The organism is Actinocorallia populi, from assembly GCF_002995495.1.
Taxonomy (GTDB): domain Bacteria; phylum Actinomycetota; class Actinomycetes; order Streptosporangiales; family Streptosporangiaceae; genus Actinocorallia; species Actinocorallia populi.
Genome location: NZ_PVZV01000004.1, coordinates 53,354 through 108,694, shown reverse-complemented (window position 1 = coordinate 108,694; position 55,341 = coordinate 53,354). Strand labels below are relative to the sequence as shown.

Sequence of the window (55,341 nt, the reverse complement as noted above, 5' to 3'; positions counted from 1 at the left end):
CGACGACGGAGGGCGGGCGGCGAAAGTGAGGAAGCGGACGTCCGGACGGTCCGGATCGCCGGAGAGCAGGACGGTGTCGGGACTCAGGCCGGGGTGGGCCAGGCCGTCGGCGTGGCCGCGTTCCAGCGCCCGCAGCACGAGGTCGGCGAGCCGCACGGCCTCCTGGGCGGGCAGGGGGCCGTCCGCCAGGCGGCTGCGCAGCGGTACCGCCCGGTCCAGGTCGAGGACGGCGAAGGGGAGCGTGACCGCGACGGGGCTCTCGCCGGTCTCCGTGACGGCCGCGACCGAGCCGGGGAGCTCGCGGGCCAGCTCGTGGAGGAACTCCTCACGGGACGACGGGTCGCCCAGGAGGTCCGAGCGCAGGAGCCTGAGCGCGACGTCGCGGTGGGCTCGGACGTCCCTGGCCAGGTAGGTGTCGGTCAGCCCGCTGGACGCGAGGCGGCGGACGAGTTCGTAGCGGCCCTGGAGGAGGCGGGGAAGGGAGCGCTCGATCTCTCTGATGCGGCGCAGGACCGTCTCCGCGTCCGGAGGGCGGGCCGCGGGGTCCTTCTCCAGCAGCTGCAGGACCAGCTCTTCGAGATCCTCGGGAAGGTCGGGCGGGCCTCCGGTCCCCCGGAGGCTCGGCGGGCGCTCCTCCATGTGGGCGTGCAGGACGGCCCCCGGCTCGCCCTCGAACGGCGGCCTGCCCCGCAGCAGCTCGTACATCACGATGCCGAACGAGTAGAGGTCCACCCGCGCGTCGGTCTTCTCGAGCCTGATGCGCTCGGGGGCGATGTAGGCGTAGGTGCCGAGCATCCCGTCGGCGGTCAGGCCCTTGGTGGAGTCGCGGGCCTTGGCGATGCCGAAGTCGCAGATCTTCACCTGCCCGTCGGGCAGCACCATGAGGTTGCTCGGCTTGACGTCGCGGTGGATGACCCCGGCGGCGTGCGCGGCCCGCAGCGCCTCGATGGTCTTCGCGCCCAGCTCCAGGGTCTCCCGCACCGAGAACGTGCGCTCCTCCAGCAGCCGGCCCAGGTCCTCGCCCTCGAGGAACTCCATGACCAGGGCCAGGCCCTTCTCACGGGCGGTGCCGCCGCCGGGCTCGTCGAGCCGGTACTCCAGGAGGTCGTGGATGACGGTGAGGCCGGGGTGCCGCAGCTTGGCGCCGATCCTGGCCTCCTGCTGGAAGAGCGCGACGACCGTGTCCGAGGCGGCCCGGTCGAGCCGGATGCCCTTGATCGCCACCGGCCGGTCCAGCCGCCGGTCGAAGCCGCGCCACACCTCTCCCATGCCGCCGCTCGACACCAGGTCGAGCAGTTCGTACCGGTCCTCCAGGACCATGTGGCGGCGCAAGGCGGCCCCCTTTCCGTCCGGTCAGGAACCGGGCACCACGTAGGGGGTGAGCCCCTCGGGGAGCTCGGGGACCTGGGAGTTCGACCCGACCTGCCGCAGCGGGATGGAGCGTCCGGCGGCCCTGCCGCCCTCCGGCTCGAAGCTCAGCTCGCCCGAGGCGGCGTGCACCACGTTGGCGAGGTTCAGCCTGCCGAACTGCGCCTTGACGTCCTGGGGGGCGGGGAGCCGCGCCGCGGTGTCCTGCTTGCGGGGGACCGCCGCGAGCCCGATCGCCGTCGCCGCCGCGGCCAGGGCGTCGTGGTGGGCGATCGCGTACCCGTCGCGCAGGTCGGCCGCGTCGAAGCCGTGCGACAGGAACGCCTCCTGGAAGCCGGTGTAGGAGCGGGGGGTGCCCTTCTCCTTCGCGCCCCAGGCCTGCGAGTCGGAGGAGGTGGCGTAGACGACGGTGATGTTGGCCTCCCGGAGGAGGTCGCCGTACCTCTCGGCGCCGGCGAAGCCCGTCGCACCGACCATGACCGTCATCGGGTCGTCCCGGCAGATGCGTTCGTCCAGGTACTGGGCGAAGACCTCGAAGTCGGCGAGGCGGCCGGCGAAGAACACCATGTCCAGCGGGTCCTTCTGCCGCCCCGCCGCCTCGCAGAGGTTGTTGATCACTGGCCTGAACGCGTTGGGCGCCAGGGGCTGCTCGGCGGTGCCGCCCGCGTAGCTCTGGTCGGGGTAGCGCACGTACGGGTCGAGGACGGTCCGGTAGGCGGCGCGCAGGGTGGTGGTGTAGGGGTCCTCGTTGAGGTCGTGGACGATGATGCCGGTCTTGAGCTCCCCCTGGTCGGGCCGCTCGAGGAACGCCTTGAGCGCCTGCGCGTACTGGCTGTTGCCCGGCGAGACGCTCCACAGCCCCTTGATGCCGGTGAGGGTGTCGGCGGAGGTGACGGCGCTGACCATCGGGACGCCGCGGCCCGCCAGGTCCCGGGCGATCTTCTCGGTGTTCGCCACGCTGGAGCCGAGCCCGACGACGGCCACGAGCGGGTGGCCCGGTTCGGAGACCGCCATCAGCTCGTCCACGAACTGCGCCCCGGCCTCCTGCCGGCTGCCCTGGTTGGCCAGCAGCAGCTGGATCTGCACGGTCGCCGGGTCGCTGAAGGCCGACGAACGGTTGGCGCGGACGAGCGCGGTGTAGGTGCCCTGCAGCGTGTCCCGGATCTGCTGGAGGGACATGGTCGACGGGATGCTCTTGGACACCGTCAGCGGCGAGAGCAGCACGACCTTGACGTGGTTCCCCGAACCGACGGCGCGCCGGTTCTCCTCGACGATTTTCTTCTGGATCCCGGCGATCTCGGCGGCGGCCGCGCGGTCGGCCCCGTCGAGGCCGCCGTCCACGGGGGTGAAGAGGTAGCTTCCGTCGGTGATCCCGATGCACTCACCGTGCCTGGCGCTGTTCAGCCGGATGCCCTCGGGCGCCCCCTCGCAGCCCTTTGCCTCGGACGGGTCGAGGAGGTACGCGACGGACAGGACGATGGCGAGGCTGAGGGCCACCGCCACGGCCACCGTCCAGATCAGGGCCTTGCCACCTTTGACCAATGCCAAGGACTTCTTCCTCTACATCGTCGACCGGCCAGCCGGATTGGCCGCAATTTAACACCTCCCCTACTTTGTTCTGAAGTCGTATTCCCCACGGTTCGGCGCGATTGTCACATCGTTATCCGCTGACCTGCGCTTTCACCCCAAGAGGAGACATGTCCCAACGAATCCTTCGCCTCGTTCTGCCCTGCGCCCTCGCCGCCTCCGTGCTGCCGGCCGTCGCCTCCCCCGCCGGGGCGGCCGCCGCCAGGCCCTGTGTCGTCGGAAAGTGGAAGCTCACGGGGTTCACCGCCAGGAATCTCGGCTACGTCGAGTACACCGCCGTCAGCAAAGGCATGAAGGGCGTCCGCCTCACCGTCGCGAAGTCCTCGCTCTCCTACGACTTCACCCGTTCGAAGAAGGCGGTCACCACCGGCACCGACAGCGGAAAACCCATCGACGAATGGACGAAGTACGACAGGAGGCTCAAGGTCGGCGCCACTTTCCGGGGCGGTGCGAAAGGCACCCTCGCCCTGAAGGCGAGGACCGCGTCCGGCGACGCCACCTTCACCCACAGCCAGGCGCCCTCGCGCCACCGCTCCCTGCCTGCGCGCATCCGCAAGAAGCAGTGGGACATGGTCGTCCTGAAGCGCGCCTCCTACACCTGCACCGCCGAAACCCTCACCTTCCGCACCAGCCAGAGCTGGTACCACGGCGAGCACCAGTTCCACGCCACCCTCCGGTACACCCGCCGCTGACCGTCCGCCGGGAGGGCCTCCCCCGCGCCGTGTCCGGCAGACCGCAGGACCGGAAGCGGGCTGATCGGGAGCGGGCGGTGCGGTTAGGGTGGCGGGCGTGATGAACGCTGCTGTCGCCGGTGAGTCGGCGGGAGGCCGGTACCGGCTGGTCGAGGCGATCGGGCAGGGCGCGGCGGGGCGGGTGTGGCGCGCCGTGGACGAGGTGCTGGAACGCGAGGTGGCGTTCAAGGAGTTCTTCGTCCGGCCGGGGATCTCCCCCGATCAGCAGGAACTGCTGGTCGGTCGGGTGATGCGGGAGGCGCGCGCGGCGGCCCGGCTCAACCACCCGGGGGTCGTCACCGTCCACGACGTCGTCCAGCACCACGGCATGCCTGCGCTGGTCATGGAGTTCGTCAGGGGAGGCTCCCTCGGCGCGCTGATCGAGCGGGAGGGGCGGCTGGCGCCCGAGCGGGTCGCGGCGATCGGGTGCGAGCTCCTGGACGCGATCGGGGCGGCGCACGCGGCCGGGATCGTGCACCGCGACCTGAAGCCCGGCAACATCATGATCGACGGCCGTCGTGTCGTCATCACCGACTTCGGCGTCGCCAGCCTCGCCGACGGCACCGCCCTCACCCGGGCGGGCACCGTCCTGGGCACCCCGCTCTACATGGCGCCCGAGCAGATCGAGGGGCTGCCGGTCACCGGCGCGGCCGACCTGTGGGCGGTCGGCGCGACGCTGTACGCGGCGGTGGAGGGTGAGACGCCGTTCAGCGCCCCGACGCTCGCGGCGCTCTTCAACGCGATCCTCAACCACCCGCCGCGGCCCGCCCGGCACGCGGGGGCGCTGGGAGTGCTGCTGAACGACCTGCTGCGCAAGGAGCCGGAGCTGCGGCCCTCCGCGGCGCGGACGGCCGCGGCCCTGCGGACGCTGCTCGGCCGCGGCTCACCACCACCCGCCGGGGACACGCCGCCGCTCGCCGGGGGCGCACCGCCGCCCCGCCGGGACGCGCCACCCTGCGGAAGTACGCCGCCGCCCCGCGGGGACGCGCCATCGCCCCGCGGGAGCACGCCGCCGCCTGGCGGCGGCGTGCCGCCGGTGCCCGAGCCGAGGCCCGTGCGGGACGCCGAGGACGGTGTCCTGCACGGGACCGTCAGGTCGTTCAAATCCGACAAGGGTTACGGCTTCATCACCCCGGACACCTCCTCCGAGGAGGTCTACGTCCACTACTCGCGGATCGACATGCCCGGCTTCAAGGAGCTCAGGAAGGGACAGCGCGTCTCCTTCCGGACCGTGGCGGGCAAGCGCGGCCCGGAGGCGCGCGACGTCCGTCCGCGCTGAGGGGCGTCAGCCGGAGTGCCGGTCGCCGCCGGGGTTCTCCAGCTTGAAGAAGTTGCTCTGGGAGCCGTCGGCCAGGTGCTCCTGGTAGAGGAAGTTGAGCTTGCGCGCCTCGAACGTCGCGAACCAGTCGTCCCAGGAGATGTGCTGGAGGTCCTCGCCCCTGCCTCCCGGGAAGTCGAGCAGCAGCCGCCCCGGCCGCCCGTCGTACTCGCTGCCCGGCACCGTCGCGGGCTCGGCGCCCCGTTCGTCCGCCCACTGGCGGATCACCTCGTGGCTGGTGGTGACGAGGCTGCGCCCCGGCCGTTCCTCGTGCTGCCCGGGGGAGGACACCTCCTGCTGGTACTTGTGCTCCCCGCGCACTTTGTGATGGCGGTCGGTCATGGCGGTCTCCCTTCCCCGCGGGCCCGCGCTCAGTCGAGCCCGAGCTCCTCCTTGAGCCGGTCGCGCTCGGTGGCCAGGACCTCGAGCTGGGCCGAGATCTCCTGGCGCTGGGCCAGCGCGGCGCCGGCGTCCCCGTAGTCCTGCGGGTCGTCCGTCCGGTCCGGGAACTCCCTGCGGAGCCCGGCGATGTCCTCCTCGATCTCCTGGAGTCGCGCCCTCTTGCCGTCGGTCTCCATCTTCTCCCCCGGGTCGGTGTCCGTCTGCTCCTCCCTTGCCCCCGGAAACCAGACCTAATCCGATGATCAACGTGTAGTGCGTCATACACACTTCTTGCGGGACATACCGCCATAAAACGGCAAAACTTTATTGTGCACTTTATTTCGGAGGTTTGACGAATTTCACTCCCACCACCGGCCGGATCGGCATTAACAAGGAGGGGTGAAACCGTCGTGAGGAGCTGTTCAGGAGGTCGTGCACCATGGCTCTTCCAGCACAACAGACCCGCCGGCTTTTCCCGATGTCGGAACTGCTGGACCTTCCCTTCGGCGACTGGCAGTCGCTCCTGTCACCGCTGGCGGAGCAGACCCAGGCGATCCGGGTCGAGGACTACGTCGACGACAGCACCTACGTGGTGCGCGCGGAGCTGCCCGGAATCGACCCCGACCGGGACGTCGAGATCACCGTCTCCGACGACGACGTGCTGCGCATCCACGCCGAACGCCGCCAGGAGCAGCGGGAGGGCAAGCGCTCCGAGTTCCGCTACGGGGCCTTCACCCGTTCCCTGGCGCTGCCGCACGGGGTCGAGGCCGAGGACGTCCAGGCCTCCTACGACCAGGGCGTGCTGACCGTCCGGATGCCGCTGCCGCAGGACAAGCCCGAGGCGCGGCGGATCACCGTGAAGAAGACGGCGGAGATGCCGTCAGGCGAGTCGAAGAAAGAGGGCGAGACCTCCCGGAAATGACCCGTCCCAGGGGCGTCGGCACCTTCCGGCGCCCCTTTTTCCTGTTCGTTCACGACCCAGGAGGAAATTCATGCCTTTCACCGGAGTCCAGCACCTCGACCACAGCATCGACACCACCAACCGCTGGTTGGACGACATCGCCCGGGAACTCGGCACCGAGGACCGCCGCGAGGCCTACCGCGCACTGCGCGGCTGGCTCCACACGCTCCGCGACCGGCTGACCGTCCAGACCGGCGCGCACTTCGCCGCCCAGCTCCCCGAGATCTTCCGCGGCGTCTACTACGACGGCTGGTCACCGGGCAACGTCCCCAAGAAGTACGGGCGCGACCAGTACCTCGAGGCCTTCTGCAACTCCTCGGCCATCCGCGGCGCGGCCGCCGTGCCCTCGCTGGCCGCCGTCACCCGCTGCATGCGCCGCCACCTCGGCCGCGGAGCGCTCGACCACGCCCTCGACCAGCTGCCCAAGGACGTCCGGAGCCTGCTGGAGGGCGAGGGCGACCTGTCCTCCGACACCGGCAACGAGGCCTGGTGACGGGCTCAGCCGGGACGCACGTCGAAACCGAACACCGTCGCGACCGTCGCCGCCTGGTAGGGGTCGATGACGGCGCGCTGGAACCGCGTGGCGTTCAGGTCGAACACCGCCAGGTCGCTGCCCCGCAGATCGCACCCGGTGAGGTCCGCGCTGTGCAGCCATGATCCGGACAGGTCGCAACCGCGCAGCTCCGCCGACTGCAGCCGGGCTCCGGTCAGGTCGGCCTCGCGCAGGCGGACCTCGGAGAACCGGCTTCCCCGCAGGTCCGCCCCCGGCAGGCCGACGAAGGACCAGTCTCCCCCGGAGACCTTCAGGGCGCCGTACGTGCAGCCGTCGAACATGCTCCCGGTGAGCTTGCACCGGGTGAACTCGGCGTCGAACATCGTGCACCGGATGAACGTGCAGGTCAGCTTCTCGGCCCTGAAGGGCCGAGCTCGCAGCTCTTCACCACACCTGGCGGGTGTGTTCAGGCCGCGTCGCCGGCAGCGTGACTCACTGCCCAGACCACTCCACCGCGCTGGGCGATGGTGCGGCCTGCGTTCACGTCGGCGTGCTCAGCGAAGCCACACGACGTGCAAAGAAAAGTGGACTGATCGGGCCGGTTGCCCCGGCTGATGTGGTGGCAGCGGCTGCATTCCTGCGAGGTGTGGCGGGGGTCGACGAACACCACCGGCACCCCCACCAGGGCCGCCTTGTAGGAGACGAACCCACCCAGTTGCGCGAACGACCAGGAATGCAACGTGACCCGCTGGGGCTTACGAAGCCGTACCCTGTCGCGGATACCGCCCAGGTCTTCCAGGGCGATACCGCGGCAGGTGCGTTGAGCCTCGGTCACGAGCCGCTTGGCGATGCGATGGTTGGTGTCGGCCGCGAAACGCGCCTCCCGGCCCGACAGTTTGCGCAGTAGTCGTTTGGCGGACTTGGTGCCCTTCTTCTGCAGTCTTTGGCGTAGCCGCCGGTAGCGGTGCCGGACCTGGTTGAGGTGCTTGCCCGCATACCGGTGGCCGTCGCTGGTGGTGGCGATGTTCACGATGCCCAGATCCACACCCAGGAAGCCGACCGGGTCACCCAGTTCGGGCTCGGGGACCTCGCAGGTCGCGTACAGGTACCAGTTACCGCCCCGGAATACCAGGTCGGACTCCCCGCGCCGATGCTCGGTGAGCATCTTCAACTGGGACAGCGAGCACTGGAACCCGATGCCCCGCACACGGCCGCAGACGGTCCAGATCGACACGGTACGGGCATCCATCTGCCAGGACAGGCACCGGTCGTCGAACGGCTGGGCGGCTTCCTTACGGAAGCGGATCGGTTTGGACTCTGCGGCCTTGCGCCGTTTGGAGCCTTCCCGCCCGTAGTTGCCGGCTTTCAGGTTCGCTTTCAAGGTGGCGTAGGCCCCGGCGGTCTTGCGGATCGCGTGCAGGGCGGGCTGGGCGGACAGGCCCATCGCCTTCACCTCTGCGTACACCAGCCGCTGGAGCGACTGCTTGCCCGTCACCCCGGTCTCGAACGCGCGGCGGGAGGCGTGGTTGGCGGCCCGGTTGCAGGTGTGCAGCGTCTCCCGCAGAGCCGCCCGAGCGGTCTCGTCCGGGAGTAGCTTCACCTGCACCACGAGCTTCACCCGCACAACGTAGCGTCTCCTTTACTGCACTGAGAGTGTTTCCTGTATCTCGGCATGGGCAAAGAGGGGTGAAGTGTGGTCTGTGACCTGCGTGTTCTGTTGCGTCCTCTTCTCCGGGCCCCGGGCGCGGGGCCCGGACCGGCTGTCCGTGGGGAGAGTGTTTCTGGTCGCCGTCGTTCTTCGGCTCTTCCTGCGGCGGCGCGCCACCGGCGATCGTCCAGGAGCGCATCGGACAGCAGAAACGCCCCGCCTGACCCGGCGCGCGGCGCCTGACCCCGCTCTGCGGGGAGCAGTTCCTCCCGGCCGTGAACGGCCTGGATTCCTTGCTGGATCTCGTTGAAACGCACGCCGCGGAACGTGCACTCCTCGAACGCCGAGCCGCGATTCACCGTCTCCGTCAGGTCGACGTCGACGAGCAGCACCCGGCGGAAGGTCTCCCTCCCCAGGTCACGGAACTCCCGTTCCCGGGATCTGATCGTCGTCTCCGTGCGGGATTGCGATCGGCCATCTCCCCACCCTAGGAGCCGCCTCTGACATTTCCTCAGGGGTGAGTCCGTGGCGGAGGGCGAAGACGACGGCGGCGGGCCGGTCCCGCAGGTCCAGCTTGGCGAAGACGCTGCCGATGTGGGTCTTGACGGTGCCCTCCGCGATGTGGAGGAGCACGGCGATCTCGGCGTTGATGGCCCCGGTGCCGACGAGCGCCAGCACCTCCCGTTCCCTGGCGGACAGGGCGGCCAGGGCGGGCGGCGCCGCGGGCCGGTGGTGGGCGCGGTAGGCGGCCAGGACCCGGGGGGTCACCGCCGGGTCCAGCCAGCCGCGCCCTCCGGCGACGGCGCGGACCGCCTGGACGATCTCCTCGCCCGGGGCGTCCTTGAGGACGAACCCGGCGGCGCCCGCGGTGAGGGCCGCGGCGACGACCTCGGAATCGTCGAACATGGTGAGGACCAGCACCAGAGGGGGATCGTCGCGCCGGTGCAGAAGGCGGGTGGCCTGGACACCGTCCACACGTTTCATGCGCACGTCCATGAGGACGGCGTCGGGGCGGTGGCGGGTCACCGCGGCCTCCACCTCGTCGCCGTCCGCGCATTCCCCGACGACCCGCAGGTCGGGCGCGGAGTCGAAGATGCGGAGCAGGCCCTCGCGGACGAGCTGCTGGTCGTCGACGAGCAGCAGGCGGATCACGGCCTGCCCCCGGTGACGGGCAGCGTGGCGTGGACCGTCCAGCCGTCGGGGCCGGGCCCGGCGTCCAGGGTGCCGCCCAGCGCGGCGGCGCGTTCGCGCATGCCGACCAGACCGAGGCCTCCGGGGTTCGCGCGTGCCGGACGCCCCCCGGAGTCGGCGACGGTGACCCGGACGACCCGTTCGCCGACGTCCACCGTGACGGCGGCGTCACCGCCGGGTGCGTGGCGGGCGGTGTTGGAGAGCGCCTCCTGCACGATCCGGTAGACCGCCAGCCCCACCGCGGGATCGAGACCCGCAGGCTCTCCCCGGACGGTCAGGGTGACGCCAGGACCGGTGGCACGCCAGCGGTCGACGAGTGACGGCAGATCTTCGACCGTCGGCGGTGCGGGTTCGACCGTCCCGTCCGGTGGCGCGGGGCCGCGTAGCAGTACGAGACCACGGTGCACGTCGCGTACGCTCTGCCTGCCGATGCGTTCGGCCTCCTCCAGCGCGGCCGTGACGGCATCGGAATCCCCCCGCTTGGCGGCCATCCGAGCAGCCGTGATGTTCAGCAACGCCGCTCCCAACCCGTGCCCGACCAGGTCGTGGACCTCCCGCGCGATCTTCCTCCGCTCCTCCGCGACGGCCTCGCGCTCCCGCCGCAGCCGCGCCTCGTACACCATCCCGTGGACCCGGAAAGCACCACCGAGCAACAGGAACCCCACTTCCCACAACGTCCAGGCGGGCCACAGAGGCAGTCCTCCGCCGAACAGATCCCAGGCAGGCGGCGCCGCCAACGTCACCGGAACGCACCACGCCAGGTCACGTATCCGCCCGAGCACCGCCAGATGAATCCACACCGGAGCGCTCGCCACTGCCAGCGCCCCGTCGGCGTAACTGCCTTCCGCGAAGGGAAAGGGCCGGAACCCGTCCGGCGCGCCGTCCGCGGCGGGGACCAGGAGGAGCAGTCCGAAGAGCGCGAGGGCCACGACCGGCACCAGCCGTTCCGGAGGCAGCCACGGGCTCCACGCCTGCCACAGCCACAACCCGACGAACGCCCCGACGAGAACGGTCCGCGCCATCGGACCAGGCGACAGCACGACCGCCAGAACCGCCCACGCGACACCCACCAAGGAGATGAAACGCACCAGAGACGGCAGCGCCGCACCACCCGCAAGTGCCGTTCCCGAACTTCGGCCGCGTCCCATGCCGGGATCCTAAGCGCGGCCATCGCATAGGGCATCGCCCCACGGGCAGAGCGCGAGTAAGACCAGAGGCACAGTGAGCGGCGACCGCGGGCCGATGCGACGGCGGAACGGCACGGACGACGCTGAAGAACATGGGACTCAGGGCGTGGAAACGAATGGCACGGATGTCGGTGCTCCCCTTGGGAGCCGCACAGCGGGCCCTCGTGGGTGGATCTCTGCGAGCGCTGGGCAGATTGACCGACGAATCTGCTCTGGAACTGCACGAACGGACGGCCGACCAGCTGTTCGAGGTACTCGGCAGTCTCAAGGGCGGGGTGATGAAGTTCGGTCAGGTGCTGTCGGTGTACGAGGCGGTCCTGCCGCCGGAGATCTCGGCCGTGTACCGGCAGAGGCTGGCGCGGCTGCAGGAGGCGGCGCGTCCCGAGGCCGAGGCCGTCGTGCACGGTGTCCTGGCCGAGGACCTCGGCGCGGACTGGCGGACGATGTTCGTCTCGTTCGACGACGAGCCGGTGGCCGCGGCCTCGCTGGCACAGGTGCATCGCGCGGTCTGGCGCGACGGCCGCGAGGTCGCGGTCAAGGTGCAGTACCCGGAAGCGCACGCGGATCTGCTCGGGGACAGGGACTCCCTCGTCATGGTGATGGGTTGGTTCACCAGGCTGGTCGCGCCCGCCTTGGACGGCCGGGCGATGGCCGAGGACCTCATGGACCGGCTCGCCGAGGAGCTCGACTACGCCCGGGAGGCCGAATCCCAGCGTGCCTTCCGCGCGGGTTTCGCCGGCTCGCCGGAGTTCCGGGTGCCCGACGTCGTGTGGCAGCAGGGCCGCGTCCTGGTGTCGGAGTGGGTGGGAGGCACCCCTCTGTCGGCGGTCATCGCCTCCGGTTCCCAGGAGGAGCGGGACCGGGCCGGGCTGCTGCTGACCCGCCTGATGTTCGACGCTCCCGTCCTGTGCGGCCGCCTGCATGGTGATCCCCACCCCGGCAACTTCCGGTTGTTCGACGACGGCTCTCTGGGTGTTCTGGACTTCGGCGCGGTGTACCGGCTGACGCCAGGGACCGAGAGCCCGCTCCACAAGTGGATGCGGATCCATCTGGCCGAGACGCCCGACGAGCTGCTCCGCACGCTGCGTGACGTCGGCTTCCTACGGCCGGGGGTCCGGGCCGACGCCGCGCGCCTGCAGGAGCTGTTCGCCCATTCGGGGCTGCCCGCGCACTCCGAGACGTTCGTCTTCACCCCGGACCACCTCCGCGAGACCGTGCGGCGTATGACCGCGTCCATGCCCGTCGCCCTGAGCCTGGCGTTCCCGCCGGACTTCGTCCACGCCCAGCGGTCTCTGGGCGTCGGGATCGGGGTCCTGTGCCAGCTGGAGGCGGAGGTCCCCTTCCAGGCCGAGGCGCTGCGCCGGCTCACCGGAGAGTGGGGACCTCCCCGCCCGCGGCCCAGGTGAGCTCGGCGCCGGGCACCGCCCAGCGTTCCGCGACCTCGGCCAGATCGGCGGCGTCCAGGGGGTCTCGTCCCAGGCCGATCGCGTAGCGAGTCCGGCCGCGGCCGGACTCGAACGGGCGCGGCCAGGCGTGGACGTCCCGCGCCCCGGACTCCTCCAGGAAGGCGAGCAGCGCCCGGAGGCGGCCCCGCGCCCGGCCCACCGCCTCATCCTGGACGGTCAGGACGGCCCATGCGGCGTGCCGGCGGTGCAGCGGAGGCGGGGCGAGCAGCTCGGGCCACGGGTCTCCGCCCGCCTCCAGGAGCTCCCAGGCGCGGAACAGTTCCCGTGCCAGCAGGTCGAGCATGTCGGGGCCGACCTGCTCAGTGCAGGAGCGCACGGGCTCGGTCGGCGTCAGTATCCGCAGCGGAGAGCCGTCCGGAGCCGCCGGGGCATCCGGACGTAGAGCGATCGGACGCCGCCAGTCCCAAGCCGCCCACGTGGCGAAGAAGTCCTCGGCCGAGCCTCCCTCCTGGACGGTCCGCGCCGCGAGCACCGCCCATGCCAACCCCGGCAGCCCTCCGAAGGGCGCCGAATCCAGGCCCCGGGCACGTGCCCATGCCTTGACGGCACGTGCCAGGGAGGCGAATTCCTCTTTCCGCTCGCCTACTGCGGCGAGTATCTCGTCCGCGTCGGTGATGGCGCTGAGGGCAATTTTCGCTGCTTCCCCGGAGCCTGCTTCGTCGTGGACGACGGCGATGTCCACCCCGAGCGCTGCGACGCGCAGTCTGATACCCGGAACTCTGGCTCCTTCGACGACCGTCACATGTGTTTCAGGGAAGGCGTTCTCCACTCGTTGCCGGAGATCGATGCCTTCCGGCAGGGACACGACGAGATCAAGATCCGAATCTTCCAGCTCACAGCCCATCCGGCGGGAGCCCGTCACTCTGAAATCGCCTTCCGGGACTGCTTTCCGCAACCGCCTCAGAACGTTCTCAGGCCGGTCGTCACGGCGTGGTCTCCCCGGTAGAGGGCTGCCTTTCGGGTCGAGCCAGCGCAGTTCCCCGCTGCCCAGGGCGAGGGCCGCGCGTGCCTGCATGGGCTCGTCTCCGCGTCGTGACAGCAGCAGGAGCTCTTCCACGCGGGCCTTCATCACCGGAAGCCTCACCTCGACAGGCTCGTCCAGAGGCACCTTCCCCAGCGTCAGATGCGGCGTGTAGCCCTCCGTCCGGGCCTTGCACTGCGGAAATCTGCTCTCCAGCGCACGCTGCATGTCCCGCCAGGGTCCCGCCCCCGCAGCCGCCGGATCGAGCCAGAGCGTCGCGTCCTGACGGTGCGTGAACGTCTGCACGCCTTCCAGCCGTGCGGTGAACGGCGGCACTTCGCCCGCGGCGTCACGCAACCCCGCTGCGGCGTCCTCGAACGAGGATTCCGGCACGAAACCGAAGAGAACGTTGACGTGCGGCGGCCATCTGTCCACCTGCGGGTCGCGTTCCCGCCGGATCGGCTGCACCGCCTCCCCGACCTCCTCGCCGGGCACCCACGCCACCGCCGTACGCGCCGTTGGACGCACCCCGACACCTGCGCTCCTGGCGTCCTCGGCGTACAGCTCCGCGAAGACCCCGTAGTGGTCGGAGATGTACAGCCCTTCCCCGTCCGGGACGTCCCCCAGCAGCTCCACCGCTCCGACATGCAGATCAGGACCCCGCAACAGCACCCTGTCGAGCCTCGCGGGAACCCCCGACAACGACGAAACGGCGGCGAGTGGATTGACCACCGGATCGAACGTCGGCGTCACGTCCCCTTCTCCGCGTGCCTCTACCCAGGCGTCACGCAGCCCCAGCACTTCCGTCGGCAGCGAGCTCCCGTCGTTGAAGTCCCCCATCAGCACGACGTCGCAGTCCAGCCCCGCCAGGATCTCCGCGAGCCTTCCGAGCTGCCCCCGACGCCGCGCCTCGCCCCGGTGGGAGTGGTCACTGCTCAGATGCGTCGTCGCGACCACGACCGGCCCGCCCACCGTCTCCACCGTCATCGCGGCGACGGCCTTGTACGGCCCCAGCGAATGCCGACCCACCTCCCGCACCGGCAACCGGCTGAGCAGCAACAACCCGCTGTCGGCCACATCCAACCGGGGTATGCCGGTGCTGAGCGTGTACCGCTCCCGCACCCACGGAGCCTGCAACAGCGAATCGAGGAGCGGCTTCTCCACCTCCTGGAGCGCGACGACATCCGCGTCGGCCTGCTCCAGCACATCCAGCAACCACGGCCTCCGCCGTGCCGTGAAGACCTTGTCGCTGTCGTACCGGTCCCAGAGCGTGTTCCACGTCAGCACCCGCAGCGGACCGCCGACGCTCTTCCGCCCGTCCTCCCGGGTCCGCCAACCACCGTCCTGCGCCCAGGAGAACACCCCACCGGTCTGGAAGAACCGCGCAGGCAGCAACCGAGGCATCCTGACGAGCCCGGCCTCGACCTCCCCGACGAGATCGATCCCCCGCTCCCGGTCCCACACCGGCACCCCGTCGGCCTCGATCCACACGATCCGGTGCCACGGAACGTCCCCGCCCGGCGTGAACCCCGCCATCGGCACCCGCTTGACGGGCCCCCCTCGGGTGGCCACCCCCAGCACGAACCGCGCGGGATCGAACCGCGGATCCCACTTGACCCGGTGGTAGATCTCCTCGCTCGTCCTCACCGCGCGGACTCTAAGCCGTCACCGGCCTCCACGGCCACCGATTAACCCCGAATGTGTCACCCGACCACTTCTCCTGAGCCCCGAGCCCACCCGTCCCCCTCCTTCTCCAGATAAGACGGAAGCGTCCCCGATCCAGCAAGGAGGGGAGAAGAAATGATCACCGTCATGGTCATCACCCTCATATCCCTGCTCTTCTTCGCGCTCTACCTCTGGCTCGTCCTCACCTTCGGCATCCGCACCCGCAAGACCACCTTCCACGACCCTTCCCGCTCCCCCGTCTCCCGCCGCCAGAAGCGCACCCTCTGGATCGTCGGCAAGAAGAACGACACCCACTCCGGACGATCCCCGGCACCACCGGCTCCGCGGCGTCCCGACCGGCCAGCCGACACTTCCGGCACTCCCGCCGCACAGGCCCCGAGCGCTCCTCCCCCTATGCCGCTTGACTTATTTCCCTGTGCACCCGGCACGCCCCGCCGTTTGCCATTGATCCGCCGAGGAATCACCTTCGCGAAACAACCGAAGGACCCGAGGCATCAATGATCACCATTCTGGCCGTCATCACGGCCACCTTTCTGCTGGGCCTCTATCTCGGCCATGTGGTCGGATTCGGCCTGCGCACCCGCCGAACCGTGATCCACTCCGACCCGGCGAAGCGCACCCCGCGCGAATTCCGCGACCGCAGATCGGTCCTCTGGGAACGACACGAACGCCCCGAGACCGCGATCGACCCCACCGGACCCGGCGGGGCCGAGTGAACCGCCCCCCGGTCAGCTCATTTTCGCCAGGAGCCCCCGGCATGCCTCCGCGCAGCGGCGGCAGACCTCGGCGCAGGCCCGGCAGTGCTCGTGGTGGCCGGCGTGCCGCTCGCACTCGGTCGCGCAGGCCGAGCATGCCTGCGCACAGGCCTGGAGCTGGGCGCGGGTGATGTTGGCGTCGTAGCCGGTGTGGCGCGACAGGACGCGGGCGGTGGTGTCGCAGATGTCGGCGCAGTCCAGGTCGGTGCGGATGCACTTGGCGAGGTCGGCGACGTCCTGCTCGCTGAGGCAGGCGTCGGCGCAGGCCGTGCACGCCTGCGAGCACTCCAGAAGGATCTCCACCGTGTCGGCGATCGCCTTCCGGTCCATGTTGATCGTGGCCGGGTAGGTCTCCAGCATCCTGGTGACGGACATGTGCTCTCCCCTTTCGCCGTGTTCGAACAGGTCTCTGGGGTCTCCGTCCCCACTGCGGCCCCACCCAACCGGACAAAACACACAAAAAGGGGATAACTAGCCAGAATTCAGCCACTCCGCGAGGACGGCCGCCTGGCTGTGCTCCACGTCGCGGGTGGCGGTCAGCAGCGTGACGCGCCGGCGGCCCGCGAGATCCCGCAGATGGTCGACGGCCTCGCGATGGCCCGCGTCGTGGAGCTCCTTCAGGTAGCGGCGACGGAACTCGGCGAACTTCTCCGGATCATGGCCGTACCAGCGCCGCAACTCGGTCGAGGGCGCGACGTCCTTCAGCCACTCGTCGAGGCGCGCCTTCTCCTTGCTCACGCCCCGCGGCCAGACCCTGTCGACGAGCACCCGCCTGCCGTCGCGGGCCGACGCCCCCTCCTGCACGCGGCGATAGGTGATCTGCCTGCCCATGGCACCTCCCGTCCACCCAGGGTATGCGCCGCCAAGCGGCCTCCCCGGCGGGAGAGCTCAGCACGTCACAGGAAGCGCACCCGCTCCGGCTCGTCCGAGCCCGGCTCCTGCACGTAGACCTTGCCGCCGTCCCGGATGACGCCGTCGAGGAACTCGTAGAGCTGCAGAGCCCGGTTGATCGTGTCGGTCTTGGTGTCCCCGCTCCGCTTGACGAGCTCGTCGAGCGCCAGCGTCGTCTTGGGCGTCAGGTTGACCGTGATCCGTTCCTTGATGGACGTCTCGGCCTTGGACATGCGGTCTCCTTCGCCCTGGCACTGGTTCATCTCTGCCCGTCAGCAAGCTGACCGCGGAGCATAGGCACGCTCAGTATGTCTTGTTGCCACATCCTGGACAAGCAAACCCCCGGCTTCCGCTCAGTTACTCATCTATAAGTGTCACAGAACATGCTTTTTATGCATACATCATATGCATGATGGATGCATCAAGCCCGCCTGTCGTTCGGTTCAAAGGCGGGACACGTCCGGGAAGGAATCCACGTCATGGGGGAACACAGAGCAGGCCGACAGGCCGGTCCCACCAGGTCCGGCGAGGGGCGGGCACGGCGGCGGACGCGGGTGCTGACCGCGGTCGCCCTCACCCACGGCGCCGCCTTCTTCGGAGGCGCCGTCGTGCGGGAGCCCTGGCCGGCGGTCCCGGTCCTGTGCCTGGTCCTGCTGTGGGGCACAGCCTGCCTCGGCCCCTTCGCCTGGCTCCAGTTCACCCTGGTCCGCAGAGGCGCCGAACTCGCCACGTCCACCGAGGAGATCCGCCAGCTGATGGACGTCATGATCCTGTCGTTCGTCAACGCCCTCGGCCACGCCGCCTTCCCGGGCGGCCGGCGCCGGGGAACGCGGCCGCACTTCACCGGCCAGCCCGCATCGATCCTGTTCCTGGACATCGTGGGCTTCGGCTCCCCGCGCCGCACCGACGCCGACCGGGCCGTGGTCCACGACGCCATGTACGAGAGCGCCCGCCGGGCCTGCGCCCGGGCCGGCATCTCCTGGTCGCACTGCCACCAGGAGGACAGGGGCGACGGCATCCTGCTGGTCCTGCCCCTGCACACCCCCACCGAGCGTGCGCTGAGCCCCTTCCTCCTGCCTCTGGCCGAGTTCCTGGACGAGCACAACCGGCAGGCGACGGAGGGCACGCGGATCCAGCTGCGGGTGGTCCTGCACGTGGGCCCGGTGCGATCCGCCTGGAACGCGGTGCGCGGCGAGGCGGTCATCCACGCCGCGCGGCTCCTGGACGCCGCGCCCGCCAAGAACGAGCAGCGCAGGGTCGGCGCCGACCTGACGTTCATCGCCTCCGTACTGGTCTACGAGACGATCATCAAGCACTCCCTGGACGGACTGGGGCCCGAGGCCTACCGGCCGATCGCCGCCCGCGTGAAGGAGTCAGAGCTGACCGGCTGGCTCTGCCTGCTCGGCACGCGCCGGCCCGCCCTCCTCCTGCACGTGGAGGATTCCGGCCAGCTCCTCACACGGGCGCACGTCCCTGATGGGCTTGCTGAGAAGCTGGCCTGAGGGCGTCTCGTCCTCGGTGACGCGAATACCGTGGATCTTGGAGAAGCCGAGGCCGATGTAGTACTCGTGGAGCCTGTCGTTGGTGCTCCAGGTGTCGATGCGCAGTTCTCTCGCCGACGGCCTCTCCAGCAGACCGCGCTGCGCGCCCCTGCCGATCAGGAACTCTCCGATCCGCATCCCCTTGTAGTGGCGGTCGACCACCAGCCGGTGCAGGTAGACCGCCGGAACCCGCAGCTCCCGCTCCGTCCACAGCCCGGGTGTGCCCGACACCTCGACGGTGACGCTCGCCACCAGGGTCCCGCCGTCCCGCAGCAGCCAGGTCCGCCCCCGCGCCACCCCGTCGCGGACCCTGGCGTTCCGGGCGGCCTCGTCGGGCCACGGCCGGTTCCACTGGTCGGTGCCGATCTTGTCGCGCAGCCAGCTTCCCGTCTCGTCGATGAGCCTGGTGATCTCTTCGACGTCATCGTCGGTCGCGAGACGGAGCACAAATGGTTCAGCCATTTTCCCAAAAAAAGCGATCGAGCCTCTTCTCGTCTTCGAGAAAGAGGACAACGGACAGGGTCAGCCTTCGGAACTCGCCTGACCAGGCTCGTCGATCACTCGCGGGGGGACTCTGCCGACGTTGTAATGGAGACGGTTACGGTCTGAGGGCCATATCGTAACAGTGAAACGGAAAGCATTGCCGTGCTGGTCGTAGGCGGTGCGGAAAGTTTCATAAACGGGAACCGAACCCGTCTCCGGAAGCCCGAAGAAGTCGGCCTCCGCCGGATTCGGCGGACGGACGTTGATCTCGTCGTGGTAGCCGGCCTGGGTGATCTTGAGGTCGGTCTCCCCCAGGTAGGCCACCACCCCCTGCGGGATGTCCTTGGCCTCCAGCAGTTTGACCGCCCCTTTGGTGACGAATTCGAGCGGGTAGTAGGAGGTCTGCAGCGACCAGGGCTTGTCCTCGATGGACCGTGTCTGGTGCCGCAGGACGACCTGGCTCTCCGGTGGCAGCCCGAGCCAATGAGCCACCTGCCCGGAGGCGAACTGCACCTCGACCCGGGGTTCGGTGTCGAAGGGGACGCGGCCCTGGACCGAGGCGTCCTTGCTGTAGTCCACGCCCTCGCCGCCGCCCGGAACGGTGATCTCGTTCTCCTCACCGGGGATCAGGCGGCGCGCCGACAACGTCACGTGGAACGGTTCCGGCCGGAAGAGCACGAAGGTGCCCTTGCCCGCCTCGGTCTCCACCACGCGCTGATCGGCCAGCCACCGGAGGGCGTCGCGGACCGTGTTGCGGGAGGCGTCGTAGTGGCCCTGGAGGTCCAGCTCCTTGGGCAGCTGGGCCCGCCCCGTCTTCACGTTGAACTCGCCGGCCTCGATGCGCCTGCGCAGGTCCTCCGCGACTTCGCGCCACTTGGCGTGCCTGGCCATCCATCCCCTCCTCCACTCGGAACCACTCAGCGCCGGCATGCCGGACCTCAGGCATCTCCCTACCTGGATACCCGAAGGAGAGGTCTGACATGCCTACCCAGGAAGGAGTTTGGCACAGACCACTTGTTGGTATAGGTGGGATGAGGCAAAATCAAGGACAGATTGACAGATCGATCCGGCCGGACCAGACCCAGGCCAGGACGGCCTGCCGCCGACGACCGCCGAACGAGGAGAAAGGCACGTGAGCAACAGGGAAGCGAGCCAGGAGGAGGTGGGCCACCTCGACCTCTCCGAGGAGGAGCCCACCCTCCGCGCCGAACTCAAGATCGACCGCCGATAGGCCCCGGCATCGGCTCGCTTCGCACCGGAGGGGACGAGAGCACCGAAAGGCCGGATGGAGGCGGGGCGGCCAAGGCACGCGGGAGCCGCGGCCCCTCCGCCGAAACGCGAGACCCCGACTTTGCGGGACGGGATCCCACCCGGCCTTTCGGCCCCCCCTCCCACATTCGCCAAATAACCCTCTTAAGAACAAAAACGAATCACAAAAAACACTTATTGGAGGATATAGACGGACAATCGGGACAGTTGTATCTTTCCTTCTAGGTCTGGCTTCTTATCCCGCAGAGAGGCGCCCGCATGACCGAGAAGATCCCGCACCCCCATCCCGATCCCGAGGTCGACGAGTCCCGGGGCTACATCACCGCAGTCGCCAGAGAGCTGTCCCTGCACGGCGTCGCCGTCGACCGGCTCTGGCTCGATCCCTGCCAGCCCGTCGACGCGACGATCGTCACCGGTGGCAGGGCGCTGGTCTGGAACGAGACCCACGGCTGGGCCGTGGGCGGCTTCGTCTCCGGCGAGCAGGGCGTACGCACCGTTCTGGCCGAAGCGCTCCTGCTGGGCGGGGGCGTCGTGCCGCCGCCGTCCGAGATCGCACGGCGGGCGGTGCTCGGACGCAGTGAGCCTCTCGTCGTTCGTGAGATCAGAGCCCGTGACGGGCTCAACGAGGTACTGCGAAGTTACTGATCCCGCCCGTTCGAACCGCCGGCCGCCCTGGAGGGGGTCGGCGGTCAGGTGTGTTCGGGGGTGGGGCGGGTGAGGTGGAGGTGGAGGGCTCGGGATTCGTGGCGGATGCGGAGGGTGAGGAGGGCGGTGTTGAGGAGGGTGAAGGTGAGGGCGGTGAGCCAGGCGGTGTGGATGAGGGGGAGGGCGAGGCCTTCCAGGGCCACGGCCAGGTAGTTGGGGTGGGGGAGCCAGGGGAGGCGGTAGGGGCCTCGGGTGACGCGGGGGAGGCCGGGGACGACGACGATGCGGGTGTTCCACTGGCGGCCGAGGGTGTGGATGCACCACCAGCGGAGGGCCTGGGCGGCCAGGACCAGGGCGAGCATGGGCCAGGCCAGGGCGGGGATGAAGGGGCGGTGCGCCAGGGGCGGCTCCAGGAGGCAGCCGGCGAGGAGTGCGGTGTGCAGGAGGGCGAACAGGGGGTAGTGGGCGCCGCCGGTGATGACGCCGCCCCGGGCCAGGCTCCAGCGGGTGTTGGCGCGGGCCACGGCCAGTTCGACCAGGCGTTCGGCCGCGATGAGGAGCACCAGGGCGGTGTACCAGGGGGACACGGCGGTCACCAGCGCAGGAGGACGAGTTCGGCGCAGAAGCCGGGGCCCAGGGCCAGGAGGAGGCCGAAGGCGCCGGGTTCGGGGCGCCGGGCGAGGGTGTCGCGCAGGACGTGCAGGACGGACGCGGACGACAGGTTGCCGTTGGCGGCCAGGGAGCGCCAGGTGACGTCGAGGGCGTCGGACGGGAGGTCGAGGGTCTCGGTGATGGCCTCGAGGACCTTGGGGCCGCCGGGGTGGCAGACCCAGCCGGTGATGTCCTTGGCGGTCAGGCCGTGTTCGGACAGGAAGCCGTCCACGTCGCGGGCGAGGTGGGTGCGGACGAGGTCGGGGATGCCGGGGTCCAGCATCACCTGGAAGCCCTTCTCCGAGACCCGCCAGCCCATCACGTGCTGGGTGCCGGGGTAGAAGCGGCTCCTGGTCGCGACCACGGCGGGGCCGCCGGAGGCGCGGCCCGCGCCGCGCACCACGGCCGCGGCCGCGCCGTCGCCGAACAAAGCGCTGCCCACGAAGTTGGCGATGGACAGGTCGTCGCGCTGCAGCGTCAGGGAGCACAGCTCGACCGACAGCAGCAGCGCCGTGTGCTCCGGCCAGCCGCGCAGGTAGTCGTGGACGCGGGCGAGCCCGGCGGCCCCGGCGGCGCAGCCGAGCCCGAACAGCGGCAGGCGTTTGACGTCGTGGCGCAGCCCGAGCCGTTCGACGAGCCGGGCGTCCAGGGAGGGCGCGGCCACCCCGGTCGTGGACGTCAGCAGGACCAGGTCGACGTCGGCGGGCGCGGTCCCCGCCGCCGCCAGCGCGGCGCCCGCCGCCTCGGCGCCCAGTTCCAGGGCCTCGGTGACATAGGCGTCGTTCGCCTCTCGAAATCCTGAAATTTCAATATAACGAGGAACGGGCAACGCGAGGTGCCGGAAGTCCACCCCGACATTGCGGTGCAGCCGTTCCAGCAGCGCCCGCTTCCCGCCCGCCAGCCCCCAGCCCCGGACGAAGGCCTCGGTCAGCTCGGACTGCGCGTAGCGGTGCCTCGGCAGCGCGCCGCGGACGGCGGCTATACGGGTCATGGGCACCTCGGGCAGCGGGCGGACGGGTCGTCTCTATGTTCATGGAGCCCCGGCCACCAAAACCACCCCCCATAAAAGCAAAATAAATCCCACGAAATGACTTTTCTTGAAATCAGCGGAATTTCGATATAATTAAGGAATCCGAATTCACCGGAAGGTCGGTCATCATGACGCGAACATCTGGATCAACCGGATCGACGATCACCCGCCCCGGCAAGCCGCCCGTCTGCAAGGCGGCCATGGGGGTGGGCGCGCTCTTCCTGCTCGTGGGCATCCTCGGGTTCATCCCGGGCATCACCACGAACTACGACACCATGCAGTTCGCCGGACACGACTCGAACGCCAAGCTCTTCGGCCTCTTCCAGGTGTCGGTCCTGCACAACATCGTGCACCTGCTCTTCGGCGTCCTGGGCCTCACCCTGGGCCGCTCACCCGGCACGGCCAAGGCCTTCCTCGTGTGGGGCGGCGCCGCCTACCTGCTCTTCTGGATCTACGGCCTGCTCGTCAACAAGAACCACGAGGCCAACTTCGTCCCGTTCAACCGGGCGGACGACTGGCTGCACTTCTTCCTGGGCCTCGGCATGATCGCCCTCGGCCTCCTGACCGCCCGCAAGGTCAAGTCCAGGTCCGCGGTCGGCGGCGGCGCGCACTCCAGGGGCGACCTGCCTCCGGGGTCGACCGCTCCCCGCGGCCGCCAGGAGCCGCGCGGCGGCGCACGCGGCCCGCGCGACATGCGCTGACACCCCGGCCGGACGGGCCCGGCCCGGCGCGGCCGGGCCGTCCGGGGTCCCTCAGCCCGGCCTGGTCGGCCGCAACGGCAGCGGCCTGGTCCGGGCCACGACGTCCTCGGCGGGCCGCCGCGCCGTCGGCGGCGTCTCCTCGGCGGCGTGGCCGAACCGCAGGATCGCCTGGACGTGCGTGCGCCGCGCGGGGTCGGCCAGGAGCGCCCGCAGGTCGGGGTGCTCCAGCGGCTGGGTGAACAGGCCGGTCGCCAGTCCCAGCCGGGTCGCCTCCAGCAGGACGCGCTGCAGCGCCTGCCCCGCCCGCAGCCAGTCGGCCGGCGTGTCCCTTCCGATGGCCGCCAGCACGGCGATCACCGGCTCGGACTCGAACTCCCGGACGGACGGCACGGGCCGCTCCAGATCGGGGGCGAAGTCCCGGACGGGGACGGTGTCGTCCCTGCTCCAGGGCCCCATCGCCGCCAGCGGGATCCCGTCCTCGCGGTAGGGGTCGTCGGTCGTCCAGGTGCGCAGCTCCGCGCGGTAGGCGACGTCGTTCCTCTTCCGCTCGTCGGCGGTCCGCACCAGGCCCAGCAGCAGCTCGCGTTCGGGCGCCCTCGTGAACTTCAGCTCGCCGCCCTGGAGCAGTGCGGCCTCCTCCAGCCTCCGCAGCGCGTCCGGCGGCACCGGCGTGTCACGGAACGGGCGGCGGCTGGTGCGCCGCACCGGGATCGCCTCGTACAGGGCCCGCTCGTCCATCGTGTAGGGCCCGTCGGCCGTGACGGTCGCGACGTGCCGCCCGTCCCCCGGCGCGGGCAGCAGTGCGAGGAAGGGCCGGCGGCCCGTCGCCGCCACGGCCAGGCAGAGGTTCAGCACGGCCGCGCCCAGGCTGAGGTGCAGCGCCCTCCCCTGCGGGTCGACGGACGGCAGCCGCCTCGAGGGGTCGGCGTGCACCTCGATCCGGTCGCCTTCGGGCAGGAACAGCCAGGGCTGCGTGTTGTGGATCGAAGGCGCCCGCACGGCCGCCTCCACACAGGCCAGGACCTCTTCGCGGCTCATCGGCTCCATGGCCCGCCTCCTTCGCCTTCTCCCGACGGCTGGGCCTCGAGCCTCCCACCTCCCCTCCTTCGGCCGCAGACCCCAAAGTCCCCCGCCCCGGGGGACTTTCGCCCCCTTCAGCGGTGTTCTCGCCGCCCGGAGGATCCGGCCGGGGTGGCACTCCCCTGCCCCCTCGCCTCGACGCGGCGCTGGGGCGGGGACCCGGCAGGCCCTCCGGACGGCGAAGCCCGGGGGTTCAGCCCCCCACGGGGGTCCAGCGGCTCTCGTCGGCGGCGCTGCGCTCGACGGCGTCCAGGACCTGCTGGACGCGCAGCCCGTCGGCGAACGAGGGGGCGGGATCGGCGCCTTCGGCGATCGCCGCCAGGAAGTCCCGCACCTCGTGGGTGAAGGTGTGCTCGTAGCCGAGGCCGTGGCCGGGGGGCCACCAGGCGCCCGCGTACGGGTGCCCGGGTTCGGTGACGAGGATGCGGCGGAAGCCCGCCTCCTCCGCGGGCAGGGTGTCGTCGTGGAAGTGCAGTTCGTTGAGCGACTCGAAGTCGAAGGCGAGGCTGCCCAGCGAGCCGTTGACCTCCAGGCGCAGGGAGTTCTTGCGCCCCGGCGCGAACCGGCTGGCCTCGAACGAGGCGAGCGCTCCCCCTTCCAGCCGGCCGATGAACACGACCGCGTCGTCGACGGTGACGGCTCCCGTGCCGGTCCCGTCCGGCAGCGGGCGCTCCTTGACGAAGGTCTCGCTGAGCCCGGACACCCCGGTCAGCGCCTCCCCGGTGATGTACTGGGCCATGTCGACGATGTGGGCGCCGATGTCGCCCAGCGCGCCGGACCCGGCCTTCTCCCGGCGCAGCCGCCACACCAGCGGGTGCTGCGGATCGACGATCCAGTCCTGGAGGTACTGGGCGCGGACGTGGCGGACCGTTCCGATCCGCCCGTCGGCGACGAGCTTGCGGGCGAACGCCACCGCGGGCACCCGCCGGTAGTTGAAGGCGACCATGCTGCGCACCCCGCGGGCCGCGGCGGCCTCGGCGGCCGCCGCCATCTCCGCGGCCTCCGCCACGGAGTTGGCCAGCGGTTTCTCGCAGAGCACGTGTTTTCCCGCCGCCAGGGCGGCGATCGCGATCTCGGCGTGGGTGTCGCCCGGCGTGCAGATGTCGATGACGTGCACGTCGTCGCGTTCCAGCAGCCGCCGCCAGTCGGTCTCGGCGCCGGCCCAGCCGAGCTCGGCCGCGGCGGCGCTCGTGCGCTGCCGCGACCGGCCGGCCAGGACCGTCATGCTAGGCCGCACGGGCAGGTCGAAGAAGGCGCCGACACTGCGCCACGCCTGCGAGTGCACGCGGCCCATGAAGGCGTGTCCGACCATGCCGACCCCGAGCGCGGGCCTGTTCTCCGTCACGGAAAGCCTCTCCTAGGACTCGAAGCCGAGCGGCAGGTAGGTGTCGACGTTGTCCTTGGTGATCGTCTCCGAGGCCAGCGTGATCGACTGCGGCACTCCCTGCTCGACCAGGTCGCTCATACCCTTGCCCTGGGCGATCAGACGGGCCAGCTTGACCGCCGACGAGGCCATGCTGGGGCTGTAGGTGACGGTCGCCTCCAGCACGGACGAGCCGCTCTTGATCTCCCGCATGGCGTTGGCCGAACCGGCGCCGCCGACCATGAAGAACTCGTTGCGGTTCGCCTCCTTGATCGCGGCCAGGACGCCGACGCCCTGGTCGTCGTCGTGGTTCCACAGCGCGTCGATCTTCTTGTGCGCCTGCAGGAGGTTGGTGGCCACGTCCGTGCCGGACTGGACGGTGAACTGGGCGTCCTGCTGGGCCGTCACGGTGAACCCGTAGGTCTTCAGCGCGTCGGCGAAGCCCTTGCTGCGGTCCTGGGTGAGCGGGAGCGTGGCGATGCCCTGGATCTCCAGGATGACGGGCTCGGCGACGCCCTTCTCCTTGAGCTTCGCGCCGATGTAGTGGCCGGCCGCCACGCCCATGCCGTAGTTGTCGCCGCCGATCCACGTCCGGTACGAGAGCTTGTCGGGGAAGACCCGGTCGAGGTTGACGACCGGGATGCCCGCGTCGGACGCCTTGCGGGCGACCTGGTTGAGCTGCTGGCCGTCGTTGGGCAGGATGACGAGCGCCCCGACCTTGGCGTCGATGAGGGACTCGACCGCGGCGATCTGCTGGTTGATGTCGTTGGTGGGCTCGACCGCCTTGAACTCCACGTCGGAGTACAGCTTCGCGGTGGCCTCGGCGTTCTTGGCGATCGCGGCGATCCAGCCGTGGTCGGCGGCCGGGGCGGAGAAGCCGATGACGACCTTCTGACCCGGCTTCTCGTTGTCGGTGCCGGCCAGGGCGGGGGCCGAGGCGGACTTCTCGTCGTTGGAGGCGTTGCTGGTGCAGGCCGACGCGAGCAGGCCGCCGCCGATGACGGCTCCGCCGAACAGGAATCCGCGGCGTCCGGGGCTGTGGGACATGGGGTCTCCCTGGGGGGTGGGGGTGGTGGAACGGACGGGTCGTGGGCGCAGCGCTAACCCGTGTTCGCGGTGCGCTGCTGGAGCAGGACGGCGGCGACGATGATCAGCCCCTTGGCGATGAGCTGGTCGCTGGTGTCCAGGCCGTTGAGGATGAACAGGTTGGTGATGACCGTGAAGACGAGCAGGCCGAGGATCGAGCCGATGATGGTGCCGCGCCCGCCGGTCAGCAGGGTGCCGCCGATGATCACCGCGGCGATGGCGTCCAGTTCGTAGAGGTAGCCGTGGGTGGAGGAGCCCGCGGTGGTGCGGGCCATGATGATGAGGGCGGCGATGCCGCAGCACAGGCCGGACAGCGCGTACAGCAGCACGGTGTGCTTCCTGACGTCGATGCCGGCCAGGCGCGCGGCCTCGGCGTTGCCGCCGACGGCGTAGGTGCGGCGGCCGAAGGTGGTGCGGTTGAGCAGCACCCAGCCCGCGGCCACGACCGCGGCGAAGATGTAGACGAGGATCGGCAGCCCGAGCACGCGGGTCGTGGACAGCGCCACGATCGCGTCGTTCTCCGGCGCGACCAGCTGCGTCCTGCGGTCCGACAGCCGCTGGGCCAGGCCGCTGGCCGCCGCCATCATCGCCAGCGTGGCGATGAAGGGGACCATCCTGCCGTAGGAGATCAGCAGTCCGCTGACCGCGCCGGTCGCGGTGCCGACCAGGAGCGCGCAGAGCGCCATCACCCACGGGCCGTAGGACTGGGTCGCCACGGTCGTCGCCCAGACCGAGGCCAGCGCCATCACCGAGCCGACCGACAGGTCGATGCCGCCGCCGATGATCACGAAGGTCATGCCGACCGTGATCACGCCGATGGTGGAGGCCAGCGCCAGCAGGGTCACCAGGTTGGAGGAGGTGGCGAAGGTGTCGGGCCGGGTGACGAGCCCGACCAGGCACAGCAGGACCAGCGCCCCGACCAGTCCCAGGTGCCGCAGCCCGCCGCGGTCGCGCAGGGTCCGCACCGGTGCGGGGAGCTTGCCGACGGGCGGCGTGCGCGTGTCGTTCACAGCGCGCTTCCTTCCATGATCAGGTCGAGCACCCGGTGCTCGTCGAGCTCGCGGGCGTCGGACTCGTGCACGTTGCGGCCGTCCCGGATCACCAGGACCCGGTCGGCGAGGCCGAGGACCTCGGGGATCTCGCTGGAGACCAGCAGGACCCCGATGCCCTCGTCGGCCAGGCGGCGGATCACCGCGTAGAGGTCGGCGCGGGCGCCGACGTCCACGCCGCGGGTGGGTTCGTCCAGGAGCAGCAGCCGGCGCCGGTCCACCAGCCAGCGGGCCAGGACGGCCTTCTGCTGGTTGCCGCCGGACAGGGTGCGGACGGGCCGCCCGGGGTCCGCCGGGCGGATGCCGAGCTCGTCGATCTGCCTCCCGGCGTCGGCGAGCTCGCGGCCGCGGTCGAGCCAGCCGAGGCGGGCGTAGCGGGCGAGCCCGCCCAGCGTGATGTTGCGGGCGACGCTCTCCTCCAGGAGCAGGGCCTGGGCCTTGCGCTCCTCGGGGGCGAGGCCGAGGCCGAGCCGGACGGCGGAGGAGACGCCCCGGACGGGCTCTCCGTCCACCAGGACCTTCCCGGACGCCCTGCGCGCGCCGTAGACGGCCTCGAGGATCTCCGACCTGCCCGAGCCGACCAGCCCGGCCAGCCCGACGATCTCGCCCTCGCGCACGGCGAAGGAGACGTCCTGGAACACGCCGGGGACGCTCAGGCCCTCGACCCGCAGGACCTCGGCCCGCCCCTCGTGGGAGCCGGGGGCCGGGCGGGCCGGGAAGACGTGCTCGACGTCCCTGCCGGTCATCAGCGACACGATCTCGCGGGTGGGGGTGTCGGCGGGCAGGCCGACCGCGACGGTGCGGCCGTCCTTGAGCACGGTCACCCGGTCGCCGATCTCGCGGATCTCCTCCAGCCGGTGGGAGATGTAGACGACGGCCACGCCCTGGGCGGTCAGTTCGCGGATGGTGCGGAAGAGGTTGTCCACCTCGTCGTGCGCCAGGGCCGCGGAGGGCTCGTCCATCACGATGAGGCGGGCCTCGTGGGAGAGCGCCCTGGCCATGCTGACGACCTGCTTGCCGGCGGGCGGCAGCGAGCCGACCTCGGTGGCGGGCGGGATCTCGCCGTGGCCGAGCCGGGTGAGCAGCTCGCTCGCCGCCCGGTGGGCGTCGGCGGTGCGGGTGAAGCCGAACCTCGCCTTCTCGTGGCCGAGGAAGACGTTGTCGGCGACGCTCAGCCCGTCCACCAGGTCGAGCTCCTGGTAGATGGTCGAGATGCCGAGCCTGATCGCGGCGACCGGCCCGGTGAGCCGGACCTCCTCGCCGCCCAGGCGGATGACGCCCTCGTCGGGCTGGTGGGCGCCCGCGAGCGTCTTGATGAGCGTCGACTTGCCCGCGCCGTTCTGGCCGAGCAGGCAGTGCACTTCGCCAGGCAGGACCTCGAGGTCGACGCCGTCGAGGGCGCGCACCCCGGGGAACTGCTTGACGATCCCGCTCATAACGAGCAGCGGATCCTTAATGTCCGGCATGTTTCGAGACGATAAGAGTGACTTATGATTTCTGTCAACGAAAGTCAGCCGATGATCGCAGTAAGATGTCCGGCATGGCTAGTGAACCCAGCGGTCAGGCGGCTACGGGGGCGGGAGCCCTCCTCGCGATCCTCCGAGACGGCCGCCCCCGCACCCGCGCCGAGCTCGCCCAGCTCACCGGGCTCGCGCGCTCCACGGTGTCCCACCGGCTCGACGCGCTCATGAGCCGGCACTGGGTGGTCCCCACCGAGGACGCGATCTCCTCCGGCGGGCGTCCGGCAGTGGCCTTCGCGTTCAACGAGAACGTGCGCGTGGTGCTCACGGCCGACCTGGGCGCCACCCACGCGCGGCTGGCCGTGCTCGACCTCGGCCTGACCGTGCTGGCCGAACGCGCCGTGGAGCTGCGCATCGACGCCGGGCCCGAGGCGACGCTCGGCTGGCTGGTGGGCGCCTTCGAGGAGATGCTCGCCGAGACCGGCCGCGACCTCGGCCAGGTGTGCGGGGTCGGGGTGGGCCTGCCCGGACCCGTCGAGCACTCCTCCGGCCGGCCCGTCAACCCGCCGATCATGCCGGGCTGGGACGCCTTCCCCGTGCCCGAGTGGCTGGGCGAGCGGATCGGCGCGCCGGTCCTGGCCGACAACGACGTGAACATCATGGCGCTCGGCGAGCACTGGACCGCCCGCCCCGCGGTCGACCACCTCATCTTCATCAAGATCGGCACCGGCATCGGCTGCGGCATCATCGCCGGCGGCGACCTGCACCGGGGCGCCCAGGGCGCGGCCGGGGACGTCGGGCACATCCAGGTCCCCTCGGCCGTCGACACGGTCTGCCGCTGCGGCAACGTCGGCTGCCTGGAGGCGGTGGCGTCCGGCGCGTCGATGGCGGCGGCGCTGCGCGCCCAGGGCGTCGACGCCCGGGGCAGCCGGGACGTGGTGGCGCTGCTGCGCGCCGGGGACTCCCGCGCGGCCCAGCTCATCCGCCAGGCCGGGCGCGAGGTCGGCCGCGTCATGGCGTCGATCGTGAACTTCTTCAACCCGTCGACGATCGTGCTCGGCGGGGACATCGCCGAGGCGGGCGAACACCTGCTGGCGGGCGTCCGCGAGACCATCTACAGCAGGTCGCTGCCGCTGGCCACGCAGCACCTGACGATCCGCGCCAGCACCCTCGGCGACCGCGCGGGCGTCATCGGCGCGGCCGTCATGGTCGTCGAGCACGTCCTGGCGCCCGGATCCATCGACCACGCGGTCACCGTTGACCCGGCGGCGGTCGGCTAGTAACAATGGCGCGACCGGGGTCGACGGCGGTGGCACGCCCGAGGCGCCGGTGACGCATCCGCTGCGACGTGGTCGACGCACACGTCCCTCTCCCGAAGGGATCCGTGCGCATGTCCCGCCCGATCACCCTGTTCACCGGCCAGTGGGCCGACCTGCCGTTCGAAGAAGTGTGCCGGCTCGCCTCCTCCTGGGGTTACGACGGGCTGGAGATCGCCTGCTGGGGCGACCACTTCGACGTCGTGCGCGCGCTGGAGGACGACGACTACCTCCAGGGGCGCCGCGACCTGCTGGAACGGCACGGGCTGCGCGTCTGGACCATCTCCAACCACCTCGTCGGGCAGGCCGTCTGCGACCACCCGATCGACGAGCGGCACCGCGCCATCGTCCCCGACCGGGTCTGGGGCGACGGGGAGCCCGAGGGCGTGCGGCAACGTGCCGCCGAGGAGATGAAGAACACCGCGCGGGCCGCGGCGAAGCTGGGCGTGGACACCGTCGTCGGCTTCACCGGCTCGTCGATCTGGCACACCGTGGCGATGTTCCCGCCCGTCCCGCCGGAGATGATCGAACGCGGCTACGCCGACTTCGCCGACCGCTGGAACCCGATCCTGGACGTCTTCGACGAGGTCGGCGTGCGGTTCGCCCACGAGGTGCACCCCAGCGAGATCGCCTACGACTACTGGACGACCGCCCGCACCCTGGAGGCGATCGGCCGCCGTCCCGCCTTCGGCCTCAACTGGGACCCGAGCCACTTCGTCTGGCAGGACCTCGACCCCGTCGGCTTCCTGCTCGACTTCGCCGACCGGATCTACCACGTCGACTGCAAGGACACCCGCCGCCGCACCGGCAACGGGCGCAACGGGCGGCTGGGCTCCCACCTGCCGTGGGGCGACCTGCGCCGCGGCTGGGACTTCGTCTCCACCGGCCACGGCGACGTCCCGTGGGAGGACTGCTTCCGCGCCCTCAACTCCATCGGCTACGCGGGCCCGATCTCCATCGAGTGGGAGGACGCCGGGATGGACCGCCTGGTCGGCGCGCCCGACGCCCTGTCCTACATCCGCTCCCTCACCCGCATCGAACCGCCCGCCTCCTCGTTCGACGCGGCCTTCAGCCGCGACTGAGAACGAGCGCGGCCCCGGCCAGGCCGGGGCCGCGTTCCTCAGGGGCGGGTGCGGGGTCTCGGCCGGGCGGCCGGGACCGGGCGGACGGGGACGCCCTCGACGACGGTGTTGGCGATGGTGCCGATGCCCTCGACCGTCATGGTGACGACGTCGCCGGGCCGGAGCGGGGGCGGGTCCTGCTTCCCCGACAGACCCCACAGCTCGGCCAGGCAGCCGCCGTTGCCGCAGGTGCCCGAGCCCAGGACGTCGCCGGGGCGCACGGCCGTGCCGCGCGAGGCGTAGGCGACGAGCTCCTCGAACGGCCACCCCATGTTGGACAGCAGGTCGCGGCCGACCTCGGTGCCGTTGACCTCGACGGACATGCCCAGGCGCAGGAAGCCGTCGGCGTCGCGGTAGGGCTCCAGCTCGTCGGCGGTGACGATCCACGGGCCGAGCGTGGTCGCCGTGTCCTTGCCCTTGCAGGGGCCGAGCCCGACCTTCATCTCGGCGGACTGCAGGTCGCGTGCCGACCAGTCGTTGAAGATCGCGTAACCGAAGATGTGGTCGCGCGCCTCCTCCGGCGTCAGGTCGCGGCCCTCCGCGCCGATGATGACGGCGACCTCCAGCTCGAAGTCCAGGACCTCGCTGCCGGGCGGCACCGGCACGTCCGCCCCGGTGCCGATCACGGCGTAGGGGTTGGTGAAGTAGAACGTCGGTGCCGCATACCACTGGTCGGGGACGCCGCTGACGCCGTCGACGCTGCGCCGCACCCCCTCGACGTGCTCCTCGAAGGCCACGAAGTCGCGGACGGCTGGGGGCTCGATCGGCGCGAGCAGCCGGACGTCCGCGAGCGGGATCCCCGGCGCGGCGAGCGCCTCCTCGGTGTGGCGCCGCAGCGCCTCGCCGCCCTCCTGGATGAGCCGGAGCAGGGGCGTGCCGAGCGGGTGGACGGCGTCGCCGGAGACGACGCCGGACCAGGTCCGCCCGCGGTGTTCGCAGGTCGCGTAGCGCATGGTCCTCCTCAGACGGGCGGGGCGACGAAGACGCCGCGGTCGGGGTCGTTGAAGGACTCCTTGGCCACCAGCTCGTTCATGGGGTTGGCCGTCCCCCACTGGTCGGTGACCTCGGGCTGGGAGAAGTCGTGGACGCCGGGGTGCCAGGTGTCCTCGTCGAGCTCCTCCAGCTCGGTGGTGTACTCGACGGTGTTGCCGTGCGGGTCGAGGAAGTAGGAGAAGGTGTTGTCGCCGGCCAGGTGGCGTCCGGGGCCCCAGATCATGCGGGTCCCCGAGCGCAGGAGCCGTCCGGTGCCGTACATGTACTCGTCCAGGCCGCGCAGCTCGAAGCTGATGTGGTGCAGCGAGGTGTGCGGGCCCCTGGCGATGGCCATGCTGTGGTGCTGGGGGTTGCAGCGCATGAAGTGCATGACCTTGCCCATGTGCGGCGAGGACAGCGTGTCCGACAGGGCGAAGTCCAGATGGGTCTCGTACCAGACCCGCGTGGCGTCGATGTCGGGGGCGTTGAGCACCACGTGCGAGAGCCGCACGGGCACCGACTCCTTGGGCTCCAGCTTCCGGTGGGCGCGCAGCGCCACGTCGGCGGAGATCTCGACGGTGCGGCCGTCGAGGTCGAAGAACCGGAAGCCGTAGCCGCCGCCGGGGGTGTCGATCGCGCCCGGCGTGGAGATCAGCCGGACGCCCGCGCCGCCGAGGCGCTCGGCCAGGGCGTCGACGTCGGCGGGGGTCTCGGCGCCGAACGCGATGAGGTCGAGGCGCTTGTCGTCGGCCTGGCGCAGCCGGATGATGTACTGCTCGGGCGAGCCCTCGGCGGCCAGGAAGGACAGGCCGCTGTCGTTGGCGACCTCGGTCAGCCCCCAGACTCCGGCGTAGAACTCGCGCTGCTTGTCGTAGTCGGGCACCGCCAGGTCGACGTGCCTCAGATGCGTGATGAGACGCATGGTCACTCCTTGATTCCGAAGAGAGGGGCGGCCGTCGCGCCGGCGATGGCCCGGTGGTCGGCGTCGGACAGGCCCGCCTCGGCGAGCCGCTCCAGCGGGTCCTCCACGCCCATGTCGAACGGGTAGTCCGAGCCGAGGACGATCCGGTCGGCTCCGGCCGCGGCGACGAGGGCGCGCAGCACGCCCGGGTCGTGGACGAGGGAGTCGAAGTACAGCCGCCGCAGGTAGCTGCTGGGGCGTTCGGCGCAGCCGCGCGCGTCGGGGCGCGCCTGCCAGCCGTGGTCGGCGCGCCCCAGGTAGGTGGGCAGGTAGCCGCCGCCGTGCGAGACGACGATCTTCAGCTCGGGGTGCCGGTCCAGCGCCCCGGAGAAGATCAGGTGGGAGAGCGCGACGGCGTTCTCGGTGGGCTGCCCGACGATGTTGGACAGGTACCAGCGGTCGAGCCGCTCGTCCAGGGTGCAGCCGAACGGGTGCAGGAAGACGACCGCGCCCGTCTCGGCCGCGTGCGCCCAGAAGGCCTCCAGGCGCGGGTCGGACAGCTCGACGCCCGGCGCGTGCGAGGAGATCTCCACGCCGAGCAGGCCCTGCTCCAGCGCGTGGTCCAGGGCCCGCGGCGCCAGCTCGGGGTGCTGGAGCGGGACGAGGCCCAGGCCGCGCAGCCGGTCGGGGGCCTGCGCGCAGTGCGCGGCGGTGCCCTTGTTCGCCAGCTCCCACACCTCGCGGGCCAGGTCGGCGTCGGCCCAGTAGTGGTAGTGCGACGGGGACGGGCTGACGATCTGGACGTCGACGCCCTGGGCGTCCATGTCGGCCAGCCGCACCGGGACCTGCGTCAGCTTCGGGATCCGCGAGCCGACCATGGGGCCGCTGACGGCCAGGGCCTCGGCGCCGTTGCGGCGGGCGTCGAGCGCCTTGTGCTCGGCCAGTCCCGGCCGCCCGGCGACGGCCTGCTCGATCTCCGGCAGGATGACGTGGGCGTGGACGTCGATCGTGGTCATGGGCGCTCCGTCAGGAGGGTGGCGACGCGGCCCATCAGGCCGGGGACGTCGGCGTCCCGCCTGCCTTCGAGCTGCCACTCGCACAGCTGGACCGAGGCGTCGACGACCGCGCGGACGCGGTCGAGGCGGCGGTCCATGAACCTCTCGAACAGGTCGGGCTCACCGGCCAGGACCAGTTCGGCGAGCACGGACGCGTCCTCCAGGCACATCGCGGCGCCCTGGGCGATGGTGGGCGGGCAGGCGTGCGCGGCGTCGCCGATGAGCACGACCCGGCCGCGGTTCCAGGGGCGCTCGACCAGCAGCGCCTCGAACCAGGTGTAGTTGATGCGGGCGGGGTCCGCGGTGGCGAGGTCCGCGCGGATCTCCTCCCACGGGCCGCCGTAGCCCTGCGCGAGCCGGTGCATCTCGGCCGCCATGTCGGCGGGCGCGACCGCGCCCTTGGGGCGAGCCTTCTCCACGAGGTAGGCGTACATCTCGGTCTCGCTGGTCGGGCAGTAGCCCGCGATGTAGCAGGGGCCGCCGTAGATGAGGTCGGTCCGCCGGACGGCCTGCGGCCGCCGGGTGTGGATCCGCCAGATGCCCATGCCGACGGGCCTGCGCTCGGCCTCGATGCCGAGGAGGCCGCGGATGTGGGAGCTGATGCCGTCCGCGCCGACGACCAGGTCGTACGTGCCGGTGGTGCCGTCCCGGAAGGCCACCTCCACGCTGTCGCCGTCCTGGGTGAGGGAGTCGACGGTCAGGCCGAACCGGATCTTCGCTCCGGCGTCCTTGACGGCCTTGTGCAGGACCGCGGCGAGCTCGGGCCGGTTCATGCCGAGCGTGGCGGGCAGGTCGGGGCCGCCGGTGCGGGCGTCGGGGAGCTCGGCGAGCACGGTGCCGTCGGGGGCGCGCAGGCCCAGCTCGTCGAAGGGGTACCCCAGGGGCAGCACCTCGTCCCAGACGCCCAGGTCGCGCAGGACGCGCAGCGCGTTGCCCTGCAGGGTGATGCCGGAGCCGAGCGCGGTGACGTCGGAGTTGATCTCCACGATCTCGACGTCGAGGCCGCCGCGGCCCAGCAGGATCGCCAGGGCCGAGCCGGCGATGCCGCCGCCGACGATGAGGACTCTGTTCACAGGGGGCTCATTTCACTGCGAGGGGGTTGACGGGGGAGCCCACCGCTCCGGTGACGGGCAGGGGCGGAGCGGTGAGGAAGAACTCGTGGACGCCGTCCTCGGCGCAGTCGGCGGCCAGTGCCTCCAGGTCCCACATCTCGCCGATGAGCAGGCCCATGTTGGGGATGGCGACCTGGTGCAGCGGCTGGAAGGCCTCGTCGAACTCGTTGGGGCGCACCTCGAAGCCCCACGTGTCGGTGGCGATCGCGGCGATCTCGGTGCGGTGCAGCCAGCCCGCGGAGGTGAACGACAGGCCGGGTGCGGGGCCTCCGGCGTAGTCGCCCCAGCCGTCGCGGCGGGCGCGGGCGAGCTGGCCCGTGCGGACGCAGACGATGTCGCCGCGGCCGACGGCGACGCCGTGCGCCTCCGCCGTCGCGACGAGGTGCTCCTCGGTGATGGCGAAGCCGTCGGGCAGCTCGCCGTCGGTGCCGATCACCCGGCCGACGTCGAGGAGCACGCCGCGGCCCACGATGGGGGCGGCGAGCGTCTCGATGCCGGTCACCAGGTCGCCGTCGGAGGTGACGACCTTCTCGGCCGGGCGGCCGTTCCACGCCCTGCCGTGGTCGAAGATGTGGCCGAGGCCGTCCCACTGGGTGGAGCACTGCAGCGGCATCGCGATGACGTCGTCCGCGCCGCCGATGCCGTGCGGGAAGCCCTGGTTGCCCAGGGCGGCGTCGGTGCCGGTGTCGAGCATGGTGTGGACGGGGTTGGTGCGCCGCCGCCAGCCCTTCTGCGGGCCGTTCATGTCGAAGCTCTGCGCCAGCGAGAAGGACACGCCCCGCCGCACCAGCGCGGCGCCCTCGCGGCGCTTGGCCTCGGTGAGGAAGTTGACGGTGCCCAGCACGTCGTCGTCGCCCCAGCGGCCCCAGTTGGAGTACTTCTCGGCGGCCTTGGCGATCTCGCCCTCGGGGTCGGTGCGGTCGAGGGTCATCGCACGACCCGGTTGCGCTGGACGCCGAGGCCGGTGATGGAGCCCTCCATGAGGTCGCCGTCCTGCAGGAGGACGCCCCAGTGCATGCCGTTGCCGGCGGGGCTGCCGGTCAGGACGAGGTCGCCGGGCAGCAGCCGGGAGGTCTGGGAGATGTAGGAGACCAGCCGGGCGACGCCGAAGATCATGTCCTTGGTGGACTCGTCCTGGTAGGCCCTGCCGTTGACCTTGAGGGTCACCCGCAGGTCGCCGGTGTCGCCGAGGAAGGCGGCCGGGACGAGGTAGGGGCCGAGCGGGGTGAACGTCGGGGCGTTCTTGCTGCGCATCCAGTCGGTGCCGATCTCCGGCATGTCGCGGCGGAACACCGCCTCGCGGGCGGTGACGTCGTTGGCGATCGTGTAGGCCGCGACGTGGTCGAGTGCCTCTTCGACGCTCACCTGATAGGCGGGCTCGCCGATGACGGCGGCCAGTTCCAGCTCCCAGTCCGGCTTGGCGCACCAGCCGGGGACGACGACGTCGTCGTACGGGCCGGTGATCGCGCTCGGCAGGCCGATGAACACGTACGGGAGGTCCTCGGCGGCGCGGCGGTCCATCATCGCCGCGACCTCTTCGCGGATCTCCGCGTCGCTGCGCGAGTCGTCCTTCTGGCGGTGGGCCACGGCCAGGTCGATCACGTGGGTCCGGTAGTTGGCGCCGGACTGGAAGATCTGCCGCGGCTCGACGGGCGCCAGGACCTTCAGGTCGGCCAGGTCGTGCCAGTCGCCGTCCCCCGCGGCGGCCAGCCCGGTCAGCAGCGGCAGGACGCGGTCCCACTCCGCCAGCAGGCCGCGGGTGGTGGCGGGCAGCTCAGGACCGGACAGCTCCCGTACCCGGTCCCCGACGACGAGGCCGGCGAACTCCCGGCCGGCCAGGGCGAAGGAGCCCAGGGCGAACGGGCCCGCCGGTGACGAATGTGATTCCACGAGGTTTCCTTCCGTGATGGTGTCCTCTAATGTGGCTCCGATCACGGAATTTGGGAAATAGATAGTTCCCATACTTAGTATTCACGACATGGATGTGCCAATGATCAGGTCGCTTCAGCTGGCGAGCCTCGACCTCAACCTGGTGGTGGCGCTGCGCGCCCTGCTGCGCGAGCGCAGCGTGACCAGGGCGGGCATGGAGATCGGGCTCAGCCAGCCCGCCATGAGCGCGGCGCTGGCCCGGCTGCGCCGCCACTTCGACGACGAGCTCCTGGTGCGGGTCCGCGGCGGCGGCTACGAGCTGACCCCGCTGGCGTTGTCGTTGCGGGAGCCGGCCGAGTCGGCCTGCGAGATGCTCGAACGCGTCTTCTCGGCGCAGCCGGACTTCGACCCGCTCACCTCCGAGCGCGAGTTCGTGATCATGACGTCCGACTACGCGCTCGCCGTGCTCGGCGAGGAGCTGTCGCGGACCGTCCGGCGGCGGGCCCCGGGGGTGCGCCTGCGGCTGACCCAGGTCGCCTCGGTCACCGAGGACGTCCTGGACACGGCCCTGCGCACGGTCGACGGGCTGTTCATGCCGCACGGCGTCATCTCGGGCTACCCGTCGGTCGACCTGTTCCACGACCGGTGGTTGTGCATGGTCGCGGCCGACAACCCGGTCGTGGATCTCACGATGGACGACCTGGCGAGGTCGCCCTGGGCGGGGCTGTACCACCGCCCGACCGCCTACACGCCGGCGGCCAAGCAGCTCGAGCTGCTCGGCTTCGACATGCGGGTGGAGGTGGTGGTGGAGAGCTTCCAGTCCCTGCCGTTCTTCGTCGCGGGGACCGACCGCATCGCCCTGGTCCAGGAGCGCCTCGCCCGGCGGCTGGAGGGGCGGGCGGCGGTCCGCACGATGGCCCCGCCCTACGAGCCGGTCCCCTTCGTCGAGGCCATGTGGTGGCATCCCGTCCACACCCACGACGCGGGGCACGTCTGGCTGCGCGGCCTCATGGCCGAGGTGGGGGCGGAGATCGCGTCCTCCGCCTGAACGTCAGGCGTCCTGGACGGCCTTCGGGTCGGACCGTAGGCCGACGGCGGCGACGACGCAGCCGGCGACGCACAGGATGCCGGTGACGAGGACGGCGGTGTGCGCGCCGTTCATGAAGGCGCTGCCCGCGGCCTCGGTCACGGCGGTCTTCAGCTGGAGGGGCATGTCGGGCGAGACCGGGGAGACGCCCATCGTGACGGCGTCCTCGGCCTCCGACAGGGCGTGGGCCACGGGGCCGGGGACTCCCGCGTCGTGCAGCTCGCCGGTGAAGGTGGAGCCGACGCGGCCGGCGATCAGGGAGATGAGGACGGAGGTACCCATCGCGCCGCCGATCTGCAGCGCCGTCGCCTGGAGGCCTCCGGCGACACCGGCGTCCTTGACGGGCGCGTTGCCGACGATCGCCTCGGACGAGGCCGACATCACCATGCCGACGCCCAGGCCCAGCGCGATGAAGGGCGGCCACATGGCGGCGTAGGAGGAGTCGGTGCCCCAGGTGAGGATCCCGAACGACGCGGCGGCCTGCAGCGCCATGCCGAGCGGCATCGTCAGGCGCGGCCCGAACCGCTCGGTGAGCGCGGCGCCCAGCGGGGCGGCGACCACCGAGGCCAGGCTGAGCGGGAGGGTGCGGACGCCCGCCTCGACGGGGCTGAAGCCCCGGACGTTCTGCAGGTAGAGCATCACGAAGAAGATCACGCCGAGCAGGACGAAGAAGTTGACGGCCGTGATGACCGTGCCGATGGTCAGCGCGGTGTTGCGGAACAGCCGCATCGGCAGCAGCGGGTGCTCCTGGCGCGTCTCGTACCAGCCGAAGAAGGCCAGGACGGCCAGGCCCGCGGCGATGGAGCCCAGGGTGCCGCCCGCGGTCCAGCCCCAGGTCTCGCCCTTGACGATGCCGAAGACCAGCAGGATCAGGCCCGCGGCCAGCAGGACGACGCCGGGGACGTCGAACCGGTGGTGGCCGGTGGAATTCTTGCTCTGCGGCAGCACCATCGCGCTGAACACCAGGGCGATGACGCCGATGGGCGCGTTGATGTAGAAGACCGACTCCCAGTTCACGTGCTGCACGAGCAGGCCGCCGACGATCGGACCCAGCGCGGTGGAGACGGACGAGACCATCGCCCAGATGCCGACCGCCATGCCGAACTTCCTCGGCGGGAAGACCGCGCGCAGCAGGCCGAGGGTGTTGGGCATCAGCAGCGCGCCGAAGAGGCCCTGCGCGGCACGGAAGGCGATGACGCCCTCGATCGACCCGGCCAGGCCGATCGCCACGGACGCGACGGTGAACCCGGCCACGCCGATCAGGTAGTACGTGCGCCGCCCGAAGCGGTCGCCGAGCTTGCCGCCGAGGATCAGCGCGGCGGCAAGGGCCAGGAGGTAGGAGTTGGTGACCCACTGCAGGTCGGCGGTGGAGGCGTTGAGGTCGCGGCCGATCTCGGGGTTGGCGATCGAGACCACGCTGCCGTCGAGACCCACCATGAACAGGCCGAACGCGACGGCGATCAGCGTCAGCCAGGGGTTGGACCGTGCGCTTCTGCGCGCCTCCGGCGGCGAGTGCGCCGGAGGCACGGCAAGGTCGGGAGAGCTTGCGGACATACGGGGGTACTCCTCATGGTTCTGGGTGAGAGAGAAGCGAGAAAACGGCGGCGACGGTCAGTCGGCGGCCGGGTCGATGTGCCGGGCGAGTTCCTCGAGCGCGGGTAGCGCCCTGCGGATGTCCGCCCTTTCCTCGGCGCCCAGGGCTTCGAGCGCCCTGGTGACGTAGTCGCGGAAGAACGTGTCCACCGCGTTGAGGTGGCCGAGGGACTCCTCGGCCACGTGGAGATGGACGATGCGCCGGTCGTCCGGGTCCTGCTCCTTGCGCAGCATCCCGGCGTTGACCATCTGCGAGACCAGCGCGCTGAGGTTGTTCGGCTTCATCAGCAGAGCCTCTGCCGCCTCCCGCACGGTGATCCCGTCGCGGGCCCGGACCAGCCGCAGCACCGCGAGCTGGTTCTCCGGGGGTTTGGGATGCCCGAAGTCCCGCGCGAGCCGCCGTTCCATCGCCCGGTGCAGCCCGGGAAGCGCCCGAGCCAGGGCGGAGGCGACGTCCCGCGGGTCCGTGCCTCCGGCCTCGTGCTCATCAGCGCTCATGGGAATCCAGATTAAGCTATGAAGCTATAGGTATGTCAAAATACCTATGTGGTGACAAGTCTCATATGCGGCCTGTTCCGGGGCCGCAGAAGGCGGCCAGGGGCTCCGCGGGGGCGACGCACACGGGGGCGCCGAGGCGTTCCAGGAGGCGGCGGGCCGGGGCGGTGGCCAGGAAGGTGAGGAAGGCCGAGGCGGGGGTGCCGTTGGCGGGAAGGCCCCGGGTGTAGAAGACCTCGGGGGCCACGAAGGGGTAGCGGGCGGGGTCGGCGGAGACGTCCGGCTTCCTGCCGTCCAGGGCGAGGACGCGCAGGTTCGGGTGCCTGCGGGCGTCGGCGGCCTCGCGGAGCTCGGAGTAGCCGATCGCGCCGGGGGTGCGGCCGACCAGGTCGAGCACCTGGCTCTGGCTGCTGCGTTCGCAGCGGATGAGGCGGGCGTCGTCGTGGAGCTCGTCTCGGGTGAGGCAGTCGCGGGACGACAGGCGCGGCTCGGGTCCGGCGAGGACCCGCTCCTCGAAGATCGTGCGGGTGCCGCTGCCCTCGGTCCTGCCGATCAGGCGGACGGGCAGGTCGGCGCCGCCCAGGCGCTTCCAGTTCACCGGGCCGCCGTCCTCGGCGTAGACCGAGCGCAGGTCCGCGGCCGACAGGCCGGTGACACCGGTGTCCTTGTTGACGACGACGGCGAACGAGACCAGGGAGACCGCCAGGCCCTGGAAGCCGCGGAGCCGGACTTCCGCGGAGCCGGGGCTCAGATGCCCGTCGTGCATCGCGATGGTCGTCGCGGCGTCGGTGTCGGGGTCGGCCAGGGCGCGCACCCCCTCGTTGGAGCCGATCGCCTCCACCTCGACGGTCGCGTCCGGGCAGTGCTCCCCGTAACCGGCCGCCAGGGTGCGCGCCATGTGCTCGAAGGCCGTCGAGCCGACGAGGCGGAGGGTCCCCCGGAAGCAGGAGCCGTCGGACGGGCCGCGCACGACGTGACCGGCCAGCGTCCCGCAGGCGAACAGCACCACGCCGACCGCCACGGCCGCCGCCCGCCGCCATCCGGCCGGCTTCCCCACCGCCTCGCTGAGACGCTCGCTCAACCCGGTGTTCTCGGCCTCGACCGCCGTGAGGCGTTCGCGCAGCTCGGCACCCTCGGCGCGAGCCGCGCTCAGCTTCTCGTCCGCCTCGGCTCGGACCGCGTTCAACCGCTCGACCGCCTCGGCGCGGACCGCACCCAGTTGCTCGTCCGCCTCGGCGCGAGCCGCGTTCAACCGCTCGTCCGCTTCGGCGCGGGCCGTGCTCAACCGCTCGACGGCCTCGGCCAGCCGCTCTCGCAGCTCGGTGCTCTGCGTTCTGAGGGCGGCCGACCGCTCGGCGCTCTCCGCCTGGAGCGCCATGAGCTGGTCGCGCAGCCCGATGCCCTCGGCGCGGGCTTCGGCGAGCCGCTCCGCGGCTTCGGCCTGGAGTGCCGTGAGGCGGTCGCGTAGTCCGGCGTTCTCGGCCGTGGCCTCGGCCAGCCGCCCGGCGGTCTCCGCGGCCTCGGCGCGGGCCCGGGAGAGGTCGTCGGGCGGGGGGAGGCGGCGGACACGGTCGTAGTTCTCGACCCAGCGGGTGATCTCGGGTTCGGGCAGGCCGCAGGCGGCGGCGAAGTAGCCGATCCGGCGCCGTTCCCTGTCGTTGGCCGTCCGCCACCTGTCCTTCTGGAGCATCGCGCTGACGGTGGCGTCGGGGAGCGCACCCCACGAGCGGCGTTCGATCTCGGTCTGGCGCGGGGAGCCCGCCCAGGTCCGCAGCAGGGCGAGCAGCCCGTAGAACTCGCGGAGGTCACCGGCCGAGGCCGGGTCGGGCAGCCGCCGGACGGCGTCGAAGACCGGCTCGGCCCACGGCTCGAACGTCACCGGGTGCCGCGCGGTCAGCCGCCGCCACGGGACCTTCGGCTGGAACAGGTCGACGATCCCGGCGGGCCTGCCGCGCGGGTCCCTTTCGAACGCGGCGCGCGGCCCGTCCCCCCGCTCGTCCCACATGGCCCGCTCGACCGCCGACCACCGGTCGCGCATCCGCCTCACGGCGTCGCCGTCGGCGCCCGCCGCGGCCAGGCACGCGCTGACGACCTCCCAGGACGCCGGCTCCCCGGCCGTCAGCGCCCGGACCGTCGTCTCCAGCAGCCCGGTGCGTTCGGCCAGCACGTCCGGGGCCACGCCCCGCAGGCATGCGACGAGCTCACCGGCGAACTCCGCCTTGAGAGCGAGATAGGAGTTCACGCCCTATCTGTCCCTCTCGCAGGTTTCCGATCCGTACCACCCCGATGCGGTACATCAGGATGCCACCAGATCCAGGGGAGATCATCTACTTGGTCGGGAGTTCGCCGACCGGTCATCTCCCCGCCGCTTCCAGGACGCCTCCCGTGCCGGACCACGACTTCCTGGAAGCCACCAGGAACCGCGGAATCCCACTAAGACGCCCTGCTCCCGGCCGCCGCGCCCCGTCTTCGGCCACGCTGGCGGCATGAGCCGAGGACGCCTCCCCAGCACCGCTTCGTACATCGAACCGGCCATCGACCGCTTCCGCGACTGGCCGCTCACCCCGTGCCGCGCCGACGCCCCGCCCGGCCACGCCCTGGCCCTCGCCGGCCGCCAGATCGTGCACTTCCACCACGACGACCGCGCGGAGGTCCGCCTCGCCCACCCCCTCATCCACCGCCTCGCCCCCGCCCTCCTGGGCTCCGGCCGCGTCGACGTCCCCCCGCACTCCTCCTGGATCCGCGTCCGCCTCGACTCCGACAGCGACCTCTCCCTCCTGGAGTCCCTCGTCAGCCTCGCCATCCAGGCCAACGACCCCGCCCGCCTCCAGCCCCCCGCCCTCTGCCCCCACGCCTCCCTCATCCGCCACCGCGTCCCCCTCCCCCGGCCGGGCCATCTCTGACCGCCTCGCACACCCGGCCGCACCTTTGGACCGTTCCCCCGCCATTCGGCCCCGGCCGAAGCGCCGCACGCGCCACCCGGACCGGGCCGAACGAGGTCTACGGCCGGACCGCCTCCGACCACCTCGCACACCCGACCGCGTCCTTGGCCCCCGCGCTCGACCCCCGGCATTCGTTCCCCGGCCGGAGCACCTTGCGCGCCGCCTGGACCGGCTAGAGGGGGTCTACCGGCCGGGTCTCCTCTGACCGCCTCACACACCCGACCGCACCTCTGGCCCCCCGCGCTCGACCCCCGGCGTGCACCGCCTGGACCGGGCTGGACGGGGTCTATCCGCGCTGCGCCCGATGCGCCTCCGAGCCGCGGGCGTCCGCCGCGTGCTCGCCTGACGCACCCGGCTCGGCGAAGACCGCGCAGACCGTCCGGCCATGGGCGTCGCCGAACCATCCCCAGCTCTCGGCGGTCCGCGAGAGCGTGAGGAGGCCGCGCCCGTTCTCGGCGAACCCGTCGCCGCCGGGCGGGATCGCGGGCTCGCGCGGCCCGCCCTCGTCCCGCACCCAGACGACGACCTTCTCCCCTCGCACCCCGGCTTCCCCGAGCACTCCATGGCACCGGCGCACCTCCACGACGAACCTCCCGCCGGGCCTCCCCGACCGCGTGTGCCGGATCGTGTTGACGGCCAGCTCGTCCACGCCGAGCAGCACGTCGTCCAGGAACGGGCAGTCGGCCAGCAGCGACCGCAGGAACCTCCGCACCTCCCGCGCCTCCTCCGGCACCCCGGCGAACTCCCGCCGCCAGCCGTCGCCGTCACCCTCTTCGATGAGTTCGATGAACACGAGACTCCTCACGCAGCGAAACCGGAACGACCCACATGGTCACACTCCGCGTCCGCCCGCGCCCCCGGAAACACCCCAGACAAGAAGAAAGTTCGCACTCTCTCCGCTCGCACGGCCCCCTTTCCGCACGAACGCGGAACACGCCCGTCGAGCCCGCACGGTCCACGTGCGCACGGAGCGGGTGCGCACGGAGCGGGTGCGCACGGAGCGGGTGCGCACGAAGGGGGTGCGAACCGATTCGAGAAGGTGCGCGGAAGCGGTTGCGGCAGGTGAGAGCGGTGGGCTTCGATGCGGTGAGCAGCCGGTGGATCGCGTTGAGTGATGGACCGTCGGCCCGAACGACGCCCCGTGAGGGAGGCCCGTGTCCAGCCCGTTCGTACGACGCCGACGACTCGGCGCGGAACTGCGCGCGCTCCGCCTGAGCAGGAACCTGACGACCGAGCAGCTCGGTGCGCTGTTCCACCGGTCCCGCATGAAGATCTCCCGCCTGGAGAACGCCCAGGTCCGCCCCGACCTCGCCGAGGTCATGGACCTCCTCGACCTCCTGGAGCCCACCGAGGAGAAACGCGCCCAGATCCTCCGCATCGCCCGCGAGGCCGCCGCCCGAGGCTGGTGGGACGCCTACGGCGTCGCCATGGGCGACCGCCAACGCCTCTACGCCGACCTGGAGTCCGGCGCCGCCACGATCCGCGAATACCACTACGGTTCGATGCCCGGCCTGATGCAGCTACCGGAGTTCACGCGGGCGCTGATAGAGCGAGAACAAGCCGAACACCAGATCACCTACATTCCGGAACGCATGATCGAAGCACGGCTACGCCGCCAAGCCACCGTCTTCCGGGAAAATGGACCTTCATACGAAGTGATCGTCGACGAGATCGGGCTTCGCCGATTCAACATCCCGGCCCACCTGATGGCACGTCAGCTGAAGCACATCGTCGGCCTGTCCCATCAGCATGCCCGGCTGACCGTCCGAGTCCTTCCTTTCCGAACGGGCCGGACCCGCATCCCATGGCCGATGAGACAGATCAAGCTCCTCACCTTCATCGACCCGGCCGACACGGCCATGGCCGTGTCGGAAACGACTTCCGCAGACGTCATGTACACCGACCCTGCGGAAGTCGCACACCACGTACACCGCTATGAAACGGTGCGAGATGAGGCACTATCAGAGGTAGCAAGCCTGGCGATGCTCGAAGAGATCGCCGACCACATCTCACACGAGACAGGAACGCACGGATGACCCAGCAGTACCGCGGTTGGCGGAAATCCCGCCACAGCGACCCCGGTGCCGACTGCGTTGAAGTCGGCCGCTCCACAGCACGTACTGTCGGCGTCCGCGACAGTAAGGCCGAGGACAGCGGCCCCGTCCTGGAGTTCACCCGCACCGAATGGGCCGCCTTCACCCGCCGCCTCCGCGACCGAATCTGAGGCGCTTCTGCCCTCTGCCGGATGCGGCGTTTTGTAGCTCTCCCGTTCGGTTCGGGTGCCGCTTCCTCTAGAGTGAAGGCAGCGTCGCGTGCCGGTGGCGGACTGTGTCAGGCATGGAGGCGTGGGACCAGGAAGGTGGTCGTCATGGCCCTTTCCCTGCTCCTCACGCATGAGTGAGGGCGAGAAGAACAGGCTCATCGCCTGGAATCGTGAGATGACGGCCGCGCACGAGCGGCTGCGCCGAGCACTGCGACTCGTGCGAGATTCCCTCGCCGGTGACGGAGAGGACCCCGCTTCGGCACGGGCCGACCTCCTGCTGTACTGCAAGGGATTCTGTGCCGCCCTCAGCAGGCACCATGTGAGCGAGGACGTCGCGCTCTTCCCCGAGTTGTCCGCGCGCCATCCGGAGCTGCGCCCGACGATCGGGAAACTCGAGCAGGACCACGGGATGATCGCGTCCCTGCTCGGCCGGCTCGAACGCGTGCTCGCCTCGGACGCCCCGGTGAGCGAAGTGGCACTCCACCTCGACGGGATCTCGGCGATCATGGAATCCCACTTCCGGTACGAAGAGCGGCAACTCCTCGGCATCCTGTCCGCACTGGAATCCGACGCGGACCCTCACGACTACTTCGGACCGCTCTGACCTTGTCCCGGCCTGCCGTGCGCCGCTCTCCGAGACGGCGGCTGCGTGCTGCACTATCGTCCAGATATGGCGGATGCACCTCTTGAGCGGTTGCGGGCCGAGTTGCGCGAACTGGCCGAGCCTCGGGTGCGCGCCCAGCAGGAGAGGGTGCTCGCTCCCGCGGACGGCGACGAACTGCTCGGCGTACGGGTCCCCGTGCTGCGCGGGCTGGCCCGGACCTACCGGGACCTGACGCTGGACGAAGTGGACTCGCTGCTGCGCAGCAGGGTCCATGACGAGCGTTTCGCCGGACTGCTGGTCCTCGCCGAGCAGGTGCGCACGGCCCGCGGCGCCGACCGCGGTGCGCTGGTGGACTTCTACCTGGCGCGCACCGGCCATGTGGACAACTGGGACCTGGTGGACGGCTCCGCACCGGTCGTGCTGGGGCCGTGGCTGCTGGAGTCGGCGTCGGACGTCCTGGACCGGCTCGCCGCTTCGACCTCGCTGTGGGAACGGCGGATCGCCGTGGTGGCCACCCTGGCGCTGATCCGCGCCGGCCGCCACGAGCCGACGTTCGAGCTGGTCCTCACGCTGCGCCGCGATCCGGAGCCCCTGATCCACAAAGCGCTGGGATGGATGCTGCGGGAGATCAGCCGCCACGACGAGCGGGCGCTGGTGGACTTCCTCGACCGGCACGCCCCCGAACTGCCGCGCATCACCGTCCGGCACGCGACCGAACGGCTGCCCCCGGAGGAACGGGCACGGTTCGTCAAGCGCCGCCGAGAGCACGCCCCACCCGGCGGCGATGAACAGCCGACCGCAGCACCGACCGCGTAAGACACCCTGGACGCCGACACCGGCCACCGCCGCTCTACGCTCCGGTCATGAGGCGCGCTTGCCTCCTGGGACGTCGAGCACCATGGTGTCGTCGCCGAAATCAGCGACGACCTTGAGTTGCCCGCCGAGTGCCGCGACATAAGCGGCGAGGGTCGCGACCTCGGAGATCACGCCATGTTCGATCTGGGAGACCCGCGCTTGGGAGACGCCCATCACCTCGGCGATGTCGATCTGCCGGAGCCCACGCCGTTGACGAGCTTCGACGAGTTTGTAGGCACGTTGGCGGGCGATCAGTCGCCGGCGCTGCTCTTCGATGAGCGGCTCATCCTCGGGCTCGATGAGCTCTTTGCGAAGCTCGTCCCAAGTGACCTCATCCATCTCGTCTTCCCCGTTCCTTGAGGTGTCGCCTGTACCTCTGCTCGGCTTCCTCCATCGCAGCCGGGTACCAACTCTTCCACCGACCCGCTTTGTCACCGGCCACGAGGACGACCGCGTTGCGCCAAGGGTCGAAGACGAAGAGCATCCTCATCTCGCCGCGCCCGGTGGAACCTGGCCGCAGTTCCTTCATGTTCGACAGGTTCGAACCGGTGAGCGTGTCCACCAAGGGGCGTCCCAGTGCCGGCCCCTCGGCTGCCAGCTGGTCGAGAGCGGCCGTGATCAGACCGAGGGTAGGCCTGTCGCTCTTGCGCAGAGCATGGAGCCACTCGGCGACCTCCGGAACGATCACGATGGTCCATTTCATGGCCAGCATAATAGATTTCTTATGTCGCTGGCGAGAGCGCAAGCCGTAATAGGTTAATCACAGAACGTGCCTTGGGTATTGAACTGCTGCATGTCGAGCATCCATGAGCTCCCTCTGATCGTGCTGGCCTTGTTCTGACGCCTGGGTCCGGATTCGGGTGGAAGACTTTCCCTGAATCCGGACGGTGCATTACAGGTCGCGACGGGAGGGGCGGCTCGGTGCCCGATGACGAGAAGACGCCGGGCGAGCTGCGGTGGCGCTGGGACGAGTCGGTGCCGCTTCGCTGGCTGCTGGTCGATGAATACACCATGGGCGAACCGGACACTGCGATTGCGGCATGTGCCGATATCGACGGGTTGTTCGTTGATGTGCCCCCTGGGCCTTCGGCGGATGGCGTCGGATGCCCGGACGTGTTCGAGGAGTCCGTCCTTCGACCGGCGATGCTGCTCGGATGCCGTCCTGAGCCGCCTCTGCGGCGGGCGCTGGACGCGCTCGCCCGGGGGGCCGGGAATCCCGGCGGCGCCCTGTGGCGCCGCCGGATCCTCGCCTCGGTCTTCAGCGTGGCCGATGACGGCACCGCGACGTCCGTCGGGGCCTCTCTTCAGGCGTCGGTGGCCGATGTTCGCCCTTCGGTGCTGGGCGACGGGCTGCTCGACGTGGCCTTCGACGCCGCCATCGCCGACCCGATACCCGCGGAGGCGCGACAGATCTGGGAGCTCTGGCGCGCCGGTCGTCCGGCCGAACCCGGCGGCTGGGCGCGGTACGACCGCGAAACCCGTCTCCAGTGGGCAAGTGCGGCGCTGTTCCATCATCCGCGCGATACGCCCGACAAGCCCTCCGGCACCGTCTATCACCTCGACGGACGCGACGTCACCGATATCGAGGGCTTCTACTGCGCCATCGGTGAAGCGGTCAACGGACCTGGCGGCTACTTCGGATGGAACCTCGGCGCCCTGCATGACTGCACGCTGGGCGGGTGGGGTGCGGCGAGGCCGTTCAAGCTCGTGTGGCATGACTTCGCTGTCGCACGGAGCCGTTGGGTCTCTGTCTCCGTTCCGGATGCGGAGGTCCTCGACATTACCGTTGACCAGGTGCTTCAGTGGCTCGCCGAGGACGGGGTCGAGGTCGTGTCGCGGTAGTCGAGGGCGCGGGGGGATGACCTTGGCGGTGGTTCGGTGACGTACAGGAGTGCCACCCCTCCCGGCCCCTCAGGAGACCGGGTGCGGAGACCGGCGCCAGAAGTCGATCTTTGTTGTGGCGGTATCACGACGAGGCCGGTCAGCGGCTCGATGGCGGGACCGGCGTAGTGTTGTCACAGGTCAGCAACGGTATTCGAGGGTGCGACGGTACGGGGGCTCCGGTGGCCGAGGTGGATTTCCAGGCTTTGTTCGACGCCGCTCCGGCCGCGCTGGCCCTGCTGTCGCCCGATCTGGTCTTCGTCGCGGTGAACCGGGCCTATGAGCGGCTGCTCGATCGTACGCGCGAGGAGATCATCGGCCGCAACATCTTCGAGGTGTTCCCGGGAGGCTCCTCTGGAGAGGGGGTGGCGGTGCTGCGGTCGTCGCTGGAGCGGGCGCTGGCCGGGGGCGAGGGTGAGGCCGACACCTTGATGCTGCAGCGCTATGACATCGAGGTGCCCGGCAGTCCGGGAGCCTCCGAGGAGCGGTACTGGAGCGTGGCCAGCTCTCCGCTGCTGGACCGCGAAGGCACGGTGTGCGGCGTCATCGTGCGGATACAGGAGGTGACCTCGTTCATCGACCGGATGCGGGAGGACGGCCTATCGGCGTTCTCCGACGCCGGTTTGATCCACGCGGCGGCGGTCGAGGCCCAGTTGTTCTCCCAGACCAGGGAGCTGCAGTCGATCAACCGGCGGCTGCGCAGCTCCGAAGCCGAAGAGCGGCAAGTCTCCGAAGGGCTGCGGGAGATGGTGCGGCACCAGCGCCAGGCGGTCGCCGACACCTCCCACGATCTGCGCGGCCCGGTCACCGGCCTGCAGATCCGGCTGGAGGACGCGCTGGCCGACCCCGACGCCGACCCGCGCGAGATCCTGCTGGCCGCCCTGCACGACGCCGAACGGCTCGGCGACATCATCGGCGATCTGCTGGAACTGGCACGCCTGGAGGCGGGGGCACTTGCGCCGACCGAGCAGGTCGACCTGGCCTACCTGGTGCGCGACGAACTGGCCCGCCGTGACCTCAAGACCGCCATCACCACCCACCTGGACCCCGGAATCGTGGTGGAGGGCTCCCCGATCCGGCTGGCCCGCCTGGTGGGCAACCTGCTGGCCAACGCCGAACGCCACGCCCGCTCCCGCATCGAGGTCAGCGTCGCCGCCGACGACGGCCAGGCGGTGCTGGAGGTGATCGACGACGGACCCGGCATTCCCGACGCCGACAGGGAAGAAGTCTTCACCCGTTTCTTCCGCCGCTCCGACGCGCGCACCAGCGATCCGAGCGGCAGCGGCCTGGGCCTGCCGATCGCCCGCCAGATCGCCGAGTCCCATGGCGGCACCCTGCACTCCGCCCACCGCGCCGACGGCGCCTCCGGAGCCCGCCTGATCCTGCGCCTGCCACTGCGTCGGCCCTGACCCCGCCGAGTCCGGCGTCACCGCGGACGCAGGGTGAACCCTCGTCCGACATATGGTCCCTGCGCGCCGCCCTGCTGATGGCCGTCGTCCACGGCGCGGTCGAACCCCCCGTGCACGCAGGACCGCTGCAACCGATCCTGTGCGCTCTGCTGTCCGAGGAACCCGGTCACCGCCCCACCGCCAATCGCCCTGCGGCAGCAGACCTCCTCCCCGCTGGGACCACCCGGCTCCCCTCGGCGGACCCCTCAAAGGCCACGAAGGCACGGTCCAGTCGGTGGCGTTCAACCACGACGGCAGGGTCCTGGCCAGCGGCAGTGCCGACGGCTCGGTGCGGTTGTGGCGGCCCTGACCGGAAGGCAGGGCGGACAGGGCCGCCGGTCGCCAGGAGGGCTTCAGGAGGCCGCGGCGGTGACGGCCGGGAGGTAGCCCTGGGCGTGGCCGGTGGCGGTGGGGTGGACGTTGGAGGCGTCGATCCACTCGGCGGTGGTGCAGATCTCGTGGCCGGCGAAGCCCGGACGGGCGTCGGCGAAGGTGAAGCCGGCGGCGGCGGCGCGGGCGGACAGGACACCGGTCAGGACGTCGGCCGCTTCGTTGATCATGGTGCGTTTGGTGGAGCTGAGGCCGCCCAGGCACAGGCCGCCCTGCTTGTACAGGTAGGGGTAGCCGACGACCACGACCTTCGCCCGGGGCGCGCGGGAGCGGATCTGGGCGTACAGGGAGTCGAGGCGGGACGGGAGCTCCTCCTCGACGAACTCCCGGCCCTCCTCCAGAGCCGAGCGGCACTGGTAGGTGGTGGCGTACTTGCAGGTGAGCATCGTGGCTGCGAAGCCGGAGTCGTTGCCGCCGATGCTGATCGTCACCAGGGTGGTGTTCGCGCCGAGGGCCGACAGCTGGTTCCCGACGACGTCGGGGATGGTGGCGCCGCCGCACGCGACGAACTTGAACACCGTGCCGGGGCGGGCCGCGGCGAGCAGGGCGGGATAGGCGTTGGCGCTGCGGGTGCAGGCCACGTCCGTGTACGAGCCGGCGCCCGTCCCGGACGAGTACGAGTCGCCGAGCGCCACGTACTCGGGAGCCGCGGCCTGGGCGGGTGCCATGAGCAGCGAGGACGCCAGGCCCGCCACGGCGGCGCCCAGCAGCAGCCGGATGTGTCGCATGTTCTCTCCTTGGAGGTGGGGGTCACGACGCCGACATTCTCAGATGCCTGCGGCCGCGAAGCGCTGGCTCGCGGGACAGCGTGCGAGGTGTTTTCTGTGCCGCCTCCCAGACCTCCGTCCACCGCGGCCGAGGCCGGTGGTCTCCCCGATGGCGGGCCGGCCGGCCGCTCGTATGATCCCGGACCGGCGAACCGGATTGTGACCCTGTTCACACAACCAAACGCTCGCTAGGCTGATTTGCATGATCTCTACAGTTGTCTGGGGCACCGGCAATGTCGGGCGGCTGGCCATCCGGGCCGTCGACGCCCATCCGGGGCTGGAATTGACCGGGGTGATCGTCCACAACCCCGACAAGGTCGGACGGGACGCGGGCACGCTGGGCGGGCTCGAGCGCGAGCTGGGCGTGGCGGCGACCGACGACATCGAGGCCGTGCTGGCCGCCGGGCCGGGAGCGGTGGTGTACGCGGCGTCCGGGGACATCCGGCCCGACGACGCGCTCAACGACATCGTCCGGGCGGTACGGGCGGGGGCCGTGGTCGTCACGCCCTCCCTGTACGCGCTCTACGACATCCGGAACGCGCCGGCCGAGATGCGCGAGCCGCTGCTGGCCGCGGTCGCGGAGGGCGGCGGGTCGCTGTTCGTCTCCGGGGTGGATCCGGGCTGGGGCAACGACGTGCTCCCCCTACTCGTCAGCGGAGTGGGCTCCGTCGTCGACGCGGTGCGCTGCCAGGAGATCTTCGACTACACCACCTACGACCAGGAGGACTCCGTCCGCTACCTGGTCGGCATGGGCCAGCCGATGGACTACGAGCCGCCGATGCTCTCCCCGACCGTCCCGTCCATGGTGTGGGGCGGGCAGGTGCGGCTGATGGCGCGGGCGCTGGGCGTGGAGCTCGACGACGTCCGCGAGACCGTGGAGCGGCGCCCGCTGGAGGCCACCGTGTCCACCAAGGCGATGGGCGACTTCGAGGCCGGCACGCAGGGCGCGGTCCGGTTCGAGGTGCAGGGCATCGTCGGCGGCGAGCCCCTGATCGTCATCGAGCACGTCACCCGCATCCACGCCTCCTGCGCGCCGGACTGGCCGACGCCGCCCGACGGCGGTGACGGCGCCCACCGCGTGATCATCGAGGGCCGCCCGCGCATCGAGGTGACGCTGGAGGCCCTCGACGGGGACGGCAACCGCGCCGAGGGCGGCAACGCCACCGCGGTCGGCCGCCTCGTGAACGCCGTCGACTGGCTCGCCGAGGCCGGGCCCGGCCTCTACGACGCGCTCGACGTCCCGCTGCGCCCCGCGATCGGAAGACTCGGAAGGAAGACCCCGTGAACATCGACATCCCCGAGGGCAAGGACCCCATCGGCTACGTGTGGGGCGAGATGGTCCACGGCATCGGGCCCGCCGCGGCGGCCTTCTCGTTGTCGGTGTACGAGCACACGACGCTCGGGCTCCGCGAGTTCGAGGCCGCGCGGTTGCGGATCGCCCAGATCAACGGCTGCCTCTTCTGCCTCGACTGGCGCACCGAACGGGACGGGCAGAAGGTCGAGGAGGAGTTCGCCGACGCCGTCACGAACTGGCGCACCGCCGAGGCGTTCGACGAGCGCACCCGCCTGGCCGCCGAGTACGCCGAGCGTTACGCGCTCGACCACCACGGCCTGGACGAGGAGTTCTGGGCGCGGATGACCGCGCACTACGACCAGCGCGAGATCGTGGAGCTGAGCATGAGCATCGGCGCGTGGCTGGCGTTCGGGCGCCTCAACCACGTGCTGGGCCTCGACGCGGTGTGCGTGCTGCCGGGCCACTGAGGGCATGAAAAAGGCCGGCCACACGCGCCCGCGGCCGGCTTGTTCGATCAGGTCATCGTCACAGGTCCGTGGCGATGATCTTTTCTATGTTGCGTTCCGCGAGCGCTGTGATGGTGACGAACGGGTTGACGCTGGTGTTGCCGGGGATCAGCGAGCCGTCGATGACGTACAGGCCCGCGTATCCGCGCAGGCGGCCGTAGTTGTCGGTCGCCTTGTTCAGCACCACGCCGCCCAGGGGGTGGTAGGTGAGGCCGTCGTTCCAGACCTTGGTGCCGCCGAAGAAGTCGGTCCGGTAGATCGTCCCCTCCTTCCTGTTGATCTTGTCGAAGATCGTCTTGGCCATGGTGATGGAGTCCTGCTTCCAGGCCCGCTGCCAGCTCAGCTCCGCGCTGCCCGTCCCGGCGTTCCAGGAGAACTCCGCGCGGCGCGGGGTGTTGGTGATCGACAGGTAGAGCGAGGCGTAGGTCTCGATGCCGGTGGGAACCGGCGCGACCTCCGCGAACGCCCCGCCCGGACCCCAGTTGTCGATGCCGGTGGAGGGCATGGAGGACTGGAGCGTGCCGGTCGCGTCCCACATGTGGTTCGCGCGCCCGCACATGACGTTGCCGTTGTCGCCCCAGCCCTTGCCGACCTCGCCGCTCAGGTTCGGCAGCGCGCCGGTGGCGCGCAGCTTCACCAGCAGCTTGCTGGTGCCCACGCTGCCGGCGGCGAAGAACACCCGGTCGGCCGTCACGGTCTTGGTCGCCACGGTGCCGCCGGTGGTGTTCAGCTGCCGGATGGCCACGGTGTAGCCGCCGCCGGTCGCCGGGGTGACCGAGGTGACCTCGTGCAGCGGCGAGATCGCCACCCGCCCCGTCGCCTTGGCCTGGGCCAGGTAGGTCTTGGGCAGCGTCTTCTTGCCGTGGTTGTTGCCGAAGATGACCTCACCGGCCAGCGCCGACCGGGTGGCGTTGCCGGCCTGCTCCTGCTGCATGTAGTTCCAGTCGTACACGTTCGGCACGAAGACGTGGGGGAAGCTGGAACGTTCCGCGTGCTTGCGCCCGACTCTGGCGTACTGGTAGCAGTCGGCCTCCTCCCACCAGTCCATCGGGACCTCGGCGACGCCCAGCCCGGCGTTGGCGCGCGGGTAGTAGGTGCTGTACATCTCGGCGGCGTCCACCGACGGGAGGATCCCGCTGAAGCGGTCGCGCTGAGGCGTGACGGCCATGCCGCCGTTGACCAGCGAGCCGCCGCCCACGCCGCGGCCCTGGTAGACCGTGATCCCGGCGAAGTCCTCGGCGTCCAGGATGCCGGTGTACCTGTTGACGTTCTTGTCGATCGGGAAGCCCAGGAAGTTGCTCAGGGGCTGCTTGGTCCGGGTCCGCAACCAGAACGACCGGTCGTCGGGGGACTTGGTGTTGGCGAAGATCTTCCCGTCCGAGCCGGGCGTGTCCCACGACATGCCCATCTCGACCATGTGCACGTCGATGCCCGCCTGCGCCAGGCGCAGGGCGGCGACGGACCCGCCGTAACCGGTGCCGATCACCAGGGCCGGGACCCGGGATCCGGACGCGATCGGCGCGGGCACCGGCGCGGCCGACGCCGGCCGCAGGCCGAACGCCGCGGCGCCCAGAATAGAACCTGTTCCAACGATGAATCCGCGACGCGAGACCGCGCTCAATCCCGGTCTGTACACGGTGCCATCACTCAAGTGACGCTCCTCACTCAGGGGTGGAATAGAATTTGTTCTACATGCCTGAGTGAGCCAAGTCACTACTTACTCATAAGTAACTTTGCATCCGCCGACGTACCGGTTCCCCCACGCGTCGCAGCCGATCAGAGAGTCTCATGATTGGAATTCCACGACCGGTTCCCCCGTGTCGGCGGCGCTCCGGAGAGTGAGACGGATCAGCGGTCTTCGGCGGCTCCGCGCCGGGAACGTCCCGGG

Annotated in this window: 57 protein-coding genes (1 of these 57 running past the window's edge); 22 read left to right on the top strand and 35 right to left on the bottom strand. The window is 70.8% G+C overall.

The window, feature by feature from the left end; translation table 11 throughout:
• Both C2865_RS17145 and C2865_RS17140 read right to left on the bottom strand, forming a co-directional pair.
• On the bottom strand, window positions 1–1,332 hold the 5' portion of the coding sequence (locus tag C2865_RS17145; protein ID WP_157963764.1) for a protein kinase domain-containing protein. Its footprint begins 336 nt before the window's first position; the window shows 1,332 of its 1,668 coding nt (coding positions 1–1,332); the start codon lies at window positions 1,330–1,332; its stop codon lies off the left edge, out of view.
• 21 nt (window positions 1,333–1,353) lie between these two features.
• On the bottom strand, window positions 1,354–2,916 hold the full coding sequence (locus C2865_RS17140) for a type 1 periplasmic-binding domain-containing protein (RefSeq protein WP_157963763.1): 1,563 nt from the start codon (window positions 2,914–2,916) through the stop codon (window positions 1,354–1,356).
• A 149-nt stretch (window positions 2,917–3,065) separates the two neighbouring features.
• Here C2865_RS17140 and C2865_RS17135 point away from each other — a divergent pair, with 149 nt between their 5' ends.
• Both C2865_RS17135 and C2865_RS17130 read left to right on the top strand, forming a co-directional pair.
• Window positions 3,066–3,647, top strand: coding sequence for a hypothetical protein (locus C2865_RS17135; RefSeq protein ID WP_106399497.1), 582 nt, complete (start codon window positions 3,066–3,068; stop codon window positions 3,645–3,647).
• A 100-nt stretch (window positions 3,648–3,747) separates the two neighbouring features.
• A complete protein-coding gene (locus tag C2865_RS17130; protein ID WP_157963762.1) occupies window positions 3,748–4,965 on the top strand; it encodes a protein kinase domain-containing protein in 1,218 nt (405 codons plus the stop codon).
• Window positions 4,966–4,971: 6 nt separating this feature from the next.
• Here the strand turns inward: C2865_RS17130 and C2865_RS17125 are convergent, their stop codons facing one another.
• A complete protein-coding gene (locus C2865_RS17125) occupies window positions 4,972–5,346 on the bottom strand; it encodes a hypothetical protein (protein ID WP_106399495.1) in 375 nt (124 codons plus the stop codon).
• 29 nt (window positions 5,347–5,375) lie between these two features.
• Window positions 5,376–5,582: a hypothetical protein gene (locus C2865_RS17120; RefSeq protein WP_106399494.1), complete on the bottom strand. Its 207-nt coding sequence runs from the start codon at window positions 5,580–5,582 to the stop codon at window positions 5,376–5,378.
• A 281-nt stretch (window positions 5,583–5,863) separates the two neighbouring features.
• On the opposite strand from C2865_RS17120, the gene C2865_RS17115 reads away from it, so the two are divergent.
• Together C2865_RS17115 and C2865_RS17110 are read left to right on the top strand one after the other, a co-directional pair.
• Window positions 5,864–6,307, top strand: a complete 444-nt coding sequence (locus C2865_RS17115) for an Hsp20/alpha crystallin family protein (RefSeq protein WP_232835662.1) — start codon at window positions 5,864–5,866, stop codon at window positions 6,305–6,307.
• 70 nt (window positions 6,308–6,377) lie between these two features.
• On the top strand, window positions 6,378–6,839 hold the full coding sequence (locus tag C2865_RS17110) for a DUF2267 domain-containing protein (protein WP_106399492.1): 462 nt from the start codon (window positions 6,378–6,380) through the stop codon (window positions 6,837–6,839).
• Window positions 6,840–6,844: 5 nt separating this feature from the next.
• Here C2865_RS17110 and C2865_RS17105 read toward each other — a convergent pair whose 3' ends face one another.
• From C2865_RS17105 to C2865_RS17085, 4 genes are all read right to left on the bottom strand, one after another.
• The gene (locus C2865_RS17105; protein ID WP_106399491.1) at window positions 6,845–7,222 is read right to left on the bottom strand and encodes a pentapeptide repeat-containing protein; all 378 of its coding nucleotides are present in this window, start codon (window positions 7,220–7,222) and stop codon (window positions 6,845–6,847) included.
• A gap of 83 nt (window positions 7,223–7,305) precedes the next feature.
• Window positions 7,306–8,457, bottom strand: a complete 1,152-nt coding sequence (locus C2865_RS17100) for an RNA-guided endonuclease InsQ/TnpB family protein (RefSeq protein WP_106400023.1) — start codon at window positions 8,455–8,457, stop codon at window positions 7,306–7,308.
• A 447-nt stretch (window positions 8,458–8,904) separates the two neighbouring features.
• The gene (locus C2865_RS17090; RefSeq protein WP_198653397.1) at window positions 8,905–9,639 is read right to left on the bottom strand and encodes a response regulator transcription factor; all 735 of its coding nucleotides are present in this window, start codon (window positions 9,637–9,639) and stop codon (window positions 8,905–8,907) included.
• Entirely contained in the window at window positions 9,636–10,700 is a 1,065-nt protein-coding gene (locus C2865_RS17085) for a sensor histidine kinase (protein WP_198653396.1), read from the bottom strand. Before C2865_RS17085 ends, C2865_RS17090 begins: the two co-directional genes overlap by 4 nt.
• Window positions 10,701–11,059: 359 nt before the next feature.
• Here C2865_RS17085 and C2865_RS17080 point away from each other — a divergent pair, with 359 nt between their 5' ends.
• Window positions 11,060–12,271, top strand: a complete 1,212-nt coding sequence (locus tag C2865_RS17080) for an ABC1 kinase family protein (protein ID WP_232835661.1) — start codon at window positions 11,060–11,062, stop codon at window positions 12,269–12,271.
• On the opposite strand, the gene C2865_RS17075 is transcribed toward C2865_RS17080, so the two are convergent.
• Complete coding sequence (locus C2865_RS17075) at window positions 12,231–14,939, bottom strand: poly(A) polymerase (RefSeq protein ID WP_106399488.1); 2,709 nt, start codon at window positions 14,937–14,939, stop codon at window positions 12,231–12,233. The two genes, C2865_RS17080 and C2865_RS17075, sit on opposite strands and share 41 nt — an antisense overlap.
• Before the next feature lie 153 nt (window positions 14,940–15,092).
• Between C2865_RS17075 and C2865_RS39435 the strand changes: the two genes are divergently transcribed.
• Window positions 15,093–15,479 carry a hypothetical protein gene (locus C2865_RS39435; protein ID WP_157963760.1) on the top strand — a complete coding sequence of 129 codons (387 nt, stop codon included), beginning with the start codon at window positions 15,093–15,095 and terminating at the stop codon, window positions 15,477–15,479.
• Window positions 15,476–15,694, top strand: a complete 219-nt coding sequence (locus C2865_RS17070; protein WP_106399487.1) for a hypothetical protein — start codon at window positions 15,476–15,478, stop codon at window positions 15,692–15,694. The genes C2865_RS39435 and C2865_RS17070 overlap by 4 nt, the downstream gene beginning before the upstream one ends.
• 12 nt (window positions 15,695–15,706) lie before the next feature.
• Here C2865_RS17070 and C2865_RS17065 read toward each other — a convergent pair whose 3' ends face one another.
• From C2865_RS17065 to C2865_RS17045, 5 genes are all read right to left on the bottom strand, one after another.
• Window positions 15,707–16,108 carry a four-helix bundle copper-binding protein gene (locus C2865_RS17065; protein WP_106399486.1) on the bottom strand — a complete coding sequence of 134 codons (402 nt, stop codon included), beginning with the start codon at window positions 16,106–16,108 and terminating at the stop codon, window positions 15,707–15,709.
• A gap of 96 nt (window positions 16,109–16,204) precedes the next feature.
• Window positions 16,205–16,564 carry a DUF488 domain-containing protein gene (locus C2865_RS17060; protein WP_106399485.1) on the bottom strand — a complete coding sequence of 120 codons (360 nt, stop codon included), beginning with the start codon at window positions 16,562–16,564 and terminating at the stop codon, window positions 16,205–16,207.
• A 65-nt stretch (window positions 16,565–16,629) separates the two neighbouring features.
• Window positions 16,630–16,857, bottom strand: a complete 228-nt coding sequence (locus tag C2865_RS17055) for a ribbon-helix-helix domain-containing protein (protein ID WP_106399484.1) — start codon at window positions 16,855–16,857, stop codon at window positions 16,630–16,632.
• 1,140 nt (window positions 16,858–17,997) lie between these two features.
• Complete coding sequence (locus tag C2865_RS17050) at window positions 17,998–18,627, bottom strand: GNAT family N-acetyltransferase (protein WP_106399483.1); 630 nt, start codon at window positions 18,625–18,627, stop codon at window positions 17,998–18,000.
• 60 nt (window positions 18,628–18,687) lie between these two features.
• A complete protein-coding gene (locus C2865_RS17045) occupies window positions 18,688–19,539 on the bottom strand; it encodes a GntR family transcriptional regulator (RefSeq protein ID WP_198653395.1) in 852 nt (283 codons plus the stop codon).
• A gap of 636 nt (window positions 19,540–20,175) precedes the next feature.
• Between C2865_RS17045 and C2865_RS17040 the strand changes: the two genes are divergently transcribed.
• Complete coding sequence (locus C2865_RS17040) at window positions 20,176–20,562, top strand: DUF6292 family protein (RefSeq protein ID WP_106399481.1); 387 nt, start codon at window positions 20,176–20,178, stop codon at window positions 20,560–20,562.
• 44 nt (window positions 20,563–20,606) lie between these two features.
• Here the strand turns inward: C2865_RS17040 and C2865_RS17035 are convergent, their stop codons facing one another.
• Together C2865_RS17035 and C2865_RS17030 are read right to left on the bottom strand one after the other, a co-directional pair.
• Window positions 20,607–21,158 carry an isoprenylcysteine carboxyl methyltransferase family protein gene (locus C2865_RS17035; RefSeq protein ID WP_232835660.1) on the bottom strand — a complete coding sequence of 184 codons (552 nt, stop codon included), beginning with the start codon at window positions 21,156–21,158 and terminating at the stop codon, window positions 20,607–20,609.
• The gene (locus tag C2865_RS17030; RefSeq protein ID WP_106399480.1) at window positions 21,155–22,204 is read right to left on the bottom strand and encodes a type III polyketide synthase; all 1,050 of its coding nucleotides are present in this window, start codon (window positions 22,202–22,204) and stop codon (window positions 21,155–21,157) included. Before C2865_RS17030 ends, C2865_RS17035 begins: the two co-directional genes overlap by 4 nt.
• Before the next feature lie 167 nt (window positions 22,205–22,371).
• Here C2865_RS17030 and C2865_RS17025 point away from each other — a divergent pair, with 167 nt between their 5' ends.
• Entirely contained in the window at window positions 22,372–22,944 is a 573-nt protein-coding gene (locus tag C2865_RS17025) for a DUF4383 domain-containing protein (RefSeq protein WP_106399479.1), read from the top strand.
• A 51-nt stretch (window positions 22,945–22,995) separates the two neighbouring features.
• On the opposite strand, the gene C2865_RS17020 is transcribed toward C2865_RS17025, so the two are convergent.
• The 5 genes from C2865_RS17020 to C2865_RS17000 all read right to left on the bottom strand — a co-directional run bounded on the left by C2865_RS17020 (window position 22,996) and on the right by C2865_RS17000 (window position 28,988).
• The gene (locus C2865_RS17020; RefSeq protein ID WP_106399478.1) at window positions 22,996–23,991 is read right to left on the bottom strand and encodes an Acg family FMN-binding oxidoreductase; all 996 of its coding nucleotides are present in this window, start codon (window positions 23,989–23,991) and stop codon (window positions 22,996–22,998) included.
• 226 nt (window positions 23,992–24,217) lie between these two features.
• Complete coding sequence (locus C2865_RS17015) at window positions 24,218–25,369, bottom strand: Gfo/Idh/MocA family protein (RefSeq protein ID WP_232835659.1); 1,152 nt, start codon at window positions 25,367–25,369, stop codon at window positions 24,218–24,220.
• Between the two features lie 12 nt (window positions 25,370–25,381).
• Window positions 25,382–26,434 carry an ABC transporter substrate-binding protein gene (locus tag C2865_RS17010; protein WP_106399477.1) on the bottom strand — a complete coding sequence of 351 codons (1,053 nt, stop codon included), beginning with the start codon at window positions 26,432–26,434 and terminating at the stop codon, window positions 25,382–25,384.
• Window positions 26,435–26,487: 53 nt separating this feature from the next.
• Entirely contained in the window at window positions 26,488–27,483 is a 996-nt protein-coding gene (locus C2865_RS17005) for an ABC transporter permease (RefSeq protein ID WP_106399476.1), read from the bottom strand.
• Complete coding sequence (locus C2865_RS17000) at window positions 27,480–28,988, bottom strand: sugar ABC transporter ATP-binding protein (protein ID WP_198653394.1); 1,509 nt, start codon at window positions 28,986–28,988, stop codon at window positions 27,480–27,482. The genes C2865_RS17005 and C2865_RS17000 overlap by 4 nt, the downstream gene beginning before the upstream one ends.
• 65 nt (window positions 28,989–29,053) lie before the next feature.
• On the opposite strand from C2865_RS17000, the gene C2865_RS16995 reads away from it, so the two are divergent.
• Window positions 29,054–30,262, top strand: coding sequence for an ROK family protein (locus C2865_RS16995; RefSeq protein WP_106399474.1), 1,209 nt, complete (start codon window positions 29,054–29,056; stop codon window positions 30,260–30,262).
• Window positions 30,263–30,372: 110 nt separating this feature from the next.
• Entirely contained in the window at window positions 30,373–31,380 is a 1,008-nt protein-coding gene (locus tag C2865_RS16990; protein WP_106399473.1) for a sugar phosphate isomerase/epimerase family protein, read from the top strand.
• A 38-nt stretch (window positions 31,381–31,418) separates the two neighbouring features.
• Here C2865_RS16990 and C2865_RS16985 read toward each other — a convergent pair whose 3' ends face one another.
• From C2865_RS16985 to C2865_RS16960, 6 genes are read right to left on the bottom strand one after another with little or no spacing between them, the layout of a single operon-like run.
• Complete coding sequence (locus C2865_RS16985; RefSeq protein WP_106399472.1) at window positions 31,419–32,372, bottom strand: fumarylacetoacetate hydrolase family protein; 954 nt, start codon at window positions 32,370–32,372, stop codon at window positions 31,419–31,421.
• Between the two features lie 8 nt (window positions 32,373–32,380).
• Window positions 32,381–33,313 (bottom strand): VOC family protein, encoded by a 933-nt coding sequence (locus C2865_RS16980; RefSeq protein WP_106399471.1) that lies wholly within the window; start codon window positions 33,311–33,313, stop codon window positions 32,381–32,383.
• Between the two features lie 2 nt (window positions 33,314–33,315).
• Window positions 33,316–34,308, bottom strand: coding sequence for an amidohydrolase family protein (locus C2865_RS16975; protein WP_106399470.1), 993 nt, complete (start codon window positions 34,306–34,308; stop codon window positions 33,316–33,318).
• Window positions 34,305–35,420 carry an FAD-dependent oxidoreductase gene (locus C2865_RS16970; protein WP_198653392.1) on the bottom strand — a complete coding sequence of 372 codons (1,116 nt, stop codon included), beginning with the start codon at window positions 35,418–35,420 and terminating at the stop codon, window positions 34,305–34,307. Before C2865_RS16970 ends, C2865_RS16975 begins: the two co-directional genes overlap by 4 nt.
• 7 nt (window positions 35,421–35,427) lie before the next feature.
• The gene (locus C2865_RS16965) at window positions 35,428–36,390 is read right to left on the bottom strand and encodes a cyclase family protein (RefSeq protein ID WP_106399469.1); all 963 of its coding nucleotides are present in this window, start codon (window positions 36,388–36,390) and stop codon (window positions 35,428–35,430) included.
• The gene (locus C2865_RS16960) at window positions 36,387–37,349 is read right to left on the bottom strand and encodes a fumarylacetoacetate hydrolase family protein (RefSeq protein WP_198653391.1); all 963 of its coding nucleotides are present in this window, start codon (window positions 37,347–37,349) and stop codon (window positions 36,387–36,389) included. The genes C2865_RS16965 and C2865_RS16960 overlap by 4 nt, the downstream gene beginning before the upstream one ends.
• 100 nt (window positions 37,350–37,449) lie before the next feature.
• On the opposite strand from C2865_RS16960, the gene C2865_RS16955 reads away from it, so the two are divergent.
• Window positions 37,450–38,376, top strand: coding sequence for a LysR family transcriptional regulator (locus tag C2865_RS16955; RefSeq protein WP_106399467.1), 927 nt, complete (start codon window positions 37,450–37,452; stop codon window positions 38,374–38,376).
• Window positions 38,377–38,379: 3 nt separating this feature from the next.
• On the opposite strand, the gene C2865_RS16950 is transcribed toward C2865_RS16955, so the two are convergent.
• The 3 genes from C2865_RS16950 to C2865_RS16940 all read right to left on the bottom strand — a co-directional run bounded on the left by C2865_RS16950 (window position 38,380) and on the right by C2865_RS16940 (window position 42,745).
• Window positions 38,380–39,969 (bottom strand): MFS transporter, encoded by a 1,590-nt coding sequence (locus tag C2865_RS16950; protein ID WP_106399466.1) that lies wholly within the window; start codon window positions 39,967–39,969, stop codon window positions 38,380–38,382.
• Window positions 39,970–40,026: 57 nt separating this feature from the next.
• Complete coding sequence (locus C2865_RS16945) at window positions 40,027–40,506, bottom strand: MarR family winged helix-turn-helix transcriptional regulator (RefSeq protein ID WP_106399465.1); 480 nt, start codon at window positions 40,504–40,506, stop codon at window positions 40,027–40,029.
• Window positions 40,507–40,567: 61 nt separating this feature from the next.
• The gene (locus C2865_RS16940) at window positions 40,568–42,745 is read right to left on the bottom strand and encodes a substrate-binding domain-containing protein (protein ID WP_106399464.1); all 2,178 of its coding nucleotides are present in this window, start codon (window positions 42,743–42,745) and stop codon (window positions 40,568–40,570) included.
• Window positions 42,746–42,989: 244 nt separating this feature from the next.
• On the opposite strand from C2865_RS16940, the gene C2865_RS16935 reads away from it, so the two are divergent.
• Window positions 42,990–43,406 carry a luciferase domain-containing protein gene (locus C2865_RS16935; protein ID WP_106399463.1) on the top strand — a complete coding sequence of 139 codons (417 nt, stop codon included), beginning with the start codon at window positions 42,990–42,992 and terminating at the stop codon, window positions 43,404–43,406.
• A 325-nt stretch (window positions 43,407–43,731) separates the two neighbouring features.
• Here the strand turns inward: C2865_RS16935 and C2865_RS16930 are convergent, their stop codons facing one another.
• Window positions 43,732–44,238 (bottom strand): ATP-binding protein, encoded by a 507-nt coding sequence (locus tag C2865_RS16930; RefSeq protein WP_408608321.1) that lies wholly within the window; start codon window positions 44,236–44,238, stop codon window positions 43,732–43,734.
• 361 nt (window positions 44,239–44,599) lie between these two features.
• Here C2865_RS16930 and C2865_RS16925 point away from each other — a divergent pair, with 361 nt between their 5' ends.
• From C2865_RS16925 to C2865_RS16910, 4 genes are all read left to right on the top strand, one after another.
• Window positions 44,600–45,481, top strand: coding sequence for a helix-turn-helix domain-containing protein (locus C2865_RS16925; protein ID WP_106399462.1), 882 nt, complete (start codon window positions 44,600–44,602; stop codon window positions 45,479–45,481).
• Window positions 45,478–45,669 (top strand): DUF397 domain-containing protein, encoded by a 192-nt coding sequence (locus C2865_RS16920; protein WP_106399461.1) that lies wholly within the window; start codon window positions 45,478–45,480, stop codon window positions 45,667–45,669. Before C2865_RS16925 ends, C2865_RS16920 begins: the two co-directional genes overlap by 4 nt.
• A gap of 169 nt (window positions 45,670–45,838) precedes the next feature.
• Window positions 45,839–46,312: a hemerythrin domain-containing protein gene (locus tag C2865_RS16915; protein WP_106399460.1), complete on the top strand. Its 474-nt coding sequence runs from the start codon at window positions 45,839–45,841 to the stop codon at window positions 46,310–46,312.
• Window positions 46,313–46,378: 66 nt separating this feature from the next.
• Window positions 46,379–47,128, top strand: a complete 750-nt coding sequence (locus C2865_RS16910) for a DNA alkylation repair protein (RefSeq protein WP_198653389.1) — start codon at window positions 46,379–46,381, stop codon at window positions 47,126–47,128.
• Window positions 47,129–47,173: 45 nt separating this feature from the next.
• Here C2865_RS16910 and C2865_RS16905 read toward each other — a convergent pair whose 3' ends face one another.
• Window positions 47,174–47,506, bottom strand: coding sequence for a helix-turn-helix domain-containing protein (locus tag C2865_RS16905; RefSeq protein WP_106399459.1), 333 nt, complete (start codon window positions 47,504–47,506; stop codon window positions 47,174–47,176).
• Window positions 47,499–47,870: a type II toxin-antitoxin system RelE/ParE family toxin gene (locus C2865_RS16900; RefSeq protein WP_198653388.1), complete on the bottom strand. Its 372-nt coding sequence runs from the start codon at window positions 47,868–47,870 to the stop codon at window positions 47,499–47,501. Before C2865_RS16900 ends, C2865_RS16905 begins: the two co-directional genes overlap by 8 nt.
• Window positions 47,871–48,088: 218 nt before the next feature.
• Between C2865_RS16900 and C2865_RS16895 the strand changes: the two genes are divergently transcribed.
• The 3 genes from C2865_RS16895 to C2865_RS41830 all read left to right on the top strand — a co-directional run bounded on the left by C2865_RS16895 (window position 48,089) and on the right by C2865_RS41830 (window position 50,806).
• Window positions 48,089–49,009, top strand: coding sequence for a barstar family protein (locus C2865_RS16895; RefSeq protein ID WP_232835657.1), 921 nt, complete (start codon window positions 48,089–48,091; stop codon window positions 49,007–49,009).
• Between the two features lie 221 nt (window positions 49,010–49,230).
• A complete protein-coding gene (locus C2865_RS16890) occupies window positions 49,231–50,457 on the top strand; it encodes a PAS domain-containing sensor histidine kinase (protein WP_198653387.1) in 1,227 nt (408 codons plus the stop codon).
• A 52-nt stretch (window positions 50,458–50,509) separates the two neighbouring features.
• A complete protein-coding gene (locus C2865_RS41830) occupies window positions 50,510–50,806 on the top strand; it encodes a WD40 repeat domain-containing protein (protein WP_106399457.1) in 297 nt (98 codons plus the stop codon).
• A gap of 43 nt (window positions 50,807–50,849) precedes the next feature.
• Here the strand turns inward: C2865_RS41830 and C2865_RS16880 are convergent, their stop codons facing one another.
• A complete protein-coding gene (locus C2865_RS16880; RefSeq protein ID WP_106399456.1) occupies window positions 50,850–51,614 on the bottom strand; it encodes an SGNH/GDSL hydrolase family protein in 765 nt (254 codons plus the stop codon).
• A 241-nt stretch (window positions 51,615–51,855) separates the two neighbouring features.
• Between C2865_RS16880 and C2865_RS16875 the strand changes: the two genes are divergently transcribed.
• Complete coding sequence (locus tag C2865_RS16875; protein ID WP_106399455.1) at window positions 51,856–52,938, top strand: NAD(P)H-dependent amine dehydrogenase family protein; 1,083 nt, start codon at window positions 51,856–51,858, stop codon at window positions 52,936–52,938.
• Window positions 52,935–53,414, top strand: a complete 480-nt coding sequence (locus tag C2865_RS16870) for a carboxymuconolactone decarboxylase family protein (protein ID WP_106399454.1) — start codon at window positions 52,935–52,937, stop codon at window positions 53,412–53,414. The genes C2865_RS16875 and C2865_RS16870 overlap by 4 nt, the downstream gene beginning before the upstream one ends.
• Window positions 53,415–53,472: 58 nt before the next feature.
• Here C2865_RS16870 and C2865_RS16865 read toward each other — a convergent pair whose 3' ends face one another.
• Window positions 53,473–55,104, bottom strand: coding sequence for a GMC oxidoreductase (locus tag C2865_RS16865; RefSeq protein ID WP_106399453.1), 1,632 nt, complete (start codon window positions 55,102–55,104; stop codon window positions 53,473–53,475).
• Window positions 55,105–55,341 lie beyond the last annotated feature (237 nt).

Coding starts and splice junctions, on each gene's coding strand:
- C2865_RS17135 (WP_106399497.1), top strand. CDS start 3,066: ATGTCCCAACGAATCCTTCGCCTCGTTCTGCCCTGCGCCCTCGCCGCC.
- C2865_RS17130 (WP_157963762.1), top strand. CDS start 3,748: ATGAACGCTGCTGTCGCCGGTGAGTCGGCGGGAGGCCGGTACCGGCTG.
- C2865_RS17125 (WP_106399495.1), bottom strand. CDS start 5,346: ATGACCGACCGCCATCACAAAGTGCGCGGGGAGCACAAGTACCAGCAG.
- C2865_RS17120 (WP_106399494.1), bottom strand. CDS start 5,582: ATGGAGACCGACGGCAAGAGGGCGCGACTCCAGGAGATCGAGGAGGAC.
- C2865_RS17115 (WP_232835662.1), top strand. CDS start 5,864: ATGTCGGAACTGCTGGACCTTCCCTTCGGCGACTGGCAGTCGCTCCTG.
- C2865_RS17110 (WP_106399492.1), top strand. CDS start 6,378: ATGCCTTTCACCGGAGTCCAGCACCTCGACCACAGCATCGACACCACC.
- C2865_RS17105 (WP_106399491.1), bottom strand. CDS start 7,222: ATGTTCGACGCCGAGTTCACCCGGTGCAAGCTCACCGGGAGCATGTTC.
- C2865_RS17085 (WP_198653396.1), bottom strand. CDS start 10,700: ATGGCGCGGACCGTTCTCGTCGGGGCGTTCGTCGGGTTGTGGCTGTGG.
- C2865_RS39435 (WP_157963760.1), top strand. CDS start 15,093: ATGATCACCGTCATGGTCATCACCCTCATATCCCTGCTCTTCTTCGCG.
- C2865_RS17070 (WP_106399487.1), top strand. CDS start 15,476: ATGATCACCATTCTGGCCGTCATCACGGCCACCTTTCTGCTGGGCCTC.
- C2865_RS17065 (WP_106399486.1), bottom strand. CDS start 16,108: ATGTCCGTCACCAGGATGCTGGAGACCTACCCGGCCACGATCAACATG.
- C2865_RS17060 (WP_106399485.1), bottom strand. CDS start 16,564: ATGGGCAGGCAGATCACCTATCGCCGCGTGCAGGAGGGGGCGTCGGCC.
- C2865_RS17055 (WP_106399484.1), bottom strand. CDS start 16,857: ATGTCCAAGGCCGAGACGTCCATCAAGGAACGGATCACGGTCAACCTG.
- C2865_RS17050 (WP_106399483.1), bottom strand. CDS start 18,627: ATGGCTGAACCATTTGTGCTCCGTCTCGCGACCGACGATGACGTCGAA.
- C2865_RS17045 (WP_198653395.1), bottom strand. CDS start 19,539: ATGGCCAGGCACGCCAAGTGGCGCGAAGTCGCGGAGGACCTGCGCAGG.
- C2865_RS17040 (WP_106399481.1), top strand. CDS start 20,176: ATGACCGAGAAGATCCCGCACCCCCATCCCGATCCCGAGGTCGACGAG.
- C2865_RS17030 (WP_106399480.1), bottom strand. CDS start 22,204: ATGACCCGTATAGCCGCCGTCCGCGGCGCGCTGCCGAGGCACCGCTAC.
- C2865_RS17025 (WP_106399479.1), top strand. CDS start 22,372: ATGACGCGAACATCTGGATCAACCGGATCGACGATCACCCGCCCCGGC.
- C2865_RS17020 (WP_106399478.1), bottom strand. CDS start 23,991: ATGGAGCCGATGAGCCGCGAAGAGGTCCTGGCCTGTGTGGAGGCGGCC.
- C2865_RS17010 (WP_106399477.1), bottom strand. CDS start 26,434: ATGTCCCACAGCCCCGGACGCCGCGGATTCCTGTTCGGCGGAGCCGTC.
- C2865_RS17000 (WP_198653394.1), bottom strand. CDS start 28,988: ATGCCGGACATTAAGGATCCGCTGCTCGTTATGAGCGGGATCGTCAAG.
- C2865_RS16995 (WP_106399474.1), top strand. CDS start 29,054: ATGTCCGGCATGGCTAGTGAACCCAGCGGTCAGGCGGCTACGGGGGCG.
- C2865_RS16990 (WP_106399473.1), top strand. CDS start 30,373: ATGTCCCGCCCGATCACCCTGTTCACCGGCCAGTGGGCCGACCTGCCG.
- C2865_RS16985 (WP_106399472.1), bottom strand. CDS start 32,372: ATGCGCTACGCGACCTGCGAACACCGCGGGCGGACCTGGTCCGGCGTC.
- C2865_RS16980 (WP_106399471.1), bottom strand. CDS start 33,313: ATGCGTCTCATCACGCATCTGAGGCACGTCGACCTGGCGGTGCCCGAC.
- C2865_RS16975 (WP_106399470.1), bottom strand. CDS start 34,308: ATGACCACGATCGACGTCCACGCCCACGTCATCCTGCCGGAGATCGAG.
- C2865_RS16965 (WP_106399469.1), bottom strand. CDS start 36,390: ATGACCCTCGACCGCACCGACCCCGAGGGCGAGATCGCCAAGGCCGCC.
- C2865_RS16955 (WP_106399467.1), top strand. CDS start 37,450: ATGATCAGGTCGCTTCAGCTGGCGAGCCTCGACCTCAACCTGGTGGTG.
- C2865_RS16950 (WP_106399466.1), bottom strand. CDS start 39,969: ATGTCCGCAAGCTCTCCCGACCTTGCCGTGCCTCCGGCGCACTCGCCG.
- C2865_RS16945 (WP_106399465.1), bottom strand. CDS start 40,506: ATGAGCGCTGATGAGCACGAGGCCGGAGGCACGGACCCGCGGGACGTC.
- C2865_RS16935 (WP_106399463.1), top strand. CDS start 42,990: ATGAGCCGAGGACGCCTCCCCAGCACCGCTTCGTACATCGAACCGGCC.
- C2865_RS16920 (WP_106399461.1), top strand. CDS start 45,478: ATGACCCAGCAGTACCGCGGTTGGCGGAAATCCCGCCACAGCGACCCC.
- C2865_RS16915 (WP_106399460.1), top strand. CDS start 45,839: ATGAGTGAGGGCGAGAAGAACAGGCTCATCGCCTGGAATCGTGAGATG.
- C2865_RS16910 (WP_198653389.1), top strand. CDS start 46,379: ATGGCGGATGCACCTCTTGAGCGGTTGCGGGCCGAGTTGCGCGAACTG.
- C2865_RS16905 (WP_106399459.1), bottom strand. CDS start 47,506: ATGGATGAGGTCACTTGGGACGAGCTTCGCAAAGAGCTCATCGAGCCC.
- C2865_RS16900 (WP_198653388.1), bottom strand. CDS start 47,870: ATGAAATGGACCATCGTGATCGTTCCGGAGGTCGCCGAGTGGCTCCAT.
- C2865_RS41830 (WP_106399457.1), top strand. CDS start 50,510: ATGGTCCCTGCGCGCCGCCCTGCTGATGGCCGTCGTCCACGGCGCGGT.
- C2865_RS16880 (WP_106399456.1), bottom strand. CDS start 51,614: ATGCGACACATCCGGCTGCTGCTGGGCGCCGCCGTGGCGGGCCTGGCG.
- C2865_RS16875 (WP_106399455.1), top strand. CDS start 51,856: ATGATCTCTACAGTTGTCTGGGGCACCGGCAATGTCGGGCGGCTGGCC.